General features: G+C 38.7%; 43 protein-coding genes (1 of these 43 running past the window's edge). 21 read left to right on the top strand and 22 right to left on the bottom strand.

The annotated features are described in order from the left end of the window. The 3 genes from BCU68_RS08295 to BCU68_RS08285 form a co-directional block, all read left to right on the top strand. Nucleotides 1–77: the final stretch of an amino acid ABC transporter permease gene (locus BCU68_RS08295; protein WP_102564316.1), read on the top strand. Its footprint begins 721 nt before the window's first position; 77 of the gene's 798 nt are visible here — the last part of the coding sequence; the start codon falls outside the window, past its left edge; it ends in the stop codon at nt 75–77. Between the two features lie 14 nt (nt 78–91). Then, nucleotides 92–907 (top strand): transporter substrate-binding domain-containing protein, encoded by an 816-nt coding sequence (locus BCU68_RS08290; protein ID WP_102564315.1) that lies wholly within the window; start codon nt 92–94, stop codon nt 905–907. Between the two features lie 121 nt (nt 908–1,028). Then, nucleotides 1,029–1,928: an amino acid ABC transporter permease gene (locus BCU68_RS08285; RefSeq protein WP_102564353.1), complete on the top strand. Its 900-nt coding sequence runs from the start codon at nt 1,029–1,031 to the stop codon at nt 1,926–1,928. Between the two features lie 96 nt (nt 1,929–2,024). On the opposite strand, the gene BCU68_RS08280 is transcribed toward BCU68_RS08285, so the two are convergent. From BCU68_RS08280 to BCU68_RS08255, 6 genes are all read right to left on the bottom strand, one after another. Then, nucleotides 2,025–2,678, bottom strand: a complete 654-nt coding sequence (locus BCU68_RS08280; RefSeq protein WP_102564314.1) for an RNA-binding S4 domain-containing protein — start codon at nt 2,676–2,678, stop codon at nt 2,025–2,027. A 107-nt stretch (nt 2,679–2,785) separates the two neighbouring features. Continuing rightward, the gene (locus tag BCU68_RS08275) at nt 2,786–3,397 is read right to left on the bottom strand and encodes a glutathione S-transferase (protein WP_102564313.1); all 612 of its coding nucleotides are present in this window, start codon (nt 3,395–3,397) and stop codon (nt 2,786–2,788) included. A 40-nt stretch (nt 3,398–3,437) separates the two neighbouring features. After that, entirely contained in the window at nt 3,438–5,075 is a 1,638-nt protein-coding gene (gene yejF, locus BCU68_RS08270; RefSeq protein WP_241901311.1) for a microcin C ABC transporter ATP-binding protein YejF, read from the bottom strand. A gap of 8 nt (nt 5,076–5,083) precedes the next feature. Then, complete coding sequence (locus BCU68_RS08265; protein WP_102564312.1) at nt 5,084–6,136, bottom strand: ABC transporter permease; 1,053 nt, start codon at nt 6,134–6,136, stop codon at nt 5,084–5,086. Next, the gene (locus tag BCU68_RS08260) at nt 6,136–7,224 is read right to left on the bottom strand and encodes a microcin C ABC transporter permease YejB (RefSeq protein WP_102564311.1); all 1,089 of its coding nucleotides are present in this window, start codon (nt 7,222–7,224) and stop codon (nt 6,136–6,138) included. Before BCU68_RS08260 ends, BCU68_RS08265 begins: the two co-directional genes overlap by 1 nt. 23 nt (nt 7,225–7,247) lie before the next feature. Further along, nucleotides 7,248–9,050: an extracellular solute-binding protein gene (locus BCU68_RS08255; protein ID WP_241901316.1), complete on the bottom strand. Its 1,803-nt coding sequence runs from the start codon at nt 9,048–9,050 to the stop codon at nt 7,248–7,250. A 250-nt stretch (nt 9,051–9,300) separates the two neighbouring features. On the opposite strand from BCU68_RS08255, the gene BCU68_RS08250 reads away from it, so the two are divergent. Then, complete coding sequence (locus BCU68_RS08250) at nt 9,301–11,634, top strand: GGDEF domain-containing phosphodiesterase (RefSeq protein ID WP_102564309.1); 2,334 nt, start codon at nt 9,301–9,303, stop codon at nt 11,632–11,634. Between the two features lie 4 nt (nt 11,635–11,638). On the opposite strand, the gene BCU68_RS08245 is transcribed toward BCU68_RS08250, so the two are convergent. Continuing rightward, complete coding sequence (locus BCU68_RS08245; RefSeq protein ID WP_102564308.1) at nt 11,639–12,649, bottom strand: diguanylate cyclase; 1,011 nt, start codon at nt 12,647–12,649, stop codon at nt 11,639–11,641. 25 nt (nt 12,650–12,674) lie between these two features. Beyond that, on the bottom strand, nt 12,675–13,133 hold the full coding sequence (locus BCU68_RS08240; protein ID WP_102564307.1) for a hypothetical protein: 459 nt from the start codon (nt 13,131–13,133) through the stop codon (nt 12,675–12,677). Between the two features lie 129 nt (nt 13,134–13,262). Between BCU68_RS08240 and BCU68_RS08235 the strand changes: the two genes are divergently transcribed. Next, entirely contained in the window at nt 13,263–13,922 is a 660-nt protein-coding gene (locus BCU68_RS08235) for a glutathione S-transferase (protein ID WP_102564306.1), read from the top strand. Nucleotides 13,923–14,051: 129 nt separating this feature from the next. Next, entirely contained in the window at nt 14,052–15,179 is a 1,128-nt protein-coding gene (locus tag BCU68_RS08230; protein WP_102564305.1) for an HD domain-containing phosphohydrolase, read from the top strand. A gap of 16 nt (nt 15,180–15,195) precedes the next feature. Here the strand turns inward: BCU68_RS08230 and cra are convergent, their stop codons facing one another. Beyond that, nucleotides 15,196–16,188, bottom strand: a complete 993-nt coding sequence (cra, locus tag BCU68_RS08225; RefSeq protein WP_102564304.1) for a catabolite repressor/activator — start codon at nt 16,186–16,188, stop codon at nt 15,196–15,198. Between the two features lie 292 nt (nt 16,189–16,480). On the opposite strand from cra, the gene fruB reads away from it, so the two are divergent. From fruB to BCU68_RS08205, 4 genes are all read left to right on the top strand, one after another. Beyond that, nucleotides 16,481–17,614, top strand: coding sequence for a fused PTS fructose transporter subunit IIA/HPr protein (gene fruB, locus BCU68_RS08220; protein WP_102564303.1), 1,134 nt, complete (start codon nt 16,481–16,483; stop codon nt 17,612–17,614). A gap of 1 nt (nt 17,615) precedes the next feature. Next, nucleotides 17,616–18,584 (top strand): 1-phosphofructokinase, encoded by a 969-nt coding sequence (gene pfkB, locus BCU68_RS08215; RefSeq protein WP_102564302.1) that lies wholly within the window; start codon nt 17,616–17,618, stop codon nt 18,582–18,584. A gap of 16 nt (nt 18,585–18,600) precedes the next feature. Beyond that, nucleotides 18,601–20,331, top strand: a complete 1,731-nt coding sequence (gene fruA, locus BCU68_RS08210; RefSeq protein ID WP_102564301.1) for a PTS fructose transporter subunit IIBC — start codon at nt 18,601–18,603, stop codon at nt 20,329–20,331. Nucleotides 20,332–20,680: 349 nt separating this feature from the next. Further along, on the top strand, nt 20,681–22,162 hold the full coding sequence (locus BCU68_RS08205; protein ID WP_102564300.1) for an oligopeptide:H+ symporter: 1,482 nt from the start codon (nt 20,681–20,683) through the stop codon (nt 22,160–22,162). A 106-nt stretch (nt 22,163–22,268) separates the two neighbouring features. Here BCU68_RS08205 and BCU68_RS08200 read toward each other — a convergent pair whose 3' ends face one another. Beyond that, the gene (locus tag BCU68_RS08200) at nt 22,269–23,585 is read right to left on the bottom strand and encodes a dicarboxylate/amino acid:cation symporter (protein WP_102564299.1); all 1,317 of its coding nucleotides are present in this window, start codon (nt 23,583–23,585) and stop codon (nt 22,269–22,271) included. A gap of 440 nt (nt 23,586–24,025) precedes the next feature. Between BCU68_RS08200 and BCU68_RS08195 the strand changes: the two genes are divergently transcribed. From BCU68_RS08195 to BCU68_RS08185, 3 genes are all read left to right on the top strand, one after another. Then, nucleotides 24,026–25,075, top strand: a complete 1,050-nt coding sequence (locus BCU68_RS08195; protein WP_157935187.1) for an efflux RND transporter periplasmic adaptor subunit — start codon at nt 24,026–24,028, stop codon at nt 25,073–25,075. Between the two features lie 2 nt (nt 25,076–25,077). After that, entirely contained in the window at nt 25,078–28,170 is a 3,093-nt protein-coding gene (locus BCU68_RS08190) for an efflux RND transporter permease subunit (RefSeq protein WP_102564297.1), read from the top strand. Nucleotides 28,171–28,234: 64 nt separating this feature from the next. Next, nucleotides 28,235–28,894, top strand: coding sequence for an HAD family phosphatase (locus tag BCU68_RS08185; protein WP_102564296.1), 660 nt, complete (start codon nt 28,235–28,237; stop codon nt 28,892–28,894). A 45-nt stretch (nt 28,895–28,939) separates the two neighbouring features. Here the strand turns inward: BCU68_RS08185 and BCU68_RS08180 are convergent, their stop codons facing one another. Next, nucleotides 28,940–29,137, bottom strand: coding sequence for a hypothetical protein (locus BCU68_RS08180; protein ID WP_102564295.1), 198 nt, complete (start codon nt 29,135–29,137; stop codon nt 28,940–28,942). 557 nt (nt 29,138–29,694) lie between these two features. Between BCU68_RS08180 and BCU68_RS08175 the strand changes: the two genes are divergently transcribed. Then, a complete protein-coding gene (locus tag BCU68_RS08175) occupies nt 29,695–31,830 on the top strand; it encodes a bifunctional 2',3'-cyclic-nucleotide 2'-phosphodiesterase/3'-nucleotidase (RefSeq protein ID WP_102564294.1) in 2,136 nt (711 codons plus the stop codon). Nucleotides 31,831–31,931: 101 nt separating this feature from the next. Here BCU68_RS08175 and BCU68_RS08170 read toward each other — a convergent pair whose 3' ends face one another. Both BCU68_RS08170 and BCU68_RS08165 read right to left on the bottom strand, forming a co-directional pair. Continuing rightward, nucleotides 31,932–32,777, bottom strand: a complete 846-nt coding sequence (locus BCU68_RS08170) for a DMT family transporter (RefSeq protein WP_102564293.1) — start codon at nt 32,775–32,777, stop codon at nt 31,932–31,934. Nucleotides 32,778–32,851: 74 nt separating this feature from the next. Further along, nucleotides 32,852–34,219, bottom strand: a complete 1,368-nt coding sequence (locus BCU68_RS08165; RefSeq protein WP_102564292.1) for a TadE/TadG family type IV pilus assembly protein — start codon at nt 34,217–34,219, stop codon at nt 32,852–32,854. Nucleotides 34,220–34,747: 528 nt separating this feature from the next. On the opposite strand from BCU68_RS08165, the gene BCU68_RS08160 reads away from it, so the two are divergent. After that, nucleotides 34,748–37,801, top strand: coding sequence for an EAL domain-containing protein (locus BCU68_RS08160; protein ID WP_102564291.1), 3,054 nt, complete (start codon nt 34,748–34,750; stop codon nt 37,799–37,801). Nucleotides 37,802–37,893: 92 nt separating this feature from the next. On the opposite strand, the gene BCU68_RS08155 is transcribed toward BCU68_RS08160, so the two are convergent. After that, nucleotides 37,894–38,412, bottom strand: coding sequence for a lipocalin family protein (locus BCU68_RS08155; protein WP_102564290.1), 519 nt, complete (start codon nt 38,410–38,412; stop codon nt 37,894–37,896). Between the two features lie 238 nt (nt 38,413–38,650). Between BCU68_RS08155 and BCU68_RS08150 the strand changes: the two genes are divergently transcribed. Further along, on the top strand, nt 38,651–39,862 hold the full coding sequence (locus BCU68_RS08150) for a threonine/serine exporter family protein (protein WP_102564289.1): 1,212 nt from the start codon (nt 38,651–38,653) through the stop codon (nt 39,860–39,862). A 76-nt stretch (nt 39,863–39,938) separates the two neighbouring features. On the opposite strand, the gene BCU68_RS08145 is transcribed toward BCU68_RS08150, so the two are convergent. From BCU68_RS08145 to BCU68_RS08120, 6 genes are all read right to left on the bottom strand, one after another. Continuing rightward, nucleotides 39,939–41,579, bottom strand: coding sequence for an amidohydrolase family protein (locus BCU68_RS08145; RefSeq protein WP_102564288.1), 1,641 nt, complete (start codon nt 41,577–41,579; stop codon nt 39,939–39,941). A gap of 61 nt (nt 41,580–41,640) precedes the next feature. Next, the gene (locus tag BCU68_RS08140; RefSeq protein ID WP_102564287.1) at nt 41,641–42,621 is read right to left on the bottom strand and encodes a GTP-binding protein; all 981 of its coding nucleotides are present in this window, start codon (nt 42,619–42,621) and stop codon (nt 41,641–41,643) included. A 93-nt stretch (nt 42,622–42,714) separates the two neighbouring features. Next, nucleotides 42,715–44,373, bottom strand: a complete 1,659-nt coding sequence (locus BCU68_RS08135; protein WP_102564286.1) for an amidohydrolase family protein — start codon at nt 44,371–44,373, stop codon at nt 42,715–42,717. A gap of 148 nt (nt 44,374–44,521) precedes the next feature. Beyond that, nucleotides 44,522–45,691, bottom strand: a complete 1,170-nt coding sequence (locus BCU68_RS08130) for a BamA/TamA family outer membrane protein (RefSeq protein WP_102564285.1) — start codon at nt 45,689–45,691, stop codon at nt 44,522–44,524. Nucleotides 45,692–46,015: 324 nt separating this feature from the next. After that, on the bottom strand, nt 46,016–46,924 hold the full coding sequence (locus BCU68_RS08125) for a LysR family transcriptional regulator (protein WP_102564351.1): 909 nt from the start codon (nt 46,922–46,924) through the stop codon (nt 46,016–46,018). Nucleotides 46,925–47,012: 88 nt separating this feature from the next. Beyond that, the gene (locus BCU68_RS08120) at nt 47,013–48,197 is read right to left on the bottom strand and encodes a patatin-like phospholipase family protein (protein ID WP_102564284.1); all 1,185 of its coding nucleotides are present in this window, start codon (nt 48,195–48,197) and stop codon (nt 47,013–47,015) included. Nucleotides 48,198–48,462: 265 nt separating this feature from the next. Between BCU68_RS08120 and BCU68_RS08115 the strand changes: the two genes are divergently transcribed. Then, entirely contained in the window at nt 48,463–48,867 is a 405-nt protein-coding gene (locus tag BCU68_RS08115; RefSeq protein ID WP_102564283.1) for a glycine zipper family protein, read from the top strand. Between the two features lie 68 nt (nt 48,868–48,935). On the opposite strand, the gene BCU68_RS08110 is transcribed toward BCU68_RS08115, so the two are convergent. Further along, nucleotides 48,936–49,676, bottom strand: a complete 741-nt coding sequence (locus tag BCU68_RS08110; RefSeq protein WP_102564282.1) for a hypothetical protein — start codon at nt 49,674–49,676, stop codon at nt 48,936–48,938. 512 nt (nt 49,677–50,188) lie between these two features. Here BCU68_RS08110 and BCU68_RS08105 point away from each other — a divergent pair. From BCU68_RS08105 to BCU68_RS08090, 4 genes are all read left to right on the top strand, one after another. After that, entirely contained in the window at nt 50,189–51,361 is a 1,173-nt protein-coding gene (locus BCU68_RS08105; RefSeq protein ID WP_241901308.1) for a DcaP family trimeric outer membrane transporter, read from the top strand. A gap of 101 nt (nt 51,362–51,462) precedes the next feature. Further along, nucleotides 51,463–52,488, top strand: a complete 1,026-nt coding sequence (locus BCU68_RS08100; protein WP_157935186.1) for a helix-turn-helix domain-containing protein — start codon at nt 51,463–51,465, stop codon at nt 52,486–52,488. A gap of 119 nt (nt 52,489–52,607) precedes the next feature. Next, nucleotides 52,608–52,811 (top strand): DUF1656 domain-containing protein, encoded by a 204-nt coding sequence (locus BCU68_RS08095; RefSeq protein WP_102564280.1) that lies wholly within the window; start codon nt 52,608–52,610, stop codon nt 52,809–52,811. A gap of 295 nt (nt 52,812–53,106) precedes the next feature. Continuing rightward, the gene (locus tag BCU68_RS08090; protein ID WP_102564279.1) at nt 53,107–54,786 is read left to right on the top strand and encodes a hypothetical protein; all 1,680 of its coding nucleotides are present in this window, start codon (nt 53,107–53,109) and stop codon (nt 54,784–54,786) included. 101 nt (nt 54,787–54,887) lie between these two features. On the opposite strand, the gene BCU68_RS08085 is transcribed toward BCU68_RS08090, so the two are convergent. Beyond that, nucleotides 54,888–57,671, bottom strand: a 2,784-nt coding sequence (locus tag BCU68_RS08085) for a tandem-95 repeat protein (protein ID WP_133126137.1), incomplete at its 5' end; no start/stop codon positions are given.

Here is a 57,671-nt window from a genome sequence, read left to right as displayed (position 1 = left end):
TACTACTTACATTATCACTGTCTGGCTTATCTGCATGGCTAGAGCACCGTCTTGGTGCTAGTTGGCGAAGTCAATAAAGGAGAACGAAAGCATGAAGCTATTTAAAACGGCAATCACCGCACTACTTGGGTTAGCAATTAGCCTTCCAAGTCTCGCGGCTCAATCACCTACCCCTAACTTAGACAAGATTAATGAACGCGGGACATTACGAGTTGGTATGTCCACGTTTGTTCCTTGGGCGATGCGTAATAAACAGGGTGATCTAATCGGATTTGAAATTGATGTAGCAAAACGTTTAGCACAAGACTCTGGCTGGAAAGTTGAATTTGTTCCTACGGCATGGGATGGTATTATTCCTGCCCTTCTTGCTCAGAAGTTTGATGTGATTATCGGTGGACTATCGATCACGGAAGCTCGTTCTAAAAGTGTTCTGTTTAGTGATGCCTATTCGCATTCAGGTGTTCAATTAGCAGCAAGTAAACAACTCGCTGAAGGCTTTTCAACGACTTCTGATTTTGATTCACGCCGCATTAAAATTGCCGCACGCCGCGGGGCATTTACGGTTCAAGTCGCGCGTGAAACCTTCCCTAAAGCAACGGTTTTGCAATTTGATGACGATGCTCAAGCCTTTCAAGAAGTATTAAATGGTAATGCGCACGCTGTTATCGCATCTAGCCCAAAACCAGAACATGAATCTATCCTCCACTCTGATGCCCTATTTATCCCCTTTACTGAGCGTTTATCACAGGGTAACGAAGCCATTGCCGTTCGCTTAGGTGAGACCGATAAAACCGAATTCTTTAACCACTGGATCCAAGCAAGAACTGCTGATGGTTGGCTAAAAGAGCGTTATGAGTACTGGTTCTCGACTTTAGATTGGCAAAATGAGATTGCTCAAGGACAGTAACGATTCCTAGCGTAGTCGATTAACCAAAGTCACTGACACCTTGAGAGTTATTCACTGTACCTTGATTAACTCTCGCTTTATTTATTTTAATTGAAGAACGCCATTTGTGCTAAAAAATGCGATGACTTTACCTGTAGAACCCAACTCACAGCATAGATTCAGCAAGCGACTTAATCGGCTTGATTATGGTCTATTGGTTATTGTCGCAATGGTGGTGATGTGGCTCATCTACCGCTCTTCTATTGGTATTAACTACCATTGGCGCTGGCAACAAACCATTGAACTGATATTTACCACTCGTTCAGACGGTAGCCTACCTTATTTCTTTCAAGGGTTTTTAGCGACACTGCGCTTAAGTGTTTGGGGACTCGCGCTTGCCTTAATACTTGGCACAGCTTTAGGTTTAGCGAGACACTCCAAAGTCGCTTTTTTTCAACTACCTGCCACGGCTTTTATACTTCTTGTCCGCAATATTCCACCATTGGTCTTTGTGTTTATTTTTTACTTCTTTATTTCCAACCAACTCATACCATTACTAGGTTTGACCGATATACTGCGTCATCACTCAGGCGATATAAATCCGATCCAAACTTGGCTTTTTGGACCGAGTAATTTATGGGAAAACTTACTTTCAGGTGTGCTGTGTGTTGGCTTGTTATCAGCGGCTTATATTGCGGAAGTGATTCGTTCAGGCTTGCAAAATATATCGAAGGGACAATGGGAAGCTGCCGACTCTTTGGGGCTCTCTAAGCTCGTTAAATATCGCTATATTATTGCCCCACAAGTGATAAAAAATAGCGCTCCGGCTTTAGCTGGGCAAACTATCTCTTTAATTAAAGATACATCGATTGTTTCTTTAATCTCAATTCAAGAAATGACGTTTGTGGGAACAGAAATCGCTAACTCTTCAGGACTTATTTTTGAGATATGGTTACTTGTTGGTGCGGCTTATTTGTTGCTATGTTCTGCGCTATCATTTCTATTTCAAATTATTGAAAAGCGTACACGATACTACGAATAGAGATAACAGCAATGCTAAGAAATAACACGGTGACCTATTTAAGATCACCGTGATTACTCGCTAAAACAAAATCATCATCAAGATGCAATCATCAGATTAGAAAAAGTCTATCGAGTTACGTCCACTCTTTGCATCACGCTCTGGCGCAGAGGTTGATTCTTGCTTCGCTTGTGGTGCTTTCTTTTTCTGCTCAGGTTTAGCAGGCTTGCTCTTCTTCGCTGATGCTGAGAAAGGGTGTGAAATATCTTTTGATTTCTCAGCTTTCTTGGCTTTTTCAGGTTTTGCTGTTTTTTCAGCTACTTTCGCCTGCTGCTGTTCAGCCTCAGCCGCTTGAGAAGCTTTTTTCTGCTTTCTTGCTTCTTTCTTCGCTTTTCTAGCTTTAATCTGAGATTCTCTATCTAGCCTAGCTTTTTCTTTTTGCTTCGCTTCTTTGTTATCAACCACCTCTTGTACTGGCTGATCGCAAACAACAACGTAGTATTCTTGGTTGAATTCAAAGAAGTCGCCATCATACATCTTACGACGTTTACGAGTTTCTAATTCACCATTGACTGCTACATAGCCTTCAGCAATGATGTGCTTTGCTTCACCACCGCCACCAACTAAGTTTGCAATTTTAAATACTTTATACAATTCAATTGGTTGGCATGTAACGTCGACACCGATAGCTTCAATTTCTATCTCTTCGCCTTCTTCAGCAAATTCATCCTCTGGCTCAATCCAATCGTCATGGTCTATTTCGTGGTTCATAGTAAACTCTGTAGTCATATTTTGCGGTCAGTGTAATAGTTATCGGATGAAATGACCAGATATACAACTAATATCCCGTAAATATGACGTGACATTGTCACTCGCTATTATACAAAAGCTTCTCTTTGTGATAGCTCATCAAACCAACGTTGGATATTAGGAAATAGCGTAAATACATCAATTTTCAATGCATTAATAATAAAGCCAATATATATATAAGCCGTAATATCAACGATGGTGAGTCGGTCTCCAATGATAAAGGTGTTATTAGCTAATGTTTTTTCTATCTTAGGTAATACCATTCTTACACGAGACTTGGACTCAATGCCCCACTCTTCAATGCAGTGTTCACGATCTTTATAGATCCCGGTAATATTCCGAAAAGCCTGAAAAGCAACATATAAGCCTTGTAACTCAACAACGCGGCTCCACATTTCAACTTTAGCTTGCTCTAACGCATCACGACCAAAAAGGTAGAGATTATTATCGTATACACCATTGAGATAACGACAAATCGCAACACTTTCACACAATAATGTACCGTCCGCTAACTCTAGCATTGGTACTTTGCCATTAATGCTTTTGCTGAGAAACTCCTCGGTTAAGTTTTCTCCATCTCTGACATTAACAGGCACTCGATCAATGTCTATTCCAAGTTCATTCATAAAAATGGCAACCCGGCGACAACTCGGTGTCATCTCAGCTTCATATAATTTCATTGTTATTCCTTTACAGTGTAAATTATCGAATATTACTCATCTAGAAGGTCGATAATGAAACCAACTGTTGAGTATATGGATGTTGAGGCTTAGCAAACATCTGTTGTGTCTCACCTTGCTCAATAATCTTTCCTTGTTTCATGACTATCGTATAGTGGCATAGTGATTTCACCACATTCAAATCATGACTAATGAACAAGTAAGTTAATTTATATTTTTCTTGTAGTGCTTTCAATAGATCTAACACTTGCGCTTGTACGGTTCGATCTAAAGACGAGGTTGGCTCATCGAGTAAGATAAACTCTGGCTTTAAAATCAACGCTCGTGCAATAGCAATACGTTGACGCTGCCCACCAGAAAATTCATTCGGGTATCGATGGCGTGTTTCTGGATCTAAACCCACCTCCTGCATAACATCACAGATCGACTGCTGCCACTTGTCATCAGAGAGTGATTGATGCACTCGTAGCCCTTCACCAATGACTTGTGCAACTGACATACGTGGATTGAGCGCAGAGAATGGATCTTGGAATACCACCTGCATGCGACTGCGATATGGCAGCATTCCTTTACGATCAAGATGTTGTAATTCATTGTCTTGATAATGAATCGAACCTTCACTGGTAATCAACTTTAAAATTGCCATTCCTGTCGTCGATTTACCTGAACCACTTTCACCCACCAGCCCTATTGATTGCCCTTGGTATAATTCAAAACTCATATCGGTGACTGCTTTAACATGCGAAACAACACGTTTAAATATACCACCGGTAATTGGAAACCAAACCTTAAGCTGATCAACGGTTAAAAGCTTAGTGGCTGCTTCATCGACTGTCACTGGCAGACCACGTGGATCAGAATTAATCAACTGCTGAGTATACGCATGCTCTGGTGATGAAAAGAGTGTTTGGCATTGATTGACTTCTAGCAATTGCCCCTCTTTCATCACTGCAACTCTATCTGCAATACGGCGAACAATACTAAGATCATGAGTGATAAACAGCATCGCCATGCCTAACTCTTGCTGTAGATCTTTCAATAAATCTAGTATTTGCGCCTGTACCGAAACGTCCAATGCTGTTGTCGGCTCATCTGCAATTAATAACTCGGGCTCATTAATGAGTGCCATGGCTATCATGACACGCTGTCTTTCCCCACCAGAAAGTTCATGAGGATAAGCCAGTAGTTTTTGCTCAGGGTCACGGATACCGACTTTATTTAACCAGGATAAGGCAAGTGCTTGAGCTTTTTGTTGGCGCATACCACGGTGGATAGCTAACACTTCAACTAACTGCTTACCTATCTTATGCAAGGGGTTAAGAGAAACCATTGGCTCTTGAAATATCATGCCAATACGCGCTCCGCGAATGCCACGCAACTCCCTTTCACTACACGCCATAAGATCGATACCATCAAAGTAGATAGAACCACTCAAATAGTGCGCTGAACCTTTTGGAAGCAGCTTTAACACCGCATTGGCCGTGACCGATTTACCGGAACCACTTTCTCCAACTAACGCTAATGTCTCACCTTTTTTTATCGATAATGAGATTGAGTCCGTCACTGGTGCAACGATCCCTTCTCGTTTAAAGCCTATCGATAAATTATCAATGTTTAGCACATCATGGCTTGTATGCTGCTGTGTTTTGTCTAATTGTGTCATTTTATTATCAGTCATGATCAGCACTACCTTTGCTGATGTGGATCGAATGCATCACGGACAGCCTCACCGACAAATACCAATAACGTTAGCATTAGTGATAAGACGGCGAATGCTGATATACCTAGCCACGGTGCTTGTAAATTTGCTTTACCTTGCGCTAATAATTCACCCAACGAAGGGGATCCTGCAGGAAGACCAAAGCCAAGAAAATCCAGTGAAGTCAATGTGGTTACAGAGCCAGATAAAATGAAAGGCATCATGGTTAATGAAGCGACCATAGCATTAGGTAACATGTGACGAAGCATTATGCGCTTATCATCGACGCCCATTGCTTGTGCAGCTCGGACATAATCAAAATTACGACAACGTAAAAACTCAGCACGGACAATACCGACCAGCCCCATCCAACTAAATAGCACCATAATGCCCAGTAGCCACCAGAAATTAGGTTCAACAAAGCTAGATAAGATAATCAGCAGAAAGAGCGTTGGCATGCCTGACCATACTTCAATGAAACGTTGCCCGAAGAGATCAATCCAACCACCATAGTAGCCTTGTGTTGCACCAACCCCAATTCCTATCACACTCGAAACGATCGTTAATACAAAACCAAACAGCACTGAGATCCTAAAGCCATAAATCACCCTAGCCAGCACATCTCGTCCTTTGTCATCGGTGCCTAATAAGTTGTGACGATCTGGAGCTGATGGAACGGATCCAACGATGTCATAATTGATCGTGTCATAACCAAAACGGATCAAAGGCCAAATAATAAAGCCGCTCTCTTCAATCAGGTCGATCACATAGGGATCGGTATAGTCCGCTTCGGTTTCAAACTCACCACCAAATTGGGTTTCACTATACTGCTCAACGATTGGGTAGTACCACTGGTTGTTGTATTCAATTAATAGCGGCTTGTCGTTTGCAACTAACTCAGCAAATAAGCTAAAGAAAAATAGAGCGGCGAAAATCCACATTGACCAATAACCACGTCGATTCATTTTAAACCGTAGCCAGCGGGCTTGAGTCATTGGATTTTTGAATCTAGGCTGAACACTTTTAGATACAGATGTCATTATCGAGCCTCAAAATCAATACGAGGATCAACCCAAGTATAGGTTAAATCAGAAATAATACTCAAAACCAAACCAAGCAGCGTCATAATATATAATGAGCTAAACACGACCGGATAATCACGTTGAATAGTCGATTCAAAGCCCAACAATCCAATCCCTTCCAATGAGAACATCACCTCAATAAGCATCGAACCCGTAAAAAAGATACTGATAAAAGCACTTGGAAAGCCGGCTATAATAATAAGCATCGCATTACGGAAAACATGCTTGTACAAAATGCCTTTCTCATCGAGCCCTTTCGCTCGGGCTGTTACCACATACTGCTTATTGATCTCATCAAGAAAAGAGTTTTTGGTTAGCATACTTAATGTGGCAAACCCACCAATGACCATAGCAAGAATAGGCAGAGTTAAGTGCCAGAAGTAATCGATAATTTGCTCAAACCATGATAACTGATCAAAATTGCTCGATACGAGTCCGCGCAGTGGGAACCAACTGAAGTAGTTGCCACTCGAAAAAACAATGATCAAAATAATCGCAAATAAGAAACCAGGAATGGCGTAGCCGACAATGATCATGGCACTAGACCAAATATCAAAACGAGATCCATGATGGATCGCTTTCATGATACCCAGCGGAATAGAGATCAAGTAGATGATTAACGTGCTCCACAACCCTAGAGATATGGAAACAGGCAAACGCTCTACGATTAAATCGATCACATTACCGCCTTTAAATAAGCTCTCGCCAAAATTAAAGGTGGCATAGTTCTTTAGCATTTCGAAGTAGCGCACGTGCAATGGCTTATCAAAACCAAATTGCTTACGTATCTCCTCAACGACTTCGGGATCGAGACCACGTGAACCACGATAGCCACTACTATCTGATTTTTCAGTTGCACCTAAATCAACTTCACTTCCCCCGCCACTGAAGCGTTCCATAATCCCAGAGTTATGCCCCTTTAATTGAGCCACGGCTTGCTCAACTGGACCTCCAGGTGCTATTTGGATAATAAAAAAGTTAATGGTTATGATCGCCCAAAGGGTCGGAATAACCAGTAACAAGCGCCTAAATATATACGCAGCCATTATTTTGTTCCTTTATCCTGCTTTTAGCGACGCTTCTCTGGAAGTAGGCGTGCCTTTTCTTCTGAAATCCACCATGTATCAATACCTAAATCGTAGGTTGGTAATATTTCCGGTCTTTCAAACTTGTCCCACATTGCAACTCGATACGCACTTAAATACCACTGAGGGATAATGTAATGGTTCCACTGTAAAATACGATCTAAAGAGAGCCCTAATGCTTTCAGTTTTTGTGGGTTTTGCTGATTCTCGGCAATGGCAATCGTGAGTTCGTCAATGACAGGATCCATAACACCTGCAGTGTTGTAAGTTGAATCAATGTAATGAGAGTTCCACGCTATCATCATATTTGGGCTTGGGTATGGGTTGGCTGAATATGCCGAAGAAACCATATCAAAGTCACGATCTCGTAATCGCTTGATATATTGTGTGGTATCAATGGTGCGAATGTTCATATTCACACCCATCAAACGCATATTTTTCTGAATAGGAATAGCTATGCGCTCAGTGGTCGGGCTATAAATCAACAACTCGAAACTAAGAACCTGCCCAGTTTCTTTATTGGTCATGACTTTATTATTAAGCTCCCAACCAGCTTCTTTCAATAACTGAAAAGCAAGGCGAAGCTGAGGACGAATTCGACCTGAACCATCAGTGACTGACGGTTGGTACTCATGTGTAAATACGCGTGCTGGAATTTGATCTTTAAATGGTGTTAAAACTTCCAACTCTTCAGCACTTGGTAGCCCTTTCGCTTCATATTCAGTATTTTGAAAGTAACTGCGTGTGCGAGTGTATTGATCATAAAACATATTTTTATTCATCCACTCAAAGTCCATGGCATAACTTAATGCTTCACGGACTTTAGGATTTTTAAAAATTTCATTTTGTGTATTGAATACAAACACCTGAGTACTTTCTGGCTTCTGATGTGGGATTTCTACTTTCTTAATGAAACCTTTGTCAAAATTAGCTCCAGTGTAAGAATTTGCCCAAAACTTAGCAGAATTCTCTTGGCGTAGGTCAAACTCACCCGCTTTAAACGCCTCAAGCATAACAGTGTCATCTCGGTAGTAATCATATTGGATCTGCTCGAAGTTGTTGCGCCCTACATTAACAGGTAAATTGCTTGCCCAGTAATCAGGGGTCAAGGTATAAGTCACACTCTGCCCTGGTTTGTAATCCATGACCTGATACGGACCACTACCTACTGGTGGCTCACTAAGTGGTTCAGAAAGCTTTCTCTCTTGCCAGAAGTGCTTAGGTAAAACACGTGTACTTTGAGCAAAGCTGAATAACTTTTCACGATTGGGCTCTGACATTTCAATACGAACCAGTAAGTCTTGTTTCGCGACAACAGATTGAATATCTTGGTAATAGACCCGATATTGAGGCACCCCTTCCGTCATGAACTTATCAAAGGTAAACGCAACGTCATGTGCCGTAATAGGTTTACCATCCTGAAAGCGTGCATTAGGGTTAATTTCCATTTCCAACCAAGAAAAATCGTCTGCATAACGGATATTTTTAGCAATCAATGGATAATAAGCATCTATTTCATCACTTGGAGAGAACATCAATGTGTCATAAAGTTCACCTGAATAAGCCGCAGCAACACCACGCGATCCAAAACGATTAAAGCTATCAAACGTCCCTACTTGCCCATAAGTGATTTTGCCATATTTAGGAGCATCTGGGTTTACATAATCAAAATGTGTAAATGAATCGCTATATTTTGCACTTCCAAAACCAACAAGGCTTTTCGTTTCAATTATTTGAACAGACTTATCCAGCACCACTTCTTCTGCAAATAGTTGTGAACAAAACAGACTCAAAGTGATCAAATGCAATGTTTTGTAGTGAATTGCTACCATTTATCTTCCCTTTTCTACCAGTGACTAAAGGTTTTTCTAGTATAGGACTAAATCTAACATCATGTTCTCATTAATAAAATATCTAGGTGATAATGTTTGAGTTTAAATCACTTTAATACATAAAAAATGAGTAAGCATATAAACAAAGCGTATATGTTTGTTTTGAACTAACATTAATAGGTTAATAGTGAAATGGCTGATATAAATGACTGTTTTAAAGAAACTTTACATCGTTTTAGTACCAATTTTGATTCTTGTCTTTGGCATATCTAGCCTTACTGTTGCCCACTTTATAGCAGCTCATGATGAGCAAATGATTAAAGAGCAACTGCATCATGAAGTCAGCCTCGCCTTAGTTGACAACTCATACCAAATCAAACTTATTTCTCTTGTCATGAAGAACTCTATCACTGCTATAAAAGAATCTTCTTCTCAACAAAAAAGCAACGATAACCCATTGAGTATGGGCAATATCCTTGACATCATGAAAAAGCGATCCTTTGAGTTGATTGATAATGCTGATCTCTATGTAATCAACCCTAACTTTAATGTTCTCTTCAATAAAAATAGTATCATTTCCAGTGATGTTGAAAACATACCCGATAATGTGTATAGCGCTGTATTTAATCATTACGCAAGTAATAGTGATAAGGATAATTTCTCTAATTATTCGTCTATTGATGAGACCATAAGAATCGTTAGGACAACCAATATGACTTTGACGACTAAAAATGGAAAAGAACACTTTATCCTTGCTATTGACATCCCACTGAAATCATTAAGTGCATTAATTGAAAAATATAATCATAACGAGTATATCAGTATAAATTTAAAACCAATAAACACGATAAAACCTGAGCATAACATTGATGATGGGAAAGTTATTATATCATTAATGGATGACTACTTCTTCATTATAGCTACTATTGATGACTATCACTTCATGCATAGTCAACAAAATATTTTATTCGTTACAGCTGGACTGTTCTTTTGCTTGTTGGTTATTATCTTAACTCTTATTTACTCAATCATAAAACATCAATTAATAATTCCTATCGAAAAGCTACTCAAAAGTATATCCCTTGGTAACTTACAACTTCGACATTTCCATCGCTCATCTGATAAAAATGAAATTGCCCTTCTTAATAATGCTTATATTGATTCACTCACTGGGATTAAGTATGAAGCAGAGTTTGATCAACTGACAAGACTCGCAAATAGACGTTCATTTATTAAGTATTTATACTTTACTCTCGCCAATAAATCCCCTTCAAAATATGCGATCATTTGTTGGGATATCATAGACTTCAAAAAAGTCAATGATTTATATGGCGAAAAATTCGGTGATACTGTCTTAGTGAGCTTTGCTAACTCACTAAGACAGATCATTTCACAGCAACAATCTTCTTACGGTCTTAACTGCAATGAATATTCAATTGCTCGACTTTCTGGTAATCAATTTATTGCTTTAGTTAAAGTTAACAAACGAAATAATATAACGAATAGCATTGCTAATCTAAATGAGAAAGTAGTAAAATTAACGACAATTGATAAGTACGATTTAAAAATTAAACTCGCATCGGGTTTTCTTCCTGTCGACATCACTGATTTCAATAAACTATGGAATCGATGCATTGATGAGATTTTCATTGAAGGGAAAAAGTATGAAAAACAAATTATTATAGGTGAAGATTTAATTGATACCATTAAATATAGAGATGAAATAGAGAAGAAACTGATAGCTTGTTGCGACAACGATGACTTCGATCTTCAGTTTATGCCCATTGTTAAAGCTAACTCACTAGAAATAGATGGTGCTGAAATATTAATTCGTTTACCTAAAAAATATAACACTATAGGGCCTGATACTTTCATTCCAATAGCTGAAAGATGTAAATTGGTCACAAGAATAGATTTATGGGTGATTAGGAAGTCAATTCTATGCTATAAAAACCTTTCTCTAAAATATGGCTTTCAAGGTACTATTTCGATTAACATATCGGCTTTAGAACTGTATAACAGACATTTTCCGGAAACTGTAAAAGAAATTTTGGATCAACATTCTATTGACCCAAGCAAAATAATCATTGAAATAACTGAAACGACTTTTGTTAAAAGCTCTCAGTTAACTATAAATACTATTAACTCTTTACGTAGTTTTGGAATGCAAGTTTCTCTCGATGACTTTGGCACTGGTTACACAGCTTTCAACCAATTATTAAACTACCCTGTCGATGAATTAAAAATAGATAAAACCTTTATTGATAAAATCTTGCTTGATAATTACGATAGTGCCATGATCACATCTATTATCTCCCTAGCGCAATCAAGTAATGCGACAACTGTAGGTGAAGGTGTTGAGAGTATAAAACAGCTTAAATATTTACAAAACGTGGGTTGTGACAAAATACAAGGTTACTTATTTTCAAAACCACTGAGTTATCACGGTTTTTTAAAATTTATTACTCGCTACACACCTGATCAATCACTCATTAATAAAGCAAGTAACTGTGATAGAGTGATTAATATGAAAAGGTAAAGTGTTACATTTCATGTAAATATCTTAGCACTTGCTCAGCCGTCGTTGAATATCTGAAAATCACATTAGCATCAACAAGTAATTCAATATTACCAACACTAAATACATCACTGGTTTTTTTCTTTATCCTTTCAACTGTAACGTGCTCTAGCGTTCCTTTTTCAAGAATTAAAACAAACTGTCTACTACTAAATCGATAACCATCAACATGCACAGGCATTGATAATATCAAATCATTAACGTAAGTAGCTAGAACCATATCGCCATATTCAATCCCATACTTTAGGTTTATTTCAGATATATTTTTCAACTTAATAGAAATCAAGTCAAATTTATCTCTATCCATCGAACTCGTCTCAAATTGACTAATTAATCCAAATCGAGTCCCTAACCCAGTCAACTCATCTTTTAGTACCTGATTTTTATTATGTCTATATTCAAGATAAAAAGTAATCCACAATAAAAAAATACACACTAAGCATATGACAAAGCTTAAATTCAGTATCAAGACCATTTTTTCATGTTTATGATTATGTTTTTCAACTAAAGGGTTCTGAACTCTAAAGTTATCTCTTACAAAAAGCCATAAATCTAAATAAGTTAACTCAATTTTCTTAATTAGATTTTCTTTTGCTAGCCCTCCGGACTCAACCATTTTAATTGGCATCTCTAAAGTTTGGTGTTCCATAAACAAGCCAGTAAAGTAACTTTCAAAATCTGACAACTGAATAAAATTCTTTGACTCCTCACTATGCAAAATTATATCGAATCGACTCCAAGTTAAATCGTAAGCCAAATTTAACTCATCAAAATTGATAGGATCTTTTTGAGATAGCATATAAAATCCCGCATATTCTTTTATCAACTGAAACATAAACCAATTTCCTTCATTCGCTCTTACATTGATTTGTTCATGTTCGTTATTGATATGTTTTGCGGTTGAAAAACTTACAACTATGCTTATTCCTAAAATCAATGCAATAATAGTTTTTATACATAGATATGACTTATTCATTTACTATCCCTCGATATATTATACATTAATAAAATATCTCTTTAATTTGCCATATCATTTTTTCTCTATAATACATAGTGTCTATTTCTTTATACTCAGACAAAGGGAATATCAACCAATATGGGCCTTTATCCCTAACACTCATAAATTGACCATTTTTTTTAATCGCAATTATTGGGCTATACTCTAAAATATCTTCTCTCGGTACACTGACTTGATAATCATTTAATGCAATTAAAGTAATTGTGTCTGGTATCTCTTTTTTTATTAGGCTAAATATATCGCCAATTAAAACTCCTGAGAACTCAGTTTGTCCTTCAACCCATGGTAACTCAGTTACAATCACCTTTTGTGGTAGCGATAACAGTTGCTCTTGTGAAACCGTATATGAAGAGCCAAACTCTTGTAGTAACTTAAGGTCAAAAGCCTTTGATTGAGCGGTTAAACTCCAAGCTAAAGTTAACAAAAAGAGAAGAGTTCTCATGGTAGATCCCTATATTTATCAATTAATAGCAAAAGTATAGAAAACAGAGATCAATCATGCCAAATATAATCAGCAATAAACCACAATTGAATCTATATTTACATCGACGGTACTTAGAGAGTTAAAGGTATGGCACAATTACTTGAACCCCTTCCTATCCTGTATTCACTTCGCTTTTGTCCTTATGCTATGCGAGCAAGATTAGGTTTACTGGCAAATCAGCATACTTTTATTCTTAGGGAGGTTAATATGAGTCACTTACCTATGGAAATGATAAGTTGTTCATCGAAATCAACAGTGCCGGTTCTGCAACTACCCGATGAAGTAGTAATAGACGAGAGTTTAGATATTTTACTTTGGAGCTATAGCTACATTGACCATTGCACTGTCGATCAACGGCAAGCACAATTGCAGTTAGTACAACTTCACGATAACGAGTTTATTCCTAACTTAGATCGCTATAAGATTGCAGCACGCTACCACCATGCCGACAAAGATGACTACCGCATAGAGTGCTATCAATTACTCATTCACTTAAACCAAAAATTGCAAAATAATCGATATTTATCAGGTGGCTCAGCTGGTCTTGCTGATTATGCGATCTTGCCTTTCGTTCGTCAGTTTTCACGAGTAGAAAGGCGGTGGTTTAAATCACAACAGCTTGATTTAATTGAACAGTGGCTGTCCTCTATGTATCAAACCCCGATTTACCATGCTGCAATGTTGCCGCACGTAAAATGGCAACCCGGTACAGAGGAAAATATCATTTCTGCGATCAAAGTTAGATAACTATAGTTATATTTAATATTTGATATGCAATTGCATTACTTTTCAATATATCGAACTATACTTAATTAGATAAGCACCATGGTGTTATCGGTGCTCATTCCAGTCAAATAAGTTTGGAGATGAGAAGTCATGGTAACGATAGCAAAAAGTGAATCAAAAATTCAAATTGCGTCAATCACTACTAAATTGAGCTATATACAAGACGATCTACAGGTTAAATTTCCTCACCTGCAACGTGTATCGTTTGCATTTTATGATTCAAGTAGTGATAAGCTATCTACCTACGCTGAAAGTGCGTCGTCTCACTCAACAATGAATTACTATGAAACGCGCATCGATAACACCAAGTCGCTATGTTCGCTTGCGGAGCAAAACAAACCGCGTATTTTAGGGAATATTTCACAACAAGTGACACCAGACTCTCAACACTCTCGTTGGTTGCTTGAGCAAGGCTTTAACTCTTCTCTTACTGTACCTATTTTCAATCAAAAACAGTTTACCGGTTTCTTATTTCTAGATTCGGCGGGAAGTAACGATTTTGAATATTGCACAGACCGAGTAATTAAAGAGTATATTGATGACTTGCAAGAAAAGTTCTCATTAGACTTAAATATTGTTAACCGTATTTTATCTCATGCTAATGAAAGAAAGAATATGGCTTCTGGTTATCGGTCTGAGAGCCAATATCATCATCTGCGCTTAAATGCTTATATTCGCATTTTATCACAAGAGCTCGCCGAACATTATCAATTAGGTCATGAAGTTATTCAGAATTTAATGATACTCTGTCGGTTACACGATATAGGAAAATCATCCTTATCTGAGCAACAATTACTCTGTCGTAGTAATATTTCAAACGAGGATAAAAATACCATTAAGCAGCACTTAATCAATGGTGTGGGTATCATTGATGAACTTATTGACCAAACTGGCTCACCTCAGCATTTTGACATTAATATGTTAAAAAATATCATTACCACCCAGCATGAATATTTAGATGGCTCTGGTTACCCTAATGGTCTCTCTCACGCCAGTATTTCTATACCAGCGAGAATAATGAAAGTTGCTAATATTTTCGATAATCTAACCAGTCATAGACCATACCGACAAGCAGGTTCCGTTCCAATGGCATTAATTCAATTAGAGCGACTGGCTAGTGAAGGTAAGATTGATGAGAATTGTGTAGAAGCGCTCAGAGAGCATCAAAATGAACTAACAGCTATTATTGAACAGTACCCAGAAAAAGATGTTCTCTGAGTACTTTTACAATTCACTAGTGTCTAACTATTATTTTTCGTGCAATTAACTCGACACCTGGTTGATAGCGTTTAGCCGATGCATTTAATGCTAACTCCATTGCACTATCTGCAATCATTTCAAATTGCTGAGGTAATGAGTTTACCTTAATAGGGATAAAATCTAATAATCGATTATCACCAAATGTGCCAAGTTTAATTTTAGACATCAACTCTGGCTTTTCAAATAGCACATCAAGCACACCTTCAAGCAAAGTATATGATGTTGTGATTATTGAATCAGGAATAATGCCATTAGCTATCCATTGCTTAAATACAGCGCTTCCAGATTCTCGGTTAAAGTGATCGCCATAGCCAATGACACAATGCTCTAGCAGATTCAATTTTCTCTTTTGACACGCTGATTCAAATCCCAATTGACGTTCATGTGAAATATTTAATTCTGGTAATGCCCCTATCAAACCAATACTTTTTACCTGCGGCGTTAGTACCGAATCGGTTAAATCATAAGAACTACTAAAATCTTCACTAATGACGCATGAAAAATATTCATCATCTAAAGGTCGATCAATTGCAATAACAGGGGTACCTGATCGCTGCAGTTTCAAATAAAACTCACTAGCCTGCGGAATAGAACTGGCCACAAATAAAGCATCGATACGACGACTAACTAAAGCTTCTGCTACTTTAATTTCTGTTTCAGGTTCATCATCTGAACACCCTATCAAGATTTGATAGCCTGCACTTCTTGAGTTTTGCTCAAGAAGTTTAGCCAAACGTGCATAACTTGAGTTTTCAAGATCTGGAATAATAAGCCCGAATGAACGACTATGCCCAGCCCTTAGCGATGAAGCGGCATGATCGGGTCGGTAGTTATACTCTTCCACAACTGCCATCACTTTTTTTTGAGTCGCTTCGCTAATGCGATATTTTTGTGCTTTTCCGTTAATGACATAACTAGCAGTTGTTTTTGAAACTCCAGCTAATTTTGCAATATCATCAAGTGTCATATCATTAAACCTTTAATTGTGCGTTAGATCATATTTACTTACATTTGATCTTACCAATACTTGAATTATACGCTGAACCGATTCAGTATTGTAGCTGAAATGATTCAGCTACTAGTAAAAGTGTAAACTAGATCGCAATTTTAACTATCTAAATAATATTATTAGTTAACTCATTATTGACTATACTCTAAAAAGTAATTTTTGATCCTGTATATCAAAATTTGCTTTTTTTACACCCTCATGCTGAATCGTTTCAGCTAAAACCAATATCGCTGATAGCTAAAGAGGCAACATGCTAAAACTAACGAATGAAGATATACAATTACAACAATCTGCCGCAGATAAATTTATTGCAATACGAGCTTTAGCCGCTGATCTAACTCAGAAAGGATTTGTTGGTGAAGGTTATGTTGAAGGTATGCTCAACCGTGAGGGGCAAAACTCTACTTTCTTGGGAAACGGTATAGCTATTCCTCATGGCACCACCGATACGCGTGATCTAGTAAAACAAACGGGTGTTGCCATTCATCATTTTCCACAAGGTGTTGACTGGGAAAATGGTAATACGGTCTATGTTGCTATCGGGATTGCAGCTAAATCAGATGAGCATTTAGGCATTTTAAAGCAGTTGACCAAAGTTCTCTCTGCCGACGGTGTTGAAGAACATTTAAAAAATGCACAAAACGAAGAAGAAATAATTGCATTGCTAAACGGTCAAGTTCAACTAGAAGCTGATTTCGATGCAGCACTAATCCAACAACTCTTTCCTTCTAGCGATATGTTACAAATGACTGCCGTTGCAAGTGGCATGCTAAGAAACACCGGCTGTGCTGAGAATGAATTTGTTGCTGATATCGTCACTAAAAAGCCAACACACCTTGGGCAAGGTCTATGGGTCACCGCAAGTAATGTGGCAACAAATCGTACTGGTGTTGCCTTTGTCTCTACTGCCAACGATTGTGAGTATGAAGGGTTACCAGTTAAAGCTTTGATTGCTTTTGCAGCCTGTAATAATGCTCACCAATCTATTTTAACGACTTTAACACAGCTTGTTTTTGAAAATAAACAGGCCTCTTTATTTAGCGCTACGCCTGAGCAACTCATTTCTATCTTAAAAGGGGAAGAGTCAGCCCCAGCAGGAAATGATGATAATACGGCTACTTTTATCATTAAAAATACCCACGGTCTTCATGCTAGACCTGGAGCGATGTTAGTTGCTGAAGCGAAGAAATTTGAGTCTAAAATTGTTGTTACCAATTTAGATGGTACTGGTAAGCCTGTAAATGCAAAAAGCTTAATGAAAGTTATCGCCTTAGGTGTGAAGCACGGTCATCAACTTCAGTTCAGTGCTGATGGTGATGATGCTAAACAGGCATTAGAAGCGATTGGTAATGCTATTGCTGCAGGGCTTGGAGAAGGAAAATAATATGGCCTCTTCAAAAGTAACCAACAAAGTAGTCACCATTACACTCAACCCAGCTTTAGATTTAACAGGGCAGCTTGGTACATTAACAAAAGGAACTGTCAACCTTGTTTCTAGCAGCTCTATTCATGCTGCTGGTAAAGGCGTTAATGTCGCTAAAGTACTTAGCGATCTTGGTGCTGATGTGACAGTTACTGGATTTTTAGGCAAGAACAACCCTGAACTTTTTCAGCAACTTTTTCACGATATCAATGCTAAAAATGAATTTATCTATGTTGATGGTTCAACTCGTATCAATGTAAAGCTTGTTGAGGATAATGGTGAGGTTAGCGATCTTAACTTCCCTGGCGTTCAAGTAACGTCACAAGATATAGCCAACTTTGAAGCAACGCTTATCCGTTTAGCAAAAGAGCATGATTACTTTGTTTTTGCTGGGAGCTTACCAAAAGGAATTACGCCGAGCCAATCAGCAAAGTGGATTCAGTTATTACACGATCTAGGCAAAAAAGTAATCTTTGATAGTAGTCGTGAAGCTCTCGCAGCAGGCTTAGAGTCAAAGCCATGGTTAATTAAACCTAACGAAGAAGAACTAGGTGAGTTCATTGGTAAGAAATTAACAACTCCTGAAGATTGTCAGCATGCAGCACTTGAATTATCAGATAAAGGAATTGATAACATTGTTATTTCAATGGGTCCTCAAGGCGTAATGTGGCTAAACCAAGGTGAATGGCTACAATCCCAACCTCCGCGTATGAAAGTCGTTAGTACTGTAGGTGCTGGTGACACATTAGTGGCTGGTTTATGTTGGGGGCATATGCAAGCTATGGATAAACCATCACTTCTTAAGCAAGCGACTGCCCTTTCAGCATTGGCTGTTTCACAAATTGGCGTCGGTGTAGCGAACACAAATCAATTGAACGACATGATTCAACAAATCCAATTACAAACTCTTTGCTCTGCACAAAGTAAATAAGAAAAAGGTCAACATTATGAATATTGCCATCTTAACTGCATGCCCAAGCGGCATAGCAAATAGCATCATTGCTGCGGGCCTGTTAGAGCGCGCAAGTAAATCTCTTAACTGGAATGCTGACATTGAGTGCCAATCAACGGTATCCCCGACAAATGAGCTCACTGCTGAACAAATAGAGAAAGCAGATTTTATTGTTATCGCAGCCAGTGTTGACATTGAACTTTCTCGTTTCAAAGGTAAAAAAGTATACCAGGCTGATATCTCCGAATGCACAACTGACAGCGTTGCTTTTTTACAACAAGCTGCAGAAAAAGCAGTAACACTGACTAATGTTGAAAGTAAACAGACTCCAGTAGCCAACGATCAATCTCAGAAAAAAATTGTTGCCATTACTGCTTGTCCAACAGGTGTCGCTCATACCTTTATGGCTGCTGAAGCGCTGGAAAATGAAGCGAAGCGTCAAGGCCATCATATTAAAGTTGAAACGCGCGGATCAGTAGGGGCGAAAAACCAACTTACTGATCAAGATATTCTAGAAGCCGATCTTGTTATTATTGCTGCAGATATCGATGTGCCTCTGGATCGTTTTAATGGCAAGAAATTATATAAAACAACAACGAGCCCAGCGTTAAAGAAAACAAAAGAAGAAATGAATAACGCATTTTCTCAAGCTGAAACTTATGCTCATTCTGGTAGTTCTTCTACTGCTTCAAGTAGTGATGAGAAAAAAGGCGTTTATAAGCACTTAATGACAGGTGTATCTCACATGCTTCCTGTTGTCGTTGCTGGGGGCTTGATCATTGCTTTATCTTTCGTTTTTGGTATTAAAGCATTTGAAGTTGAAGGCTCACTACCTGCTGCATTAATGAATATTGGCGGCGGAGCAGCATTTGCATTAATGATCCCTGTATTAGCAGGTTTTATCGCTTTTTCTATTGCTGACCGACCTGGTTTAGCACCTGGTCTAATTGGTGGGATGTTAGCAAGTACATTAGGAGCCGGTTTCCTTGGTGGTATTGCAGCTGGTTTTATTGCCGGTTATTCAGCAAAATTTATTGCCGATAAGCTATCTCTGCCACAATCGATGGAAGCATTGAAACCAATTCTTATCATTCCATTTATTGCCAGCTTATTTACTGGTTTGGTAATGATTTATGTCGTTGGCACGCCTGTTGCAAGTATTATGGCTGCAATGACCGAGTTCTTAAACAACATGGGTTCAGCAAACGCAGTATTGCTTGGTGTTATTCTCGGTGCGATGATGTGTTTTGATTTAGGTGGTCCGATTAATAAAGCCGCTTATACATTTGGTGTTGGTCTATTAGCATCACAAACTTATGCGCCAATGGCTGCCATTATGGCCGCAGGTATGGTTCCGCCTCTAGGTATGGGTTTAGCGACATTTTTAGCTAAGAAAAAGTTTGCAGCAAGTGAACGTGAAGCTGGTAAAGCTTCTTTTGTTCTCGGTTTATGCTTTATTTCAGAAGGTGCTATTCCTTTTGCGGCAAAAGATCCAATGCGTGTTATTCCTGCATGTCTCTTAGGTGGCTCATTAACAGGTGCATTGTCAATGCTGTTTGGTGCAAAACTGATGGCTCCACACGGCGGATTATTTGTACTTGCCATTCCTGGCGCGATTAACCATGCATTGATGTACCTTATTGCAATTGTTGCTGGCACTGTCGTTACAGGTTTAACTTATGCTTTCATCAAAAAAACAAATGAAAGTGAAGAAGCGAATTCATAATTAATCGTTAAGTCACAGCCTTTCACTGCCAACATCCACCTTAATTGCATTTCTTCGCCAATTAAGGTGGATGTTTTTTATACTCTACTCCTTCATTTAGTTATTCCAACCTATAAAAGCAATAGTATTACAATATATCCACGTGATGGTTTATTGCACATTACCATAAGAAAATGTTATCACTACTGATAATTTAGACATTAAAAATGTTATTGAAATTTAATTTTGCAAATCTGATCATTACGCAAACGTGTGCGTGACTTTTCTTGAGTTTAGTTTATGTAAAACCAGATTGCGTCAATTTCACAGTGCTTTATACTGTCGGGATCTAAACTAAGAGATCTCAATAATGTGGAATAGATTAAACAAATCGATGATGTTCTGCCAAGTAATGTTTGGCTTATCTTTTTATGGGGTGATGGTCATTCTTACCCGCTTTTTCCTAGAAGATTTAGGTTATAGCGAAGCGAATACCATGATGGTTGTAGGTGCCTTCTCTTCTATTGGCCCACTATTTGCTATCGCTGGCGGTTTCATTGCCGATAAATTCCTTGGGGCTTATCGTTCATTAACGATTTCTTATTTCTGTTTTGCCACAGGTTACTTATTACTTGTACTAGGTGCATCAACAACGAATGTACCACTGAGTTTAATTGGTATCGCTCTTGCAAGTTACTCTCGTGGATTAATGTCTCCTTCTTATCCTAGCCTGTACAAGCGTACATTTGCTAACGAAGAGCATTTCGAAAACTGCTACCCAGTCAACTACTCTGTAAATAATGTTGGTGCATTACTTGGTCAATACTTATTCCCAATGCTAGTGCTTATTATTGGCTTTAATGGCGGTTTCATGATCTCAGCAGTAATGGCTTCTTTTGCCTTTATTACTTTAGTGATCTGTAACAAGTCTTTAGTTGCTGTTGCAGCGCCAATCGATCAACAACCAGTCAGTAAGAAAAATTGGCTCGCATTTATTGCACTATCTGGTGCGATGATTGCTATGGTTTTCTTCATGTTCTCAAATATGGACGTTGGTCAAAATATCGTTTACGCCATCGGTACATGTGCAATTTTGTACTTTGTCTCTTTGATGGTTAAATCTAAAAAATCTGAAGCCCTAAAGATGGGTACGATTTTGATCATGACTGTGCTAACTACTTGCTTCTTTGTTTACTACGGTCAAATGATGACATCAATGACAATGGTAACCATCAATACCATGCGTGGTGAGTTATTTGGTTTAATCCCAATTGCACCTGAAGCATCAATGGCAATGAACCCACTATGGTGTATTGTAGCTGGCCCATTAATTACCATTATTTTCTCTGCACTTGAAAAGCGTAATATTCACTTTACAACAGCAACGAAAATTAGCTTTTCATTTGTTCTGACAGCACTTGCATTTGGCTTACTAACTTTCTCTGTAATGAATGTCGGTGAAAGTGTGATTATTCGCCCTGAAGTTTTCCTAGCGATTCACTTCTTCCTTGCGTTTGCTGAGGTTATTGTTGGTAGCTTAGTTGTTGCATTCATTCTATCGGTAACACCAAAGCATATTGAGAACTTCTCTGTTAGCTTATTCTATGTAGCAATGGCGCTAAGTGGCATTATTGGTGCGGTATTATCAACATCGATTGCAATGGAAAAAGGTCAAGAAATCACACGTGAAGTGGTGCAAAATGTATATGGTAACTACTTCATGATGCTAACAGTAATGGCCGTTGTTATGGTTGGTGTTGCTTTGGTTGCCTCTGTTATTATCCGTAAGATGATTGAAGCGAGCAAAAAAGCGGAACTTATCGAGCAAGAGAATGAAGCACTAACGGTATAATATCTGATTAGTCGCTATTGATAGCCTGATGTGTCCTAGGTCATATTAATAGATATAAAAAAACCACTTCAAATGAAGTGGTTTTTTATTATCAACTTAAAATCGATTAAGCTGATTGAGTTTCAGTACGTGTCGCTAAATGTACTTCTTCTTCTTTAACACCAGCATTGGGATCATTAAAGCGCTCTTTATCTAATGCGCCTTCTGAATTAGCCACGATACAAGTCATCGCACTATCACCAGTAATGTTTACAGCAGTACGAATCATATCAAGTAAGCGGTCAACACCCATGATTAATGCGATACCTTCCAGTGGTAGACCAACTTGGTTTAATACCATCGCTAGCATAATAAGACCAACACCTGGAACCCCTGCAGTACCAATTGACGCAACAGTGGCAGTAAAGATAACCATTAGGTAATCGCCCATCGTCAGATCGATATTAAATGCTTGAGCAATAAAGGCTGTCGCAACACCTTGCATGATTGCCGTACCATCCATATTGATGGTAGCACCTAGTGGGATCGTGAATGATGATACTTTGTTATCAACACCTAAGCGGTTCTTTGCTGTTTCCATTGTAACTGGAATCGTTGCATTTGATGATGCCGTAGAAAAAGCAAACATCACAGCATCTTCCATCTTACGTAAGAAGACTTTCGGGCTTAAACCTGTGAAGCCTTTTAGTAGTAGGCTGTAAGTAACTAAACCATGCAGCAGCAATGTACCCGCTAATACGAAGAAGTATTCTGCTAAGTTAAAGATCGCGCTTAAACCAAGACCGGTGAATAACTTAGCCATTAGGAAGAATACGCCATATGGAGCGATGTGCATTAGTAAAGCAACTAACTTCATGATGACTTCATTTAAATCAACAAAGATAGAAGCAATACGTTCACCAGCCTTACCTGATGCACTGATTGCTATCCCAAATAATACCGCAAACACAATAATTTGAAGTGTTTTGCCTTCCGCCATCGCGCTGATTGGGTTCGTTGGGAACATGTCAATAATGACTTGGCCTAATGAAGGTGCTGTTGCTGATTGGAAACTACTTGCAGCAGTAAGATCTGCACCTGCGCCAGGTTGGAACAGGTTACCCATCACTAACGCTAAGCTAATAGCAATCGCTGTAGTACATACATAAAGTAGCACTGTTTTACTGCCGAGACGACCGAGTGTCGCCACATCTTTAAGAGAGCTTGTACCACAAACAAGAGAAACAAAGACAAGAGGTACAACCAGCATTTTTAAACTGGCTAGGAAGATTTGTCCACCGACCTCGAATAGGCCATTGACAACATACAGATCGACAAATCCATTTTCAGAAAACAAGCTACGAATGACGAAGCCCGTTAAAATACCCATTACCATACCAAGAATAACTCGGCCAGTAAGTGACATTGGTTTTTTAGTATTCATCTTGAACACTCCTTGTTATTTTTACTTTGACAACATTACAAAGCGAAAATAGGTTATCAGGCGAATTTCAATTCACAGAAATGAATTTTTTATTCTAAATCAGCAATGTGATCCAGGTCACCTTTCCCACTCAAGAAGTTACAAAAATACAACACAAAAAACCACAAAAACAAACAGTACCGAACAATTGATCTTCTCTGTCTAACTTAAGCAACAGGAAGTTCTAGATAATAAGATATAATAGCGTGCATTATAACGCATGATCTACCAATTAAATAAATAGTGCATATAGACACTTATTAGAATAATGTTCTAGAAATAAATTCTTACACAACATTTAGTTTAGATATTCAAAACAATCTCTCTATCAAATCATTCTAATTTATTTACCTTTATAATGACATTCTTAATATCTTTTACACATTTATATGCCTATTATCATGAAATGTATCACTACTTTACTTTTGATCGCTACCCTCATTATTTGCTATGTATTATATCAAAAACCCGTTGCTACTTTAGGTTCAGAAGAAAAAGCTGTAACTGTAGAAGTTGTTAAGGCTTCACAACAAAGCCTCAATAATAAAATCCAACTCCTCGGTACAACATTCTCGCTTAATTCTATTGATATAAGATCAGAAGTCGCTGGAAAAATAGATCATATCTATGTCTCATCGGGTGAATATATCCAAGCAGGTACCTTGCTTTTTTCTCTGGATAATCGCCATCAGAAAGCAGTATTAAAAAGAGAACAATCACGTTTAGCAGAGCAAAAAAGGCAATATCACAATTTACTACAACTATTACCTAAAGGGGCTGTTAAACAGTCAGATGTCGATCTCGCACAAGCCGAAATTGAGATACAACGTGCTGAATTAAAAATCGCGCAAGTTGCATTAGATAATAGCTATATACGAGCTCCCTTCTCCGGAAAGCTTGGACTGATTGATATCAGCCCTGGTCAACTGGTTGATACCAGTACTTTATTAACCTCCTTAGATGATGCCTCCAAGTTACGTATCAACATTCCTATTTCAGCCCAGTATTTACGTCAATTAAAAGTTGGTGAAATAGCAATGGTCACGAGTTCAGAATTTAGCACTCCTATTCCAACTACGCTAACCACTCTTGATAGCCGAATAAATAGCAACACTCTTAATATTCAAGCTCAATTTACCATTGATAATCACAAACTCAATTTAACGCCAGGCTCAATGGTTAGTGGTGAATTATCTTTATATAAAGATCCTGCCACTACTATTCCATTGCAATCGGTTGTTTATAAAGGAAGCAAGCGTTATGTCTTCAAACTCAATAATGATCAGCGAGTTGAAAAAATAGCTGTAGAGCTCGGTCTAAGGAATGGTGACTGGGTTCAAGTTAATAATGGTTTACAAGTTGATGATATTGTTGTCTATAAAGGAACAGTAAAATTACGTGATCATATGTTAGTCGAAGTCATTAACACGTCCACCGTTGTCGAGATTTAATTATGAAGCTGTCTGATTTAGCTATGTATCGTCCAGCCTCAGCGGTAGTTCTTAATATTTTATTGATGCTTTTTGGGATTATTGGCTTTAGCATGCTGCCCGTTCGTGAAATGCCAGATATAGAGAGCAGCGTGGTTTCCATTGGTACACCTTACCGAGGCAGTGCATCTTCAATTGTAGAGTCACAAATCACTAAACCGATTGAAGATCAATTAAGTGGCATTGATGGCATTGATACCATATGGTCATCATCATGGGATGGCTGGTCTGGTATTAATATTACCTTTAAGCCAGGTCATGATATGAGTGAAGCTGTTAGTGATGTTCGAGATGCAGTAAGTCGTGCCCGCTCTCGATTGCCGGATGATGTGGATGAATCTATTGTTAAGAAAAATGATAGTGAAGGAGCTCCTTTCATGTGGCTCAATATCACCAGCACTAAACATAGTAGATTAGAACTCAGTGATTATGTCGACCGTATTTTAATCGATCAATTTAGCCTTCTACCTGGGGTAAGCACCATTAATACATCAGGTGTAGATGAACGAGTGCTCTATATTGAGATCGACCCACAAGCACTTGCTGCCCGTAATTTAACCACCAATGATATTTCTCAAGCCTTGAACCGTGAAAACCTTCAATTACCAGCAGGATATGTCAAAAATCAATCATTAAATATTGTGGTACGCCTCGATCGTCTTTATCAAAAAGTAGAAGATTTTAACCGCTTACAAATTAAGTCGATTGACGGCTTGCCTATAGAGCTTCAAGATATTGCGACTATTTATATTGGTTCTAAAAAAGAGAGCACAACCTTTAAAGCGAACAATATTGATAGTATGGGACTAGGCATTATTGCTATCTCAAAGGCAAATCCACTTGAAGTTTCAGATACAGTGCATGATGAACTCGTACGGCTTAGGCACTTTTTACCGAAAGGCGTTGAAGTACAAGTGGACTACGACAGTACGATTTTTATTCGTGAAGCAATTAAAGAAATTTATATTACGCTTGCTATCACAGCCTTTTTAGTTATTTCTATACTGTATCTATTTTTAGCGCGTTTAAATACCACCATTATTCCTGCCATTACGGTACCAATATCATTGATTGCTGCTTTTTCTGTCGCATATCTGTGTGGATATAGTGTCAACCTTGTTACGTTAATGGCATTGATCTTAGCTATCGGTCTTGTAGTTGATGATGCCATTGTTATCGTTGAAAATATCATGCGCCATAGGGCCAACGGTGCATCACCTATCATGGCGGCCTTTCATGGTGCTAAAGAGCTAAACTTTGCAGTGATCGCAACTACACTCGTTTTAGTCATGACCTTTCTACCCCTTATCTTTCTTGAAGGCAAAATTGGAGACCTTTTTACTGAGTTTGCTGTCCTATTATCAGCAGCTGTAATTTCCTCTTCCATTGCCGCCTTAACCATTGGACCAGTATTAGCTGAAAAGTTATTTAGCCAGCCCTTACAGAATCCAAACAAAGTTTGCACTATTTTTGCAGCTCAAATAACAAAACTGCAAAGGTTTTACCGGACGATGTTAATCCGTACTCTCTCATTCAAATACATCGCTCTCTTTATATTAACCTTATGTTTTGTAGGATTATACTTTGCCTTTCAAGCACAACAAAAGGCATTAGTACCCATTGAAGATCGCGGTAATGTAAATATATATGTTGGTGGTACAGAAGCCACCAGCTATCAACGTATGGTTGAAAGCATGGAGCAAATCAATGATCGCTTGATGCCACTCGCTGCTGATGATGGTCCGATTGACTCCCTCAATTACTCCGCTCCTGCCTTTGGCTCATGGGCTGATCACCAAGGCTTCTTTATTATTCGCTTGAAACACTGGTCTGAGCGTAACGAAAGCGCCTCTGAAGTTGTTAATATAATCAGAGACTTGACTCATGACGTTACCGATGTGGGTGTTCACCCTTACCAGCCAGGTTTCGGTGGTGGCTCTGGTGAAGCAGTACAATTTGTCTTACAGGGTGAAGATTATCAGTCACTCTATGCTTATGCGCAAAAATTAGAGATACAGGCAGAACAAAGTGGACTAATGCTCAATACTAAACTTGATTATAACCCTACAACTCCAGAGTTATTAATCAATGTAAACCGAGAAGCGGCTAAACTGCTAGAAATCAGTGTTGATCAGATAGCATCAACACTTGAGGTATTATTAGGAGGAAGATCTCAAACTCGCTTTGAAATTAACGGTGATGAGTATGATGTCTATTTAAAAGCACACGAAGACCATTTCAACTCTTATCAGGATTTAAGTAAAGTTTACTTGCATTCAGCTCAGGGCGAGTTAATCGGCTTAAATAATGTAATTACTATTGATGAAGTTGCCTCTGCTCGTGGTCTGTTCCATTATCAACGAAAAAAATCTATTAACTTAAAAGCCAATTTAGCCGAAGGCGTTGCTTTAGGTGAAGCTCTTAACTATCTTAACCATCAAGCGAATAGTATATTACCCGTTGGGTACAGTTACGACTATGCTGGTGAATCAAAAGATTATTATGACAATCAAAAAGAAGTTGGACTGCTATTTTTACTTGCGATTTTTATATGTTATCTAGTATTAGCAGCTCAATTTGAAAGTTTTATCAGCCCTGTAATAGTTATGCTAACCGTTCCTCTTGGTTTACTTGGTGGTCTTATTGGTTTGATCGTCACAGGGGAAACCTTCAACATTTATAGCCAACTGGGTTTATTAGTGCTCATAGGGATGGCTACCAAAAATGGCATTTTGATTGTCGAATTTGCTAACCAACTCCGTGACCAAGGTTTATCAGCTTATGATGCTATCCTAAATGCTAGCGAACAACGATTACGTCCTATTTTAATGACGGCAATGACAACATTATTAGGTGCGATTCCAATGTTAGTTGCATCTGGGGCTGGTGCGGAAACTCGTTTCGCTGTAGGCATTGTTATTTTTAGTGGTATGCTACTTACAACATTTGTCACCCTATTTATCGTGCCTAATCTATATAACCTTATTGGTGGTTACACTCACTCTCCAGAAGCAAGAGTTGAAGCTTTAGACTTGGCTTTAAAGAGTAGTGAATAGCTATTATTGCTGTTCAAAGCATTTAATGGGACAATATTGGCCTGACTTTTTTTGAGTATTTTACATGAACTACCAAGCTGCTATTTTTGACATGGATGGCCTACTTCTCGATACAGAACGCGTCTGTATGCGTATATTTAAACAAGCGTGTGAAGCACTCAATGTTGAATTTTTACAAGATGTTTATCTCTCTATCATCGGCTGTAATGCGAAAACAATAGAAAAGATAATTATCGATGGCTACGGTGAATCACTGGATTATCCTGCTTTAAATGAAGAGTGGCGTACTCGTTATAATGCTGTTGTCAAACATCAAGCTATCCCTGTAAAAGAAGGGGTTATTGAATTGTTAGAGTGGCTAAAGGCGAATAATATCCCGACAGCCGTTGCGACCTCAACACAACGTGAAGTCGCTGAAATTAAGCTGGAACTGGCTGGGTTAGCACATTACTTTGATTCAATCTCTACGGGATGTGAAGTACAACAGGGTAAGCCTCACCCAGAAATATACCTATTAGCCGCTGAGCGATTAGGTATTAGTCCCGAGCATTGCCTAGCATTTGAAGATTCAAATAATGGGGTAAGATCAGCGGTCGGTGCAAACATGATTACTTTTCAAATACCTGACTTAGTCTCTCCATGTGAAGAGGTCTTAGCATTAGGTCATCAAGTATCTGACTCATTGAGTGCGGTATTATCGAATTTAAAACATAATATCAAATAAAACGTTGAAGTGAGTTACTAATATATTTGGTCACTCACTTCATCATTATTTATCGTTTTTATCTTGCTTAGCTTTGAAGCGATTAAAGACTAAATTTGAAGCATATAAAAGACCACCGATAAGAATAGCAGAGCGAATCAACGTAAAGCTATCATGTTCAAGTTGCTCTATATGCGGCCCCACGGATGCAAATAAGCGCAGACTGAAGAATGCAATTAAAATGCCCATAACGAACTTATTCATAGAGTGCTAGCCTTTTTTTATTAATAGAATAAACGATGAAATTAATCTCGCGCTTTAAAGATAGTACCTTTGTTATAAAATAAAAAAACGATCAATACTGTAACCTTACATTGCCTCATTTCGATTGCTTTTAGGGAACAGCTTACCAACCAACACTAACAAAACCCTACCCCTGACATAATCGCCCCTGAAAGTAGCGCTAATATTATGCCTTTATTTGATAGCTCAATTTGATTGAAAAATAACGTCAGAATAACCACACGTACAGAGCGGTAACAGCATTGTATCCTAACAATCAGGTTTTTAACGCTAGAATATCGCTTAAAAACGACACAGAGTTCACGTTAACATTAAAGGCAAATGCAAACGTTTGCATTTTTATGTGATCCCGCTCCCATTTTTTTCTAGAGATTCGGAACCTTTCCTTACTTTGTATTTAGAATGCGCCCGAAACAAATCAGACATCACCAACAGCAATAAATCATGCACAAGTTCATTTGTCACGGTGATGCATACTGATGCCGTACCTATCATTTAAAAAAGCCTTGGAGCTGTACATGAGATTTAATGGAACAAAGTTACTGCTAGTTTCTAGCATTGCTATTGCATTAGTTGGATGCAATGACGATGACAATAATCCTGTTGATACCAGTATCAAAATGGATTTGCGCCTAATGGAAACAACCGATATTCATACCAATATCATGCCTTATAACTATTTCTTAAGTGCTGCGGATAATAATGAAAAAATGCAAGACTGGGGACTAGCTCGTACTGCAATTGTGATTAACAATACTCGTGATGAGGTTGATAACCACATGCTGTTTGATAACGGTGACTTAATCCAAGGCAGCCCTATGGGTGATTACATGGCTAACCTAGGGGTTGATCATGTCAGAGGCAATACACACCCTGTTTATAAGGCGATGAATGAGCTTGAATATGACGCTGCTAACTTAGGCAACCATGAATTCAACTACGGTCTTGACTACCTAGATGAGACATTAAAAGGTTCAAACTTTCCTTATGTAAGTGCCAATGTATGGGAGTACGATGAGTCTCTAACAAAAGTTTCTCGAGCTACTGATGAATGTGAAGTCCGTGTTGATGACGCATTTTATGCCAATGCAGAAAGCATGTACGCACCATACGAAATTCTAACCCGTGATTTTATTGCCGAAAATGGCGGTCGTTACACAGTAAATGTTGGTGTGATTGGCTTTACTCCGCCTGATATCATGGGCTGGGATGCAACGCACCTAAAATGTAACGTGCTCGTTTCAGATATCAAAAAGACAGCAGAATACTTTGTACCAAAAATGAAAGCAGAAGGCGCGGATATTATCGTCGCTATTCCACATTCAGGTCTAACGGATTCAAGCAACGAATTTGCTGAAAATGCAACGTTACAACTTGCCTATGTTGATGGTATTGATGCTCTGATGTTTGGTCACGACCACCGTGAGTTTCCGAATTCAACTGGTGAATATGACCACATTGCTGGCGTTGATCCTGAAGCAGGTAAAATTAATGGCAAACCAGCAATCATGCCTGGTATGTGGGGCGCTAAATTAGGTGTTATCGACCTAAAACTGACTTCTTCTGATAAAGGTCAAACGTGGGCAATCGCATCAAGTACCACTGAGCTGCGTTCACTTGTTGAAGATCAATCAGATAAAAATATCGAAGCCGCTGTAGAAGAAGAGCACATTGGCACCATTGAATACATGTCTGAAGTTATTGCGCAGATCGATTCAAATGTGAACAGCTTCTTCCCTCAGTTAGTCCCTGATCTTTCAATTCAGATTGTTAATGAAGCTCAGTACCACCAGCTAAACAAATGGAAAGAAGATGGCGAATTTGAAAATGCTGATGACGCAATTTTCTTATCGGTTTCAGCGCCATTTAAGAGTGGTCGTAACGGCCCAACTGATTTTACTAATATTCAGGAAGGTCAACTGACTAACGCAAGTATTGCTGACCTTTACGTGTTTGATAACAATACGCCAGCGGTACTTAAGTTGACCGGTGCGGATCTTAAAAACTGGATCGATTGGGTTAACTCAAACACTTATAACCAACTGCCAGTTGCTTCAGGTGAGACTTTCTTAGTCGAATCTTACCCTGGTTATAACTTTGATGTTTTCTTTGGTGGCTTCAATTCTAATGATGAAAGTCGCTTACAATACGTTATCGACGTAACAGCAGAGTCGGCTTTCACTAATATCAACGAGATGGAATACACAGCAACAGACAGCACTCAAGTTGAGAGTCTAATGTTTGATGGTGTGGAAATTGATGATGAGCAAGTTGTTTATGTGATAACAAACAACTACCGCGCGTCTAATGACAAAATGCCTGGTATTGATAATGCTGAAATCGTAAAAGAAGAAGCAGCATTCAATAACCGTGAACTGGTTCAGTACTACTTAAATGATCTTTTAGAAGCACAAGATGGTGACACTAAGCTTGAGTTTGTTAACGCAAAGAACTTCACTTTAGTGGCGGAAGGAATAGAGAGCGTTGATTTTGCATCGGCAACAACAGATGAAGCTTCCCGTTGTGCCACTGAAATCACAGGCCTTTCAACAGATGGAAAGTTAGGTGATAAAAATAGTACACCTGGTTTTACTATCTTTAGTTTTGATTTTGACTACTCTGGTAACTTTGACTGTGCTGTAAAGCAAGACTAGTGACCTTGAACCTATAAACATTGAGTTTAATATTAAGCCGGCTATTTATATAGCTGGCTTTTTGTGTCTATCTAGTTTCAAAACCCATTAAGCGCTTCTCTTTATTTAGGGGACAGCTTACCAACCAACACTAACAAAACCCCACCTAAGACTAAAAATGATGCGATGATAAAGGTTGCAGATAGCTGTTCATTCGAAAAGACAATCCCACCGCAAGCTGCAATTAATGGGACTAATAACTGCACAACACCCGCTTGAATTGTCGTTAATTTAGCTAAGGCGGAATACCAAATTGCATACCCTACCCCTGACATAATCGCCCCCGAAAGTAGCGCTAATATTATGCCTTTATTTGATAGCTCAATTTGATTGAAAAATAACGCCATAATAACCACAACAAAAGGTGCTGTTCGAATGAAATTATAAGTCGTATCAATCAGTGGCGTTTTCGAACCTCTGCCAACTATCGTATAAAGTCCCCAAGCGATACCTGAGATACTCATTAGTATGACGCCACTTAGAGACGGAGCCGATGAGCTTGGTTTTAATAAAATAGTCACACCAATAAAGGCTAGCAATAAGCCAAACCATTCTAATGCTCTTAAACGTTCCCCCTTAATGGTACCATAAACAATGAGGGTCGCCTGTACACAACCAAAAAGGATAAGTGCACCAACGCCGGTATCAAGGGTTAAATAGGCATAAGAAAAACTCATTGCATACAAAAAGAGAGAGAGACTCGATGCCCAATTGCCTCTTTTTAATTCGATCGGTTTTTTGGTTTTCAGTAAAACGAGCAAAGACAAAAACAACGCGCCAGAGAGCAAGCGGATCGAAGCAAAACTTATCGCATCAATCGTCCCTTCACCGAGAGCAAGACGTGATAATACCGAGTTACCTGCAAAAGCAATTAATGCTAGCCCTGTTAAGAGCAACGTTTTCCACATATTATTGTATGACTCTGACTGTAATGGGCTATTTATAGTTGTACTTCATAGTGACAATAAAAGAGGAATATACCTTATCTAAAGTGACCGATTTCTTCCGAAATTAACTCTAAGATAATATCGAGAACTTCATCAAGGTTCGCAGCCTCATATAGGTTAGCTTCTCCAACACAGTCTTCTAACCCTGTAATATCTGCATCGGCACCACTTGGTTTACTTGATAAATCATAACCAAAACCTATACCAACTAATTTAACCTGCTTTTTAGTGCCTTCAGCATCGGTTAGACCTTCTTTTACATTTTCACATAAACCATGATCATTAATTAAGTCATAGCTTACTTTGAGATAAGAACCTGTACCACTTCCAGCATAATTACCATAACCACCACTTTTCAATGGATGTTGACTGTGTGAATCTAAACCATCAGAGAGAACAATCATTAAACGGCGATTATTGATGCCTTCCTCTAACATCTGAGCGCCGCGGATAATACCTTGTACCGATGAGGTTCCCCCTCCTGGAGAAAATTTCCCTAAGGATTCATTAAAAGTGCTAAACTCGTCCGTTAAAGGGATATTTTTAAAACTACCACCCGAATTTGCTACATTTTTACACGATGTTCTTTTATTAAATATATTGTCAATGGAAGCCGTCTTTTTTAAGTCTACTTCGTTTGAACTGCTATATAGAAACTGATCTTCATAGCAAGTTTTACTAACCTTATCAATAATAGCGCTACCGCCTGCCTCGGTCGTATAAAAATTAAACACTGACACGCCCATTTGATTAGTTTGGCTGGTGTTGAGGTCATTAAATCTCTCTAACTCATCTGAAACTTCTTGTATCACCTTAACAAGTTGCTTATATTTTCTATCAGCATCATTACTTGGATTTGTATCACCTGATATATCCCATAGCATAGACCCTGAAAAGTCTGCCACTAGCATGACATCAACAGCTTCACTCTGAAATTTTCTTACCGTTGAACTACTAGCCACATTAAAAGTCTCACCCAAGCCTGGTATCGCATCTCCACCTGGAAACCATGACTTATGAACGGTATTGGCTGTGATTTGATATTGATAAAAGCGCCCTTTTTCATCATCACATTCATTAAGGTCAACACACGTATTCTTTACTATTTTTAGCTTATCCATATCAACCGAATCAATATCCGGTAAATACTGCTCGAGGTATTCAACAACCAGTTTTCTATTGGCTTCACTGCCACCATCAGGTGCCCCATCTTCGGCAACCGTATTATCTGCATTTCTTGCGGTAACGGCTAAAGTTGCTACCTCTACCGCATCATTAATTCGAGCTTTTGTCTGCAATGCTCGCGCACCATCACTGGCTAAGATAAAAACACCAAAAAAAAGAGGGACTAACATGACAAATAAAATGGCGGCATGCCCTTGCTGTTTCTTCATCGTATTCATATCCCTTCCCTCATATTCTTGCTATTGGTGACAAAGTACCTAACTTAAACTACCCTGTACTCTGTTCTAATTAGAGCCCTGTTATTATTATGCAACAGGGAGATAATTGACAACTTTCATAGTGATCGAAATCAAACTAGCGACGGAAAAACTGTCTTAATTGTAAGATATGTAAACAGTTAAATTATTCTCGTTTAATCATGGTGTTATTTACGTATAAAAAGTTAGGGGTTTATCTTTCGTTATTGTGATATAGCAGCATACCTTCTCGCTCAAAATGTTATATCGCTTACAATTCTACTTTTTTTGCGCTTCAAAAACGCAATATTGTTTCCATTTATTAGCAATGGTGTTTAGTCTATTTATTCTGATGCAGAAAACTATAACAATTGCACAGAAAGACAATACGTTAAATTAAGGTCGTCCTCCCCTGTTCGAAAAATGGCATGGTTTATATGCTAGGGGTGATTACATCTATTTTTCGTGCAGTGCGGATGTAATCTATATACTTATAAGATAGAAAATAAAATGCACTCAAACATAACGTCATCAAATAACCTTACGATAGGTGTAGTTCTTCCCCAGCTAAGTGGCTTTTATATGGGAGAAATAACTGCATGTCTACGCCGGCTAGCTCAGCAGCATCACTTTAATTTAGTGCTCATTCGGACGGGTGCTTCAACAAACTTTAACCTACCTTTAGCCTTAGAGAAACTTGATGGCTTAATCACTGTTTTGCACTCAGCTTCGTTTCAGTTGGTCGAACAAGCGATTGAAAAAAACATTGCTGTTGTTTCCATGGGGGGGAGCTACTACCCTCTTGCTGTTGAGCAAGTAGAAAGCGACCAATGTGACGGTGTAACCAAAGCAGTTCAACTTTTTATAGAACAAGGGCTCACTAAAATTGGCTTTTGTGGTAACCTTGGTGTTAATGATATTCGTATTCGCTTTAAAAGCTATGTAGAAAAATTAAAAGAACACAATATTACTTTTTCACCTGATTGGCTTTTTAATGTCACCGAATCAACGCTTCCTGGGGGACGTCAAGCCGCACGAATGTTCCATGAAAAAAGATCCGACTGTGAAGCGATTGTCTGCGCGACAGATTACAACGCTGTTGGTCTCATTGAACAACTTCAATCTTTAGGCACTCAAATACCTAAAGATGTTGCAATTGCCAGCATCGATAATACCTATCTAGGCAGTCGATTAAAACCTTCTCTCACCTCAGTAGACCAAAATTTAGAGCTTGTTACTGAAAAAGCTGTAACCCAAATCTTAGACCAAATTAACGGTGGAAATGTATTAAAAGAAACAACGTTAGTTCCTCAGCAACTAAAAATTCGTCAGTCTTGTGGTAGCCCAGTTTCTATGCAGCACAAAACCGAAGTTTCTATTCTAAGGCAGCTCGTTGATAAAGAGTCGCTAAATACAACAGAAAAAATTAACGAATCTTTTTTAGATTTAGCTCAAAATGGTTTTAAATCAATTCAAAACTTACCTAGTATTTTTGGATCATCACATTATTGGGCTTGTTCGGCAGAGTGGAATTCTCAGCACTCCTCGATATTATCAATCAGAGATTTTTGTGTTCGAGGTGAAATTGATCGCCAATTGAACGAAAACAATTTCGTCAACTGCCATGTAAAACGCTACCCACCTGAACAGCTTTTTAATTACTCTCTGCCTGATCATTACATTATTACCCTCGTCCCAATTTCAACTGATAATAAAATTCATTGGACAATCATGGCGGTTGTAGACGACCTTGATAAAGACTATTCATTATCTGGTTATAGTATGTTTAATAACTATTTAGATATGCTGTCTTTATTTATTGAGCGTGACTCTTTGATAGAATCAGTGAAAAGTAGGGAGAAAAAATCTCAAGAACTTGCTCATCAACTTGGTGTTGTTGCTAAAACTTCAAATGATGGTATTTGGGATTGGGATCTGCAAACTAATAACGTTCATTGGAATCCACGTTTATTAGAGATGATCGGATTTAAAAGCGTCATTGCACAACAGCAAAATCAGCATATGGGATTTTGTGAACGCATCCACCCTGATGACTTATCTATCGTTGAACGCAAACTTCAATTGCACTTCGAGCACGATATTCCTTTTAAGCTGCATTATCGTATTCAAGCTTCAGATAATACCTATTTATGGGTCGATGCAAGTGGTGAAGCTGTTCGTAATAACAAAGGGCAACCGGTGCGTTTTATTGGTTCAATGACTGATATTACCGAACAAAAGCGTTCCGCAGAAAAAATTGAAGCCATGGCATATTATGATACGTTAACTGGCATTCCAAATAGACAAATGATGACTGACACAATGAGCCATCATATTAATAATAATTCAGAAACATCTCAGGTCGTTATGCTTATGGATCTCGATCGATTTAAGTTTGTGAATGATACTTTTGGTCATGACGTCGGTGATGCTCTACTACAGCATGTTGCATCATCAATAAAAGAAGCCGTGCGTGATGACGATTTCATTTCTCGATTTGGCGGTGATGAATTCGTCTGCTTTTGTAATATTGATAACGAAGAAGATGCTCTTATTTTAGGTCAGCGTATATTACAATCTATCGAGAAACCGTTTATCCATCAGAATATTGAATTATCAACTCATGGCAGTATTGGTATTGCATTCTATCCAAAGGATGCTCAAACATCTGATGGGTTGTTGAAAAAAGCAGATATTGCCATGTATAAAGCAAAACAAACACGTAATACACACGTCATGCTTTATAATCCAACCATGGATGCTGATGTTAAATTTCAGATGACACTCGAACAACAACTAAAGCAAGCCTTAGATAAGGACGAGCTTGAAGTGCATTTTCAGCCTAAATTTAATCCCCACACTAACGAAATTTATGGGTTTGAAAGTTTAGCGCGCTGGCACTCACCGGTACTTGGTCATGTTAGCCCTGCACAATTTATCCCGGTTGCCGAGGAAAGTAGCCTTATTTGTAAACTAGGGGCACAAATTGCACGTAAATCAGTCAGGCAGCAAGTCGAGTGGCACAAAAAGCATCCTCACCAACCACCTTTAAAACTATCAATTAATATTAGCCCTGGTCAACTTATGCGATCGAATTTTGCGCATGAATTTATCAATATTATCCGTTCTGAAGGCGGTGATCCTAACAATATTATCGTTGAAATCACTGAATCAGCAGCGATTGCCAATCTTGAAAATAGTCGAATAATGCTTAACGAATTGGCTAGTGTTGGTATCAAGATAGCTTTAGATGACTTTGGTACAGGTTACTCTTCTTTATCATTATTACAGCAACTACCCCTTGATATCGTAAAGATTGATCGTTCTTTTATTGCGGATATACACAACCAGAAATCGAGTAGAGATATTGTCAACGCCATTGTAATGCTGTGCCATTCATTTTCTTATGAAACCGTTGCCGAGGGTGTTGAGACAAAAGAAGAGCTTAATTTAGTTAAAGATATTGGCTGTGATTTAATCCAAGGATTTATTTACAGCCCTGCTCTCAAGGCGCAAGATTTTGAAAAGTACTATTTTTCACCTACTGCTGAACCTTGCCTATAAAATCCCACCGAGAGTCCGAGGAGATAACACAGGGTTAGCAAATATAATTAATGCTAACCCTGTTAAGCGTAACGTTTAGAAATATTATTGTACTACTCTGACTGTTCGACCAATATTATATTTTCGACATCAAAACCACGCTCTCGAGACATCGCCATAAACTTATCGATCACTTCTTGTTCAACAACCGGTGTTCGCGCTAGTAACCATAAATAATCAAGATTAGGTCCTGATACAAATGCGTATTGGTAATCTTGTTTATCTAATTCAAAGACAATATATGAGCCATAGAACGGACCAAAGAATGATACTTTAAGATAGCCTTGATTCTGTGCATCAACAAAGTAAGCTTTCCCTTCAGCTTCCTGCCATTCATTACTTTCTGCTGAAAAACCTCGATTTATCACTTGAACGCCACCATCTTCTTTCAGTTGATACTGAGCAGAGACCTGACTAAGTCCTCTTTCAAAAGAATGATCTAAACGGGCGATTTCATACCATGAGCCTAAGTATCGATTTAATTCAAAATCACTCACTGGCGTAACCGTAGTTGGCATCCCTAAGCAACCGTTAAGGAGTAACGCGGTAAATATCAATATTATTTTTTTCATCGGTTCATCCTTGAATATAATGATCTGAGATTAGCACTGTAGTTGTAACATAGTGATGCATTCATGGCTATAATTTACAGCACTAACCTATACATAGATTTTATCTATAAAAATACCACCAAACAATTCATCATGAATATCTATCTGGTTGGTTATTGTATATAAAAATTTTATTACTTGTGATTTATATGTATCATTAGTTGGTGCCTATGCCATCATCTCTTTTCAAAGGATAACTATGAACCAAGAAACCACTATCCAACCTGCTTATGATGATATCCTGCTATATTCAGACAGATTACATAAATCGGGATGTGCACCATATTCTGTTGCCAAATATACAAAAGAGTATGCCAAACAAAAAAACATTGAGATCTCTATCGATGTAACACCAACAAAAATTGTCACTATTTTTGAGCAGCCCACTCAAAAGGTAGTCATGCAAACCAAAACACCGCCCTCGGTTAACTTACGCACACTCGTTCATACCATCAAAAATGGCTCGGAAAAAAGTGACTCACCTAACTTGCAAGGCTATTCAAATGGAGTGATGTGTTTAGCCAATGTATTATTACCACCCTGCTACTTAATGTTGGTTGGGAGTACTTATTTTGCCGTTGGGGTTTCCATTATACTTGGCTTTATTGCGTGGCTGACACAAGTTCTATTTACTGGTAAGCGTGCCATTTTAACCGAATTCTTTGTTGCGTTTATTTCCAGCTTTTTCGTTGGCTTATTAGCATTATATATCCCTCACATACCGATATTGGCATTGTGTATATCATCAATTGTTTTGTTCATTCCAGGGTTAACCGTAACCAATGCCCTTGCCAGTTTCGCCTTAAATGACTTTCGCTCTGGGATCGAGTTATTGGCTCAAAGTAGCCTTATTGTCATGAAGATATTCATTGGCATTGTTTTAGGGTTAAGCCTATCGAGTTTGGCGGGCGAAAATATTGCAGAACCTTTTATTAATCAAATACCGCTTGCGTTACATATTTTGGCGCTTATCGGAATTTCAGTCGCTATAGGTTTGATTTTTAATGCAAGTTTAACCGATATTCTAATTGGGTTACCTGTCGCTGCTATCGGTATGTGGGGACCACATTGGTTTACAAGTGACTGGGTTGTTGGTACGTGGATTAGTACTATTCTCATTACTGTATATGGATTGTTAGCCGGAAAACTGCGTCAAGTTCCGCCTCTAATCTACATCATTCAAGGTATTATTATTTTAGTGCCAGGCAGTCGTATTGTGGTAGGGGCGAGTGAATCCTTTTTTGCTACTGCTATTCTACCTATACCCAATATTGGTCTATCGGCATTATTGATGTTTTGTGCAATTTTTGCTGGTCAAATTCTTGTTTACTCATTATTTAGTGCACAATTTTTTGCAACAAATAATGCCCACGCAACAAGCTTGTCTGCTGATCATAATCTGCGTAAATAAATTCAATTTGACGCTACAAAAAAAGCACACTGAAAACCAATTCAGTGTGCTTTATAAGTATTAAATATGACTTAAATTATTTTTGTAGGTTACGGATTGGTTGACCTGGCATTGCTGCTAAGTCCAACTCACCATCTTCAATGATAGTCTGACCGTTAACTAATACATGCTGCATACCTACAGAAAGCAGGTTTGGTGCAGTAAATGTTGCCATATCTTTGAATTCATTAAGGTTGAAGATTGCAATATCAGCATCTTTACCTACTTGAATACGACCTTTATTACGCATTTGTGGTACTGCGTCTTCGATAATACGACATGCATTTAGACTGGTACGCTCCATTGCCTCAACTAAAGAGATACTCTTGTAATCAAGAACGTACTTGTTGATAAAGCGAGCGAAACAACCAATTGAACGTGGGTGAGCAAATGCATCAGCAGGTAATGGCCATACATCACCTTCAATTAAAGCACCTTTTGCATCCATCCACGGCATAGCATCTGAAGCAATCGCAGCACCTGGGAATAGTACTGAACGCTTCATCATGCGTAAATCTTCTTGGTAATCATCTGGCTTTAGGAAGTGAATAACAACGATTTCACCTGGGTTAGTTTCACGCAGTTCATCGATCTTATTCTGCGTCATTGGCTTGCCGTTTGCTTCCATGTAGCTTGCATCTGGCACACCAAAACGCTCAGTCCAATCTGGACCATTAAATAGTGCCGCACCTACCGCTGTTGAACCTGCACCGTATGGGTAAGCTTCAGTCGTAATCGGTAAACCTTTATCTATTGCTTCTTGTACTAAATCAGCACAGTCATCAATATCACGAACTGAAGTACTGTTTAGGTGACAAATGTGCATGTGTGCACCCGTTGTCGCCGCTAAGCTGATCAACTCTTGGTAAGCTTCAAAACTTGAGTTTGGCTCACTACCATTTGCATAACGTACGTGCGTGTAAGTTGGTAGATCATAGCGTTTAGCCAGTTTAGCCAGTTCGTAGTACTCTTTGTGACCGTAGCCAGGAGCGTAACCCGCATTAACACCAATACCAAGACCACCTTCTTTCAGGCCTTGCTCAACATCTTTAAGGATGCTATCTAGTTCAGCGTCTGTTGCGATATCCTTCTGCCAATTTGTTTTTGTAAACGCTTTTTGGAACCAAGTGATGGTGCCGTCTGCAGGTGGCATATCGCTTTCTTTTGCCATAACACGAGCAAAAGTCCACGCAACGGATGCACCGTAGTTAATTGGGCGACCTTCAGAAGCGGTATCATCATAGAACTTACCAATTGGTAATAGACCTGATTCCATTTCTAATGCAGTAGTTACACCATCGAACGCTTGCGCTCGTGCTGCTGGGAGTTGTTGACCATGAGCATGCATATCAACAAAGCCAGGTGCAACAATTAAACCAGTCGCATCAATAACCTTTTTACCTTCTAACTTTTCAGTAGAGATTGCTGCAATACGCTTGCCTTTCAAACCAACGTTACGGACAGCATCTAGGCCAGTTTCTGGGTCAACAACACGACCATTGTTGATAACAACATCAAATGGGCCTTTTTCATTTGGCATTAATAGAGGCTTTGATTCTAGTTTATCAGCTTCAGCGTATACTACAGAAGCAAGTGGTAATGCTGCAGCACCTAGCGCTAATTTTTTCATTGAACTACGTTTACTAACATCAATGTCATTTTTCATAGAGTCAGACATAAAATACCTTGTTATTTTTATTTATATAAATGAGAGACCAAAACAACGAATATTTCGGTAATTAAGCAACCAATGCATCTAGCTTGGCTTTCATCGCCACTTGATCAAGACCGCCTTTTGGCCCAATGAAGACAAGTCGAGTCGCTCGATTCTCATCTTCTTGCCACGCATCACCAACAGTGACATTGGCACGTTGACCTGTACATTGGAAAATACAACGATGATCAGGGCGATCGATCAGATTTAAAATACCTTTCATTCGATATGCATCAATAGAGAATTGTTGTAATAACGGATATAAGGCTTGTAGTGATAAAGGTTTCTCTGTTTCAAAACTGAACGTTTCAAAATTGTGGTTAACATGGTCATGATCACAATGCTCATCATTACAATCATGATGATGACAACCATGCGCTTCTGTTTTTTCTAACTGAGCCACTCTTTCTGGCACATCAAACAGAATTGGTAAATCAACATTGGCGTATTCAATTTCAACTAACTTGGCAAAAGGAGCCTGAGTTCTGCACCACTGTTTTACTTCGTTGAGTTTATCACTATCAACTAAATCAACTTTATTAACCAAAACAATATCAGCAACGTGAATTTGTTGCAGTGCAAGATCTGCCATTGGACCTTCAAGACCTAAGATATTTTCAGCATCAATCGTTGTAACAATAGCATTTAGCGGCGCATGAACTTGTAATTCTGGGTCTTCGAAATTTTGAGCGACTTCTTTTGGTTCAGCAATGCCTGATGTTTCAACAATAATATGATCAGGTCTTTCTTCTAATGCTAATAAACGCATTACTGAAACCACAAGGCCTTCAGCAAGGTTACAACAGATACAGCCATTTTCTAAGCTGATCATATTTTCACTTTCAGATTTAACAAGTTCAGCATCAACATTAATTGAACCAAAATCGTTAACGATCACAGCCATGCGCATTCCATTTGCATTGGTTAGAATATGATTTAATAGCGTTGTTTTTCCTGCGCCCAAAAAGCCAGCTAAAATAGTGACAGGAATTGGCTTATTACTCATAGCATGCTCTCTTACTTTATCAGTGTGTTTTTATTCAAAAATTTCTCACAAAAAAGGCTAGAAAATACCTAGCCTTTTATCGTTGTTAATTGATTATGCTGTTACATCACGACGAATTGCTTGACCAGCCATTACATCTAAATGTAGCTCTTCATTTTCAATCACTGGCTTACCATTTACGATAAGGTGCTTAATACCAGTAGAAAGTGCATTTGGTTTATCAAATGTTGCAATGTCTTTCACTTCATCTAATTTAAAGATAGCTAAATCAGCATCTTTACCTACTTGCACACGGCCCTTGTTTTGCATTTGTGGGATGGCATCTTCAAGAATACGACAAGCGTTTAAACTTGTACGTTCCATCGCTTCAACTAAGTTTACTGCTTTGTATTCATTAACGTATTTGTGAATGAAGCGAGTAAACGTTGCAATTGAACGTGGGTGAGCAAATGCATCAGCAGGAAGTGGCCACACTGAACCTTCAATAAGTGCACCAGTTTTGTCCATCCAAGGCATTGCATCTGAAGCAATAGCAGCACCAGGGAATAGTACAGAACGATCCATCTTACGACGGTCTTCTTTATTCTCATCTGGTTTTAAGAAGTGCATAACAACGACAGAACCTGGAGCAGTTTCTTGTAGTTCAGTAATTTTCTCTTGGTTAAGCGCTTTACCGTTCATTTCCATGTAGCTTGCACTTGGCACACCCCAGCGCTCTACCCAATCTGAACCACGGAATACTTCTGCACCAACAACTGAAGAACCTGCACCGTATGGGTAAGCTTCTGTTGTAATTGGTAGGTCTTTATCAATTGCCGATTGAATCAGATCCGCACAATCATCGATATCTTGCACAGAAGTACTGTTCAAGTGACAGATGTGCATGTGTGCACCTGTTGTAGCAGAAAGGCTGATAAGCTCTTGATAAGCTTCAAAGCTTGATTTTGGTTCAGCACTGTTTAGGTAACGGATGTGCGTGTAAGTTGGTACTTCGAAGCTTTTCGCTAGCTTAGCAAGTTCATAGTACTCTTTGTGACCGTAACCTGGTGCATAACCACCATTGATGCCAATACCTAAGCCACCTTCTTTAAGGCCCTGCTCTACGTAGCCAAGTAGCTCTTTTAATTCATCTTTTGTTGCAATTGTGTTTTGCCAATTACTCTTAGCGAAGGCTTGTTGGAACCAAGTGATCGTGCCATCAGCGGGTGGCATCGTACTCTCTTTCGCCATAATACGTGCGTAAGTCCAAGCAACCGATGCGCCGTAGTTGATAGGACGACCTTCTGCTGCAGTAAGATCGTAGAACTTGCTGATTGGTAGCAAGCCAGATTCCATTTCTAATGCCGTAGTCACACCATCAAATGCTTGTGCACGAGCAGCTGGTAGTTGCTGACCGTGAGCGTGCATATCAATGAAACCAGGTGCAATGACTAAACCAGTGGCATCAATAACTTTTGCACCTTGTAGCTTTTGCTCAGAAATAGCGGCAATACGGTTACCTTTGATACCTACGTTACGAACAGCATCTAGCTTTGTTTCTGGATCGATAACACGACCATTTTCAATAACGACGTCAAATGGACCTTTTTCATTTGGCATTAACTTGATGTTTTGACCAACAAGCTTCTCAGGAGCCGCATGTAATACAGAAGCAAAAGGAATCGCTGCAGCACCTACTGCTAATTTTGTTAGTGTTGAACGCTTTGAAGTATCAACGACTTCATTTGTGTTGATTTCTAAATCTTTATTCATTTTTATAACCTTAGAAACATTAAAATAAATTATACATTTATCAAGTATAGCCAACAAATTTACAGGCTTGACAGGTCATTTACTGCCAATATGAAATTATCAGTAACGATATGAATTTATAGACATTACATATAAAGTGAATAGCCAGTTACAAACCACTACCAACAGTGATATAAAAAGCACTATCGTCATCACTAAAAGCTACATCTACACCCATATGAATACCATAACGACGTGCTATCTGATAACGAAAACCAACACCATAAGCATCAACACTTTCATCATTATCTTGAGCGAATTTTTTATCTTCAATTGCACGACCTATTCCATAAAATGCAGATACGGTCCAGCGGTTGTCAATTGCATACATAATTTGTGATTGAATAGTTTGTATTTCATCACCTTGATAACGATATGAAGCAACGCCTCGAAGATCCACATAAGGTTGTACTGTTGGTGGTAGAATAAACTGATCTGAATTAAATAATTGGTAATTACCAGCTAAGGCCAGTGTCCATTTATCATTTAATGGAATATAACCCTCACCATTAATATTTAAATTGTGATAATTCCAATCGCTGCCTATTTTTTCATCATAAATCATATACTCGGCAGTAATAGCATAGCCGTTAGTTGGAAAAAATAGATTATTACGAGTGTCATAATCTGCAGTAATACCTAAACCTGAAGTGATTGAATCCTCACCAAGAAGTAAAGTCAAAACTTTATCGATATATTTATTATCAGAGCCAACAGATGATTGAGCTAAAATTTGTTTAACACCGAGCATCAATGGCATATCAGCAATTCGAAATTGTAAATGTTGGAATAAGACTGCCCCAGAAGTGTTTGTTTGAAATTTTAGAGGGGTTTCTATCAAACTAATATCTTGATAAATATCTAAGTTAGCTTCACCTGCACCAAGACCACCCGTATAACGAATTGAATCTTTCAACCATGAATGCCTGTGGCCTGCGAACGCAAACCAAGTACCATTTTCTGTACCTGCTGCACCGACTAACGTAATTGCCGCGGGCATTAACTGTGCTCCACCATCCAAAGAATGCATTGCAAGCTCTTTACGGGCATTCTTTTCTTCTTCACTTTCATGTAAAAATAAACCGACTACACCTCCACCAACGCCAACAGCGGGTTCGGTTATTAATATAGGAATAGGCAGAAATCCATAGGCGTTCTCAGCAAGGTGCTCCCCTAAATCGAACTGATTATCAATAGGATCAAAAAATGAGGCTGCTGCTGGCAAAGCCAAAACTGAGGTTAACAATAAGGATAGATGAGATAGTGTATACTTATGCATATTTTGCCTACATGAAGGAAAGTAGATTTACAATATCGTAATAAAGAACGCTTTATGCTCTGCACTATTTGAATAGCATTCACACCTTCTTTAAGCGATAACCTTGGCATGAAGTTTAGTTGATTTAAAAAAATTATCGAACTCACATACGATGGATGAAACCCTACAAGCAATTTAAACCCGCTTTATTGCCGAAGAGAGTATTCCAGTTGATTTGTTCATATAACAAAAGGTTTCGATATACAAGAAGAGCGCAGAATAGCTTTGGAAGGAGGATAGTAAAAAGGAGCACTCTGTGTACTCCTTATTGACACTATATAAGAATTATTCTTGTAGCTTTTTAAAGCGTTCGATATAATTTTTTAATGCAATTAGTATCGATTGTTTTACCACTGATATTTGTTTTGAGTGAGGACACCATAGAGCGATAGCAAATTTAAAGCCATCTTTTAGTTCATCCCCTTTAATGACCTGAATATTCTCAATATTATACTCTGACTCAGATAGTATTTTCGGCAACATAGCCCACCCAAGTCCCTCTTGCACCATACGGATAATTAAAGCAAGTTGATCGATTTCTTCATGTTCCGCAGAGACTAAAATTTTATCTTTTATTCCTTCGTCAACTAACGAACGAAGTACAAACTGTCGGCTATTACGTAAACCTCTTAGCGCTTGGCTAGAAGATAGTTTTGACAGCTCACTACCCTTTTGCACAAAAGGAACAAACTCAATATGCCCAAGTAGCGAGGCATCAAAACTATGTATCGCTGAACTTTCATGAATATTAACCAAGCCAAAGTGAATTTCACCACTTTGAAGACCTTTTTTGATCTCCGATTTAGTACGTACCAAAAAGTTAACTCTCATTGTTGGAAAGTCCTTGGCTAACTGGGAACGGATATCAGATAAAATCCTGTGTGGTAAAATACTCGAATAAGCAATGGTGACATTTTCCATACCGCCATAAGATAAACTCAATGCTACCTTATCAAACACACGAGCTTGTTCTAAAGCTTGTTTGGCATAGTGATAAAGTAAATGACCATCTTCCGTTGCCTCAACTGAGCGACCAATACGCTCAAATAGCTTTACTGCAAGCTGATCTTCTAAATTCGTGATCACTTGCCCTATTGTCGTACGATGCTTATTAAGTTTAACCGCAGCTTTACTAAACGAAAGCTGTTCATAAACCGAAACAAAGGCTAAAAGTTGCTCTAAACTAAAGTTCATAATGTGCTTCATCATATAGAATGTTAATTATTTAATAACATACCATCACACATCATTTATGTACATCAAACTGAGTCGAATTAAGCTGTTATGGTACTTCTGTTTGCCATAGATCGCCTTGAACAGCCTTATTATATCCATAATGATATAATGCTTTCATATACTCTAGATCAAACATATCATTGGTGACTTTTGGAGCCTCAAAGCTGTCTTCTATAAAAGTAAATGAGAGGTCTAGGTTATTTAATTCACTTATGTACATCATCCTATATAGATCTCCTTTCGCCTGTTGAACGGTTAAGCTCGATAAACTGCGACTAAGTAGCTTTATTCCTTTATCAGGCACTGATTGATAAGGTACTTTCAAGAAGCCATTTCGGATAACATGGACTTGCGGCGCAACAGACAAACCCAACGCTTGATTTAGTTCATGATAATTTATTTGTCCTGGGTTAAAGAACATTTGCATCACAATACCACCATCAACATGCAACTCTTCATATTGCTCATCTAAATAGTTCACATTAATAAACTGGGGAGGGAAAACACCAGGAATAGAGGAGCTTGCTGCTAATATTTGATGAATCAGTTCAGCTTTATTTGGCATATCACTTTCTGCTATACGACCGATATTCCAAACAACAAGCTCTTCTGAATCAAAATGTGTTGTACCTATAAATAAACGTCGCCCTGCTTTATGCTCTAGTGCAATTTTGTCTATTAAAGCGGGTGTATAGACCTTTTCAATGAAGTCGAGCATACTTTCACCATCAGTAAAAGCATCTTTTAGCAGTGTGTTTAAAAAATTTCGTTTTCCTAATACTAACTTATCATTTAAGCTCAGCATCACCTCTTTCAGGTAATCTATATTCTCATCGCCTGCGAATACAAAAGGTGCGATTAAAGATCCTGCACTAATACCTGTTACTATTGAATAGTTAGCCAATTGACCACTATCACGCAAGCCTTTAATAACCCCAGCACCATAAGCACCATTTGCACCGCCACCTGATAGCGCTAAAATTCTCAGACGATCACCTTTAATTTTCAGCGGTGTGGTCACCTCATCTTTATTCAATAGAAAATCAACCGGTTCATCAAACCAAAAACGCACTGGTTCACCATTTGCGACTTTACCTTCCGAAGAGATGGAAACTGACTTGTAGTTATCTTCCGTCACTCTCTTTTCTAGCGTATGGGGCGAACTACAAGCGGTAAGAAAAAGGCTTAAAGCTAACCATATGGGTAAAAATTTGTTTTGATTTATTTCCATTATTATTCTCTTTCAAATTCACCTGATAATACTGTAGGCAAAGCATGTAATTAGTTCAACTGATTGATTTATTTAATTCTACAAGTTTAACTTTTAATGGGTGAATCATAAATGATGGATCAAACCCTTCCTATTTTGAGCACCTCCCGCATCAAGGTACGCAAACAGAAAAAGATTTGAAGGATTGAATCAAACATACATGATATTAGTAATAGCAAATAGGACGCTATATTTACACTCTCATTGAATTATAGATAGAGTCCATATGAATAACTTCAAGCTGTTAAATATAATGTGTCTATTGCTTCTACCCTTACAAGTCTATGCTAATGTTATTGTCGATACTAAGGGAGTTGACACTGAAAAGTATCATGCTGATATGTATGAATGTGAACAAATTTCTCACCAAGTTAATGCAGAAGGTACTGATTCTTTTGCTCATGACGCCTTAGGTTCAACAGCTAAAGGGGCTGCATTAGGAGCAGCTGGTGGAGCAATTTCTGGTGGAAGTGGATCTAAAGGCGCAAAGATCGGTGCAGGTATTGGTTTGATTGGTGGTGCTTTAAAACATAGTGCTGAAAAAAAGCAAGTTGAACAAAATTATAGTTATCAGCAGCAAAATGTTATGCATAACTGCATGGTTGGGCGAGGTTACAGAGTTCTAAACTGACATAAATACAAAGCTTAATATAATCTTTCTTATTGAACGATGATATTAGGCTTTGTCCGGTTTTTTTATTAATTAAACTCGTAGCGGTAATTCACGCTCAGTTTCTCTTCTCCACCGTAAATAGAGCTATCTGATGCAACACCAAAGATATTAAACGAGTTGTGCTTATTAATACGATAGCTCGCACCAATGCCCGCCCAATAAACTGACATATCTTTTGAGCCTTGTGTTGTGCCTAAAAATGCCATCGTTGTCCAGTGCTCATTCCAAGGTTTAAATGCAAAAGCACCTAAATACACAGCATGGTTGCTCATTTCGTTGAATTCGTTGGTTTGCGCCGTAAACTCTAAAGGCTCAATAGTCGCCACTGGTGAAACATAATCATAATTCTTAATTTCACCTTTATTATAACTATAGCCACCCGTGATAAATGGCTGCCAACCACCTGGAGTGAAATCAAAATAGCTTAGTGGAATGAATGAACCTAAGTTATATGATGTATTGTGAGAGTCATCATCGTAGGTTGTTTTTCTGAAGTTGAAATTTAAGATGCCTGCATCAAATAGCCATGAACCACCTAAACTCCACTCTGATGCATCTTGGTTAATTGTCGCGTTAACCATACGCGCATCATCAAGACCTAATGAGCCTGAAATTGTTGCTTTTTCATTAGAGTACCCCACACCAACTTTAGTGATGATTTTTGTTGGATCTTCTGGGTTCTTTTCATCTTGGTCTGCTGAAATAGCAACACCAGATACCATAGCTAAGCTAATAACTAATGGATATAAACGCATATTTTGTGACATGAAACTACCTAATTAAACGGGGATGTGAAGGTAAATAAAAAATGCAAACCAACACCAAAAAAAGTTCGCGCAACATACCCCTTGTCCTAAGCAAAAAACAGGTCATTTAGCGCCAGCGGTCTAAGTTGTATCCGCTTTTGCGATATCAGGCGATATATATGTCAAAATATCATTCACATGTTTAACGTTATTATCGATTGTAAATGGCTATTAATAGCTAAATTATCAATAAGCATCACACTCCCCATCAAGTGTCACCAAATGACCTATCCCAGATCCCTTGATATACGTAATCTTCGCTGCAACTTAAATCGAAATCTTAGAGTTTAAAAATGGAAAACAACGTTTCCCTTCTCTAGATATCGAGCTTACAGCTTGTAATAGTGCTCATGTTGCTACCATTACCAAGCAATAAGTTTTAGCTAACGAGCAATTAGATTACACAACATATCGTTTGATAGTGATTAATATCTCATTCCGTTTTTATTCCCCCTTTTTGATGTAAACATTTTATGACTGATAAAAACATGACAATAACAAAGATTGCACTGGCAACTTCAGCGCTATTGCTTTCGACTCCTGCTCTTTCTGCTGGTGAAATGGAGTATAATTTTGGTGGCTCAATCAACACTGTACTTCTTCTTGACAGTAATATCTCTGGTGCAGGCGTAAACATCCCAGCGAATACACTATACGGCAAGAGTACCCACGGTGATAACAAGTTAGATGTTACTCTGTCTCAAGTAAGTGCTGGTGTTAAACGCTCTATGCACGATGGTTCAACGCTTTCTGCTCGTTATGTTATGGACTTCAATGCATCAAACAACTCAAACGTAAGCCCAAGAGTACGTGAGGCTTACTTACGCTGGGACAACGGCGTAGGTCAAGTTACTGCGGGTCAAACTTGGTCGACATTGATGGATTTACGCAACCTTCCACCTTCAGTGACTGAAGCAACCTTCAGTGGCGTTGCTTTTATGCGTCAACCATTGGTTCGTTGGACACAATCTTTTGACACGTTCAAATACCATCTTGCCTTGGAAGATGGCAGCAATGCTGATATTAGCTATAGCTACGACCCTGAAGATAAAGAAAATATTGATAATATTGACCGCAATAAATCAACTATTGATCTAATCGGTGCTATTGATTGGGATTTCTCTGATCAAGGTCATGTGTATCTATCTGGCTTACTTGCTGAGAAGACCATGCACTATAACGATAAAGAGGAAGATACTTTCGGTTATGCTGTACAAGCGTCTGCTGTCTACAATTTGACACCAGGCCATAAGTTCTCAATTATTGGCTTCCAAGGTAAAGGTGTTGATCGTTACATTCTTGGTACACAAGACACTGGCGCAACTTGGAATGATACAGAGAAGAAGCTTGAACTTCGTAAAACTAAAGGGGCCATGGCGGCGTATACTCGCACTTGGTCACCAAGTGTTTTATCTGTATTCGGCGTTGGCTCAGCATCAACCGATCCGTTGGAGTTCCAAGAGTCTTCAGAAGCATCAGACAAAGACACATTTACTTACACTCAATATGCGGTCGCAAACGTATTATGGGACGCGTATGAGAATGTAACACTTGGTTTAGAGTATAATTACTCATATTATGAGCGTTTGTCTGGTAAAGACCGAGAAAACCACCGTGTCAGTATGGGTGTTAACTGGAAGTTTTAGCGGTATAATCTAAATTAAATAAAGTGCCAAGGTGGCAACGATAAATTATCGTCATTCATGGAATGAAAGCATATATTAGCAAAATATATGGAGTCATAATCATGTTAAGTTGTTCTACAGAATCGATAGTACCAAATATAGGTCAAATTGTTGGTCGTACACAAAAAAACTCTGACCTTGCTATCAGCACTTATAACAATTTAGCTCCTTTCATCCAATATTTTGAACACAAAGGTTGGGACTGGCAAACTATTGCGACTGAATGCGAACTGCCAAGCCTAACCTCTGATTCTACTCATCGCTTAGTATCCGAAAGCCTGATGCTATTCATTAGTAAAATGGCGAAGCTGTATGATAGTAATTTAGGCTTTAACGTGGCAAGTCACGTAACAGTCAATGACTTACCTCAGTGCATATCAACCAACATTAAAAATAGCCATGATTTGAATACTTTTATCAACGGTTTACTCCCTGCTGTGAAAATGCTGAGTAATCACGTCAGTGCTTGGGTGGAATACATCGATGGTCGTTACTTTATTTGTCATAAAGGCTATTTTTCACCAAGTACCTCTGGACAAATGCATGTTGAGCAATATCGAACTATCAGCCTAATACGCATGCTACAATCTTATATCGGTGATAATTGGAAGCCTGATATAATTTGGATGAATAACAACAGTACAGATAAAAGTAAGGCGTTTGAGCTTTTCTTTCCTGAACCAGATATTATTCAAGGTAATAAAAGCTTTGGTGCAATTAGCCTCCCTGAAGGTTTTTTCTATCAAAGTGCTCTACCACAAACTGAAATGCCAAGCTGGAATTTGGAAAAGGTCATTGCAAGTTATGCCCTACTGCCACAATTTACAATTCGCTGGTTTGCTAACTTAGTTAATATGAGTCCAAGAACAATACAACGAATACTTGATAAACAGAGTACTAAGTTTATTGATATTAGAGATAAAGTTAGGCGTGAGCATGCTATTTATCTTTTGACAACTCAGATTAATAAGACGATTGAAGATATAGCCTTTGCTTGTGGCTACAATGATGTAGCTAATTTTAACCGAGCCTTCAAACGTTGGGAAAGCATGACAGCCGCACAATATCGTGATCGTGCGACTCATTAATGAAAGTTTAGAAGTATAAACCTCGTTTATGATGGGTATGATCCTACATAAACGAGGATATATTTATTACCTTACGGTATAAGCTAACTATCCTTGTCACCTCTTTTTACGAGTTAAGCATGCCCCAAGAAATTGTTTTTGGTGAAATCTATTTATCACCTTTGCTTATTGTTTTAACTCTCGCTTACTTATCAACGTATAGCGTGAGCCATATTATGATAAAGCTAGGGCTTTATAAGTATATCGCTGCTCCTGCTATAGCCGAACTCAGCCTTCTAGTGATATTTTCATCAATCATTGCCCAATTTATTCTCGTCATATAAACACTGTTTATAAAACTTACAGATCATCTCTTGATTCACTCACAAACTAGCGCAATCCGTTATTGGTTAGGGCTAATTTGATAAGTGAGGATAAGATCCGTCATAAGCGATTCACTTAACCTAGTGACTTCTCGTTATAGTAGTCATATCAAGCGTATAACAGCATAATGTGAATTGATTTTAGCTCACACATAAGTACTTCACATACTGATATCTTCCTACAGTTGCACAAGGTATGGCAGCTGAAAAAACATCGCTGAAGACTCAAAGGACGAATTTTCAGTGGGATACTAAAATGGCAATAATGCAAAATTTAAAATCGTTCTCTTTCAAGTATTCAATAATCATCATTGCGACAAGTACTTTATTTAACTTTTCAAACAATGTTATTGCTAATGACGATATAAGCACCTCTGATGAAATAATCAACAATGGTCAAGTTATATTCCAATACTATGGTATTGCTGATGATTTACCTAAATTAGGCTTAAGCTCTCTCAGCCAAGGTGATCACCTTGTTGAACATATTACTCGCAGTATTCGTATCGGCGATGACGTTCGAGACTCAGAAGCTTTTTTAATTCAGAGTACGGATGCTAAAGGTAACATCGATTTACGTATTAAATACAACCCTGAGAAACTTGCTAAGGGTGAAGATGTTATTGCCGAAATAGAAAAAAACACTCGTACTGAGTACCGTTTACGTGACTATGCACAAAGCTATGATCCTTCATCTGTATCGGCTAAAGATCTTGATGATAATAGTGCTGTCATATCATTCAATTATTCAAAGTATGGATTACCGCAGGATATTGCGTACTTTCGCTTCATGAATGCCGAGATTACAATTAAGAATAATATCCCGGTCGGTATGGTTATCTCCAACTCAAAACCATTTTACTATGATAACTATAAAATTAATTCATACCGACAAGATGTCACTTTCCAAACACTTAAAAATGGTCAAGTGATTATTGAAAATAAACAAGTGGTTGTTAGCGGTATAAGTAATAATAAAAAACAACAACCGCTAAATTTAGCATTGAATATTAAGCCTATTGCTTACTATGGCGATGAAACTGGAGTAACAGTGCTGGACGAGGAGTTACTATCAGTAGTATCCGATCCTCGCATTAGAGAAGAAAGCGTTAAACTTGATCGTATATTCCCACTGATGGGTGATATTGTTCGCCGTAAGGGTATTGATATTCCACTGCCTTATGGTATTTCTGTTGCATACCGTAACCAAGATATGAACCTAGGCTTTACGGATTTAAACGTTATGGATCTCGACCTAAATGACATTTTTGATCCAGAAGAGTCTTTTGCTACGGTAAAAGCAGAAAGTTTATCACTTCGTGGCGATCTCTATATTTTACCATTTTGGAATGTCTACGGAATCCTAGGTAAAGTAAATATTGATGCCAATGTTAACGGAAAATACACAGGTGCTATTGGCGAAGAAATAAAAAATCAATTAAACAATAGAGTCCCTGGTTTAGGTAATGCTTTTTGTAATGAGTTATCGGCACTATGTAACCCTGGCAGAGTGAATTTACCACTACATTTAGAATATGATGTGCTTGGTGCTGGAACGACATTATCTGTTGGCTACCGTGAATTTTTTGCCTCACTCAATGGCACCTACTCAATGACTCGTTTGAAAGGAAGTGATACCTGGGGCGATGGCATTTTAACGGTACAACCAATGATCGGTTATCAACTTGTCGATTATAGAACACAGGTGTTTGTTGGTGCTGAATATCAGGGCTTGAAACCTTACATGTCTGGAAAGTTAGATGGCATTGAAATTGGTGGTGAGACCTTTACTTATAATGTCGGTGTTGACCTTAATAAGTGGGCTTACATGGTTGGTGTTAATAAACAATTAGGCAAGCATTACAACCTGACTGCCTTGTATAATAAAGGTGAGTCTAGAAACTCAGTAACATTAAGCCTAGGTTATCGCTTCTAAACTTGATACATAGAAAAGCTCCAGTGTTAACTTTCGACCTGAAAGAAAAACACTGGAGCTTTTTGGTTGGTATTACCTAGGTAACAATCTACTCAGTTTATTTAAAATGAGTTTTGGTCTAGATCCGTGCCTAGGTCATTACCTCCTTGTGTATCATTATCGAAGCTACCTGAGTCATCAGTGAAGTCAACGCCTGCATCTTCGCCTCCAGATGTTGTCCAGTCACCACCACTACTATCGCTCGCTGCCATATCAGGTTGTTGATCTGAACCACTAGATGCTTGCATCGCGTATTGGTCGTCAACTTCAACCTCAACAGAAGCACTTGCTCCATCGACTGAAGTACCTAACTCGTCATAACCTTGGAATTGAATATCACTTGTACCTTGGTAGCCCTCAGGAAGTTCTACGCTAACAGATTGGTTAAGGTCGCCACTTATCGTGTAACTACCATCACTTCCTTCAAGCGCACCACTTACTGTTGAACCTTCTGGTAACCCACTCATTTCAACATGGTCGACAGAGTCATTACCGCTGACCTCATCTGGAATCGCAATTGAAATTGTATCACCAGGTGCTGCAGTAACATCAGCATCGTTAGCTTCTTCACTCTCGTCAGCAACAACACTATCGTCAGTAACAACGGCTTCAGGTTGCACACTCGCTTCAGTCGTAGCTTCATCTGTTTGTTGAGCAGCGGCGGCTTCAGGTGTCGCAGCAGTATCGACATTAATGGTTGTACTGTGATCTTCAACAGTACCATTATCATTAACGGAGACATTAAGCGGTAACTCACCAGTAAAGTCATCATTAGGCCAGAATGTCCACTCACCATCACCAGACTCTGCGAAGAAGCCAACACCACTTTCATCATTAACATCTAGCACTTCTGCTGATGGGCTTAAACCAAGCTCATCTAAGATCTGTGCCTCTTGGATAACAAATGAACCATCGTCAGAAATAGCGTAATCGTTACTTATCTCACTACTTCCATCAATATTAACATTGAAGAAACTTTCAATTTGATTTTCACCATCACTCGCTATGAAGCCAACTTGAACATCTCCGGTATACCCTTCTGCTGGTGTAAATTGGTAATTACCTTGATTATCCATCTCGATAATACCTTCGCCTTCCATCAAACTTACTGATTGGATAGAAAGAGAATCACCCTCGGCATCACTTAGGTTTGCCAACATATCACTATCGGTAAACTCTAATGTTGCTCCAGCTTCAATATCGGTTGTGATAATAGATTCAACTTCCGGTGCTTCATTTTCAACCGGTCCTGATTCATTAACAACGACACCCGTTTGCTCGTCATGAAGTACACCATCTTTATCAATGACATAAGCAATATCAACTTCGCCAGTAAAGCCTTCTGCTGGTGTAAAGGTCCATGTTCCATCACCATTATCGACCATCTCACCTTGGCTTCTATCAGCTAAGTGTACAAACTTAACTTCATCACCTGCATCGACATCAACATTTTCAGCTAGTGCCATCAGATCATCGGCCGTCAGGATAATTGCATCACCGGCTGTCATTTCAAAGTCACCAGACACAACACCGTCATCAAGTTCCTCTGGCTCATCACCATAGTCAACAGTTGTTGCTGTTACCGTCACATCAAACTCACCATGGAAATCTTGTGGAGGTGTCATTTGTAAATCTGATACATCCCACTCGGTAATATCAATATATTGCCCTGGCTCTGTAATCATAACGGTATTAACACCATCCGAAACCTCAAAGCCAACAGGGAAACCAGTCATGACTAAGTTACTCAATGTTTCAGAGTCATCCACCATGCCCACATTCAAGCCCATATGCCCTGTGGTATCTTCACCAAAGACAAGCGGACCATCATGATCGGTACTGATTACGGCACCATCAGCAACAGGTCTTACATATACCGGTATATCAAGCGCGGTTTCAAATTCTCCATCACTTACGATAACTTGTAGATCTGCAACCCCTGCAAAATCTCCTGTCGGTGTAAAGGTCCAAGTACCATCACCATTGTCAGTAACTTCGCCACCGTCTTCCCCCTCTGGTGTAATGATACGAGACACAACTAAGTTGTCGGTATCGATATCACCAAATAGGTTCATCAGGTCGCCCGCATCAAAGGTGAATGCACCATCCTCATCCGTGGCCATTAATGCATTACCAGTATTAAATGGTGCATCATTAACAGGAATCACATCGACGTTCAGTGAACCATCAACACTATCCACACCATCCGTTACCGTGTAACCTAGCTCAACAATACCGTTGAAATCTTGCGAGGTAACTAAGTGGTACATACCATCAGGTTGTTGAGTTAATGTCGCATTAGCCGGTGCTTTGACTGTAATGTCTTCTAATGTAACCTCATCACCATCTAAGTCAGTTATTTGATCAGTAATAAAGGCTGGGTCTATCACCATTAACTGATCTTCTTCGCCTAGCATTTCTATCGTCGGAGCATCTGGTGCATCGTTAACCGCTGCAATATCAAGATTACCGTTGACTGTCGTTACTAGGTCACCGTCACTTACACCAAACTCCATCGGTACATCACCGTTGAAGTTTTCGACTGGAGTAAAGGCCCAAGTACCATCGCCATTATCTACTAGGTCACCAAACTGCTCATCAATAACAAGATCAACGGCTGATAAATCTTCATCAGCGTTATCTATATCCGTTGCTTGTTCTAGCAACATTTGCTGAGTAATAAGGACTGTTGTATCTTCAACACCACCAATCTCAATAGGATTCGACTGCGGTGCATCATTGACTGGGTTAACCGTTAGGTCCGCCTCAGCTTGCACCACGTTGTTGCCATCGGAGATATCAAAGTTGATATCAATGTCACCATTGAAATCCGCATCCGGAACAAT

Origin of the sequence: Vibrio sp. 10N.286.49.B3 (assembly GCF_002873395.1) — a bacterium.
Taxonomy (GTDB): Bacteria; Pseudomonadota; Gammaproteobacteria; order Enterobacterales; family Vibrionaceae; genus Vibrio.
Note: the sequence above shows the minus strand (reverse complement) of the source record. Positions and strands in the feature narration are given on the sequence as shown.

Bases quoted from the DNA above. Each gene is read 5' to 3' on its own strand.
- BCU68_RS08290 (WP_102564315.1), top strand. From the start codon at position 92: ATGAAGCTATTTAAAACGGCAATCACCGCACTACTTGGGTTAGCAATT.
- BCU68_RS08285 (WP_102564353.1), top strand. From the start codon at position 1,029: ATGACTTTACCTGTAGAACCCAACTCACAGCATAGATTCAGCAAGCGA.
- BCU68_RS08280 (WP_102564314.1), bottom strand. From the start codon at position 2,678: ATGAACCACGAAATAGACCATGACGATTGGATTGAGCCAGAGGATGAA.
- BCU68_RS08275 (WP_102564313.1), bottom strand. From the start codon at position 3,397: ATGAAATTATATGAAGCTGAGATGACACCGAGTTGTCGCCGGGTTGCC.
- yejF (WP_241901311.1), bottom strand. From the start codon at position 5,075: ATGACTGATAATAAAATGACACAATTAGACAAAACACAGCAGCATACA.
- BCU68_RS08265 (WP_102564312.1), bottom strand. From the start codon at position 6,136: ATGACATCTGTATCTAAAAGTGTTCAGCCTAGATTCAAAAATCCAATG.
- BCU68_RS08260 (WP_102564311.1), bottom strand. From the start codon at position 7,224: ATGGCTGCGTATATATTTAGGCGCTTGTTACTGGTTATTCCGACCCTT.
- BCU68_RS08250 (WP_102564309.1), top strand. From the start codon at position 9,301: ATGACTGTTTTAAAGAAACTTTACATCGTTTTAGTACCAATTTTGATT.
- BCU68_RS08245 (WP_102564308.1), bottom strand. From the start codon at position 12,649: ATGAATAAGTCATATCTATGTATAAAAACTATTATTGCATTGATTTTA.
- BCU68_RS08240 (WP_102564307.1), bottom strand. From the start codon at position 13,133: ATGAGAACTCTTCTCTTTTTGTTAACTTTAGCTTGGAGTTTAACCGCT.
- BCU68_RS08235 (WP_102564306.1), top strand. From the start codon at position 13,263: ATGGCACAATTACTTGAACCCCTTCCTATCCTGTATTCACTTCGCTTT.
- BCU68_RS08230 (WP_102564305.1), top strand. From the start codon at position 14,052: ATGGTAACGATAGCAAAAAGTGAATCAAAAATTCAAATTGCGTCAATC.
- cra (WP_102564304.1), bottom strand. From the start codon at position 16,188: ATGACACTTGATGATATTGCAAAATTAGCTGGAGTTTCAAAAACAACT.
- fruB (WP_102564303.1), top strand. From the start codon at position 16,481: ATGCTAAAACTAACGAATGAAGATATACAATTACAACAATCTGCCGCA.
- pfkB (WP_102564302.1), top strand. From the start codon at position 17,616: ATGGCCTCTTCAAAAGTAACCAACAAAGTAGTCACCATTACACTCAAC.
- fruA (WP_102564301.1), top strand. From the start codon at position 18,601: ATGAATATTGCCATCTTAACTGCATGCCCAAGCGGCATAGCAAATAGC.
- BCU68_RS08205 (WP_102564300.1), top strand. From the start codon at position 20,681: ATGTGGAATAGATTAAACAAATCGATGATGTTCTGCCAAGTAATGTTT.
- BCU68_RS08200 (WP_102564299.1), bottom strand. From the start codon at position 23,585: ATGAATACTAAAAAACCAATGTCACTTACTGGCCGAGTTATTCTTGGT.
- BCU68_RS08195 (WP_157935187.1), top strand. From the start codon at position 24,026: ATGAAATGTATCACTACTTTACTTTTGATCGCTACCCTCATTATTTGC.
- BCU68_RS08190 (WP_102564297.1), top strand. From the start codon at position 25,078: ATGAAGCTGTCTGATTTAGCTATGTATCGTCCAGCCTCAGCGGTAGTT.
- BCU68_RS08185 (WP_102564296.1), top strand. From the start codon at position 28,235: ATGAACTACCAAGCTGCTATTTTTGACATGGATGGCCTACTTCTCGAT.
- BCU68_RS08180 (WP_102564295.1), bottom strand. From the start codon at position 29,137: ATGAATAAGTTCGTTATGGGCATTTTAATTGCATTCTTCAGTCTGCGC.
- BCU68_RS08175 (WP_102564294.1), top strand. From the start codon at position 29,695: ATGAGATTTAATGGAACAAAGTTACTGCTAGTTTCTAGCATTGCTATT.
- BCU68_RS08170 (WP_102564293.1), bottom strand. From the start codon at position 32,777: ATGTGGAAAACGTTGCTCTTAACAGGGCTAGCATTAATTGCTTTTGCA.
- BCU68_RS08165 (WP_102564292.1), bottom strand. From the start codon at position 34,219: ATGAATACGATGAAGAAACAGCAAGGGCATGCCGCCATTTTATTTGTC.
- BCU68_RS08160 (WP_102564291.1), top strand. From the start codon at position 34,748: ATGCACTCAAACATAACGTCATCAAATAACCTTACGATAGGTGTAGTT.
- BCU68_RS08155 (WP_102564290.1), bottom strand. From the start codon at position 38,412: ATGAAAAAAATAATATTGATATTTACCGCGTTACTCCTTAACGGTTGC.
- BCU68_RS08150 (WP_102564289.1), top strand. From the start codon at position 38,651: ATGAACCAAGAAACCACTATCCAACCTGCTTATGATGATATCCTGCTA.
- BCU68_RS08145 (WP_102564288.1), bottom strand. From the start codon at position 41,579: ATGTCTGACTCTATGAAAAATGACATTGATGTTAGTAAACGTAGTTCA.
- BCU68_RS08140 (WP_102564287.1), bottom strand. From the start codon at position 42,621: ATGAGTAATAAGCCAATTCCTGTCACTATTTTAGCTGGCTTTTTGGGC.
- BCU68_RS08135 (WP_102564286.1), bottom strand. From the start codon at position 44,373: ATGAATAAAGATTTAGAAATCAACACAAATGAAGTCGTTGATACTTCA.
- BCU68_RS08130 (WP_102564285.1), bottom strand. From the start codon at position 45,691: ATGCATAAGTATACACTATCTCATCTATCCTTATTGTTAACCTCAGTT.
- BCU68_RS08125 (WP_102564351.1), bottom strand. From the start codon at position 46,924: ATGAACTTTAGTTTAGAGCAACTTTTAGCCTTTGTTTCGGTTTATGAA.
- BCU68_RS08120 (WP_102564284.1), bottom strand. From the start codon at position 48,197: ATGGAAATAAATCAAAACAAATTTTTACCCATATGGTTAGCTTTAAGC.
- BCU68_RS08115 (WP_102564283.1), top strand. From the start codon at position 48,463: ATGAATAACTTCAAGCTGTTAAATATAATGTGTCTATTGCTTCTACCC.
- BCU68_RS08110 (WP_102564282.1), bottom strand. From the start codon at position 49,676: ATGTCACAAAATATGCGTTTATATCCATTAGTTATTAGCTTAGCTATG.
- BCU68_RS08105 (WP_241901308.1), top strand. From the start codon at position 50,189: ATGACTGATAAAAACATGACAATAACAAAGATTGCACTGGCAACTTCA.
- BCU68_RS08100 (WP_157935186.1), top strand. From the start codon at position 51,463: ATGTTAAGTTGTTCTACAGAATCGATAGTACCAAATATAGGTCAAATT.
- BCU68_RS08095 (WP_102564280.1), top strand. From the start codon at position 52,608: ATGCCCCAAGAAATTGTTTTTGGTGAAATCTATTTATCACCTTTGCTT.
- BCU68_RS08090 (WP_102564279.1), top strand. From the start codon at position 53,107: ATGGCAATAATGCAAAATTTAAAATCGTTCTCTTTCAAGTATTCAATA.